We start from the raw sequence: 56,414 nt of genomic DNA, 5'->3' as shown, positions 1-56,414 counted from the left end.
GGATGTGGCCGACGGTGACCGCCAGGAATGCGAATCCGAAGAGCTGCATCCACCCGAAGGCGGTGTCCGACTTGTCGGTCGTCCAGACGATGCTGACGGCCGCCCACGCGAGGAAGGCCAGGAGCGACGAGGGAGCGATCCGCAGGAGCGAGAGCTCCTCGCGCCGCACCCACAGGATCCATGCGCCGAGCACGCACAGCACGGCGATGATCGCGGCGAGGGTGACGTGCGATGCCGCGGCCTCGATCGTGAACGATGAGAAGACCGCCGTGAGGACGGTCACCGTGTACGCGCGAGCGAACTCGGCCGAGCCGAGGAGGTCGTTCAGACGACGTTCCGGCGTCACGGAACCCGCCGGCTTCGCTCGCCGCGTTCGATCACGCGTTCACGTTCGCCCACGCCCACCAGGGGCACGACCTTGAGCTTGAACGTCAGCAGGACCAGCAGCATCCATCCCCAGAGCATGATGGGGGTCGACTCGGTCAGCCCCTGCACGAGCAGCACGACGGTGAACAGGCTCGGAAGCAGTGTGATCGCCGAATAGGCGCGGTCGGACTTCAGGTCCCAACGAGGTCTGTCGACAGCGAAGAACCACGAGCGCCACAGCAGACTGAGGTACGCGAGCGCCATGAGGACGACACCGACGACGCCGAGCTGCATCAGCACGTCGAGCCACATGTTGTGCGCGTGGAAGACGGTGATGCCGTGATCCTCGATCCATCCGGCGAATGCAGGATCGAAAGGGACCCAGGGACTCGAGAAGCCATTGCCGAAGATCGGATGCTCGGCAGCCCGCGCGAGGACCTTGTCCCAGATCATGTCGGAGCGGCCGGTCAGGTCCGCGCTGCGGCCGAGCAGGGCGAAGAGCGGCTCGCGCAGCAGCCAGACGACGGCGCCGGCGACCACCGCACCGCCGATGGACACCACGTAGAGCCTCGTGCGCCCGCCGGGTGTCGTCGTGCGTCGCATCAGCAGAGCGACGACGAGTACCACGGCCGCGGCCGCAGCACATGCGTAGGCGGTGGCGGATCCGGCTCGGAGGAGGAAGTAGCCGGCCAGCAGAGTCCACAGAGCCAGAGTCGTTCGCCACCGCGCACGGGCGGCGAACAGCACGCCGAACGTGAGGATCGCGAACAGGCAGACGATGGCGAGCACGTTGGAGTTGCCCACGATGCCCTGGATGCGGCCGCCCTCGAGCAGGTTGCCCCGGACCCAGTACCAGTGCGCGTTCGCCTCGCCGTCGGGGCGGACGAAGAAGTTCGGCAGGATCGGAGCGTGCACGACGAGGGCGACCCAGAGCTCGAGCGCGAGGGACAATCCGAGGATCCACTTGAAAGCGGAGGCGAGCGCTCGCACGATCTCCTGCCACGACAGCACGTGCACGATGAACAGGGCGTTCACGGTGACGGTCGCGAGCAGGACCCAGGTGATGACGGTCGCTCCCCGCCACTGCGACCAGGCGACCGAGAGCAGAGCGAGCGCCGTGTAGGCGATGGCGGCCCATGGCAGGCGACGCCAGGCGAACGCTGCCGGGCGCCGACGCGAGACCATCGGAACGCCGATGGCGAGCGTGGCGATCAGGAACACGATGAGGGTGATGAACGCCCCGATCTCGCCCACGAGGTTGTAGACCGCCGAGTGCGCGAATGTCGCGAAGAGCACGAGGCCGATGTACCCGCGCAGCAGAAGGTGCCCCGTCGACTCGCGCTCTGGAGCGGTGGGCGGGGCGGCGACCGGGTGCTTCGTGTATTGCGCCATCGCGTTCAGGCTACAGCGCGCAGTTCGCGACATACCTGATGCCGTGCGTCGTGGCACGGCGAGTTCGCATGCCAATACCCTGGTGTCATGCTGCTCAGCCTCTCGAATGTGCCCCGTGACTACGCCTGGGGGTCGGCGACGCTTCTCGCTGACCTGGAAGGCCGCACCCCGACGGGGGGCCCTGAGGCCGAGGTGTGGTTCGGCGACCACCCGGGAGACCCTGCGGACGTGCAGGGCGACGGGACGCTCGACACCGTCACCGGGGGATCCTTGCCCTACCTGCTGAAGCTCCTCGCAGCCGCATCGCCGCTGTCGATCCAGGTGCACCCGACCATCGAGCAGGCGAGAGCCGGGTGGGCGCGGGAGTCGGCGCTCGCAGCCACCGACCCGAACCGCAACTATCGCGACGACAATCACAAGCCGGAGCTGATCGTCGCGCTGAGCGATCGCTTCGAGTCGCTGAGTGGTCTGCGCCCCGTCGACGACACCCTGCGTCTGCTCGACGTGCTGGGGGACAGTGCGGGGGTCGAGGAGCTCGCCTCCCGTCTCAGCGGCCCCGGTGACGTGCTCCGCGACACGATCGGCTGGCTGCTGTCGGGCGAGGCGCAGGAGGTGGTAGACGACATCGTGGGTTCGGTGCGCGCCGCCGCTGCTTCTCCGTCGGGGGAGTGGTCGACCACTCTTCGCGGGGTCGCGTCGATCGCCGAGACCTACCCGGGTGACCCAGGGGTGGTCGTCGCACTCCTCATGAACCATGTGGTGCTGCGGAAGGGAGAGGGCGTGTTCCTGCGCGCAGGCCTCCTGCATGCCTACATCGCCGGCCTCGGGGTGGAGATCATGGCGGCGAGCGACAACGTGCTGCGCGGAGGCCTCACTCCGAAGCGCATCGACGTGCCCGAGCTGCTCTCGATCCTCGACACCACGACGGGCGAAGTGCCGGTGCTGCGTCCGACGTCGGCGGATGCGATCACCGAGTACCCGGTTCCCGTGGCCGATTTCTCGTTGCGGCGGATCGAGCTCGATGGTGCGAGCGTCGTGATCGATGTGGAGGGGCCGACCATGGTCCTCGCCACGTCCGGTCGTGTGGCGGTGAGCGGAGCAGACGACGAAGTGCGCGATGTCGCGGTCGGCACGGCGGCGTTCGCGACTCCAGACGAGGTGCGTCTGACGATCAGCGGCCGAGGTGAGGCGTTCGTCGCCTCTCCCGGTGCTCCCGACGCACGAGGCTGACCTTCGGGGCGCGCGCGACACGCCGTGCAGAGGTCAAGAACCTTCAAGACCGGATTGAGGGTTTACGATCCGCGACTTGACCGATGCGAATGACACGGGTGTAATTAGTTGAGCACGGCCCGCCGAGGGGGCGGAATTTAGGGGTTGGAGAGCGAGATGACGGGTTACCGTTCAGACGTACCGGAGAACTGGTTCGTCGATCCGATCAACCTCGGTGTCCCCGGGGTTCGGAAGGTCGAGACCGACGACGAGAACGCTCTGGCATGGCAGAGCGATGCGCTCTGCTCGCAGACCGATCCTGAGGCGTTCTTCCCTGAGAAGGGCGGATCCACTCGTGACGCGAAGCGGATCTGCACGTCGTGCGATGTGCGTGGCGAATGCCTCGAATACGCGCTCAACAACGACGAGCGCTTCGGAATCTGGGGCGGCCTCTCCGAGCGCGAGCGCCGCAAGCTCAAGCGTCGCGCGAGCTGAGACCCCATCGTCGGCATCGCGTGTGCCGTACCCGCGCTTCGTGCCGCTCCCGAGGACCACATCCGATCCTCATGGCTTCGCGGCCACGCCGCAGCAGGTATGCCCCGCAGCTCTGAGGCGCGCATAGGCTGACCAGGTCATGCCAGCCCGAGTTCATGCAATCATCGTCGCGCGCCCCGGTTCTTCCGCCCGCGCGCAGCTGCTCCGCACACTCGATGCGTTGCGCTCCCAGACCACACCCCCCGCCGCGATCACGCTCGTGATGTGCGGCGATGCAGCCTCTGCCCGCGAGAGCGAGGCCATCGCGAGCGCCGTCGAAGGCATCATCCAGACGCGCGGCAGCACATCGTTCGCCGACGCGGTCGAGCTGGCCAGACCCCGCATCCTCGAGGGCAGTGCTGTCTGGCTGCTCGCGCACGACACGGCACCTCACCAGCGCGCTCTCGAGCGCCTGGTCGGCACGCTCGAGCGCTCGCCGTCTGCGGCGATCGTGGCGCCGAAGCTCGTGCATACCGACAACGACCGCGAGATCGTCTCGCTCGGGGTCAGCATGACGACCCTCGGACGTGCTGTCGAGCTGGCCGCCGGTGAGCTGGACCAGGGACAGCACGATGGCAGCGACGACGCTCTGGGCGCCGACATCCGCGGCATGCTGATCCGCGGCGAGGTCCGCGATGCGCTGCGACCGGATCCGGCCCTCGCGGGAGCCGACCAGGGGCTCGACCTCGGAGTCCGCGCCCGACTCGGCGGCGGACGCGTCGTGCTCGCGCCGTCGGCGAGAGTGTCGGTCTCGCCCGACGGACCCGGCGCGCTGCCGACCGCGCGAGGTCGGCGCGCGTTCGCGACCAGACTCGCGCAGCTGCACCGCAGACTCGCCTACGCCCCGGCGATCGCCGTGCCGCTGCACTGGCTGAGTCTCCTTCCGCTTGCCCTCTGGCGCTCGATGACCGATCTGATCGGCAAGCGGCCCGAAGCGGTCGCTCCCGAGTGGGCAGCGGCAGTCACGGCGATGTTCCGCTTCGGCGCGATCGCCCGATCTCGCGCGCGGATCCGCTCGTTCCGGACATCGAGCTGGTCGAGCATCGCACCGTTGCGTGTGAGCAGCTCCGACCTGCGTCGACGGCTCGACGACGGTCACGGCAGCGAGGGCGGATCCGCCAGCGAGCTGCGGTTCTTCTCCGGCGGCGGCGCCTGGGCGGTGCTCGGCGCACTCGTGGTCAGCCTCGCGACCTTCACCACGATCCTCGCGTGGCCGGTGCTGGGCGGCGGTGCTCTGCTTCCGCTGCGCGAGACGGTCGGAGCCCTCTGGAGCGATGCCGCCTGGGGGCTTCGGGGCCTCGGGGTCGACGTCGTGGGCCCGGCCGATCCGTTCGCCGCGGTGCTCGCAGTGCTCGGGTCGCTCTGGCCGGGCGCCCCGTCGTTCTCCCTCGTGCTCCTCTGGGTGCTGGCGCTGCCGCTTGCCGTGCTCGGCGGCTGGTTCGCCGCCACCCGTGTCACGGATCGTGCGGGACTGCGCATCTTCGCCGGCATCGTGTGGGCGCTCGCGCCCACCTTCCTGACCGCCCTGATCGACGGTCGTCCGGCCGGCGTGCTGGTGCACCTCCTCCTGCCGTGGCTGTTCCACGCCGCTGCGGTGGCCCATCGTTCGTGGGGTGCGGCAGGTGCCGCCTCGATCCTCTTCGCCGCGGTCGCGGCGTGTGCACCGTCTCTGGCCCCGGCGCTCCTTCTGCTGTGGGTCATCGCGCTCGGCATCACTCTCGCAGGCGCCCGGATCCGCGGGGCCATCCGCCTGCTCTGGGTGCCGGTTCCTGCTGTCGTCCTCTTCGCTCCGCTCGTGCTCTGGCAGCTCCGACACGGAGACATCATCGCTGTTCTCGCGGATCCCGGCTCGGTCTGGAGCGGGCCGCAGGCGGCAGCCGATGCGGCAGGCAGACTCGCCCTGGCCACGGGATTCCCGTCCGGAGACATGGCCGGATGGGTCTCCCGGGTCGACCTCGACCTTGCGCCGTGGGCGGGTGCGCTGCTCGCCCCGCTGGCGCTTCTCGCTCTCGGATCGTCGGTCGCTCCGCGCTGGCGAGCGGGCATCACGCTTCTGGTCGTCGCACTCTCGGGCATCGCCACCGCATTCCTCGCGGTCGGCGTCGCCGTGTCCTTCGCCCAGGGCGCGCCCGTCGCGATCTGGCCGGGCTCCGGTCTCAGCCTGGCCTGGATCGGAGTCACGGGCGCCGCTCTCGTGACTCTCGACACGGCGTTGTCGATGCCGCGGGTGAGGGTCCTGAGCGCGGCGGTCGCCGGGCTCTCGATCGCGGTATGCGCGGTTCCTGCGCTCGCGGCATTCCACACGGATCTCTCCGAGCTTCGCGAGGGGCCCGCGTCGACCCTGCCGGCGTACGTCGCCGCACAAGCAGGAGCGGATCGCGAGATCGGCACGCTCGTGCTCACGCCCCAGAACGACGGAGGGCTTGCGACCGAGGTCGCGTGGGGCGCAAGCGAGACGCTGAGCGCACAGACGACGATTCTCTCGACAGCGACCGAGCTGCGCGGTTCCGACCTCACCACGCTGGCGGTCGACCTGCTCTCGGCGCGGGATTTCGATGCGGCCGATGAACTGGGCAAGACGGGGATCTCCTATGTCCTCGTCGCGCAGGTCTCGGGCGAGGAGTCCGATCGTGCCCGCTCTCTGCGTACTGCGGCCGTGACGTCGCTCGACCAGCGGGCGGGGTTCGTCCAGGCCGGTTCCACCGATCGCGGTGTGCTCTATCGGCTCGAGGCCGACGCGTCGCCGCGTGCCCCGCTCTCGTCGGCTGAGCAGGCGACTGCGCGCTTCGTGATCACGATCCAGCTCGCGCTCGTTCTCGCCGCGCTGCTGCTGTCCGTGCCGACGCGTGCATCGCGACGAGCGGCACGTGCCAGGTCGCGCATCGTCGGACGCGCGCCCGAAGAGCCGATCGTTCTTCCGCGACACCCCGAGGACCGCGAGGACTCCGAGGGCCGCGATGCCCCTCGCACGTCGACGGGGGACGCTCAGGTCCTTGAGGCTGCGGGAACGACCGGCGTCGGCTCCTCAGACGCCGCCGAGCTCGGTTCCCCTGAGCACGACATATCGAGCGGAATGCAGGAGCGTGCCGACACCGACATCGACACCGATGCCGATGTCGTGAATGGCTATGAAGGCGACGCGGGCGCGACGGACCAGGCCGACGAACACCCCGAAGACGACGAGAGGCAGCGACGATGACCGGCAACCGCGCATTCCGGGTGGCGGCCACCGGCGCTCGAGTCCTGACCGGCGCAGTCGTCGCCGGAGCGTGCGTCGTCGGCGTCGCCTTCGGCATCACGGCGCCGTGGCCGACAGTCGTGCACCAGCCTGCTCAGGCGCAGGTCACGCCTCTTCCCGGCGACACGGTGCTCGTGTGCAACGGAGATATGCGCGCCGTCGGACGCGATCCCTCCAATCCTCTCGAGATGGTGTCGGCGGCTTCTCCCCAGCTGACGGTGGAGGGTTCGTCGGGACGACCGGAGTCGACCCCTCTGAGCGCGAGGGACCTCGCCGACGGCGGATCCGCGCAGCGCCTCGTCGGCGCCGTCGAAGGACGCCAGGCTCCGCTGCTCGGCGCCACGGAGTCCGCCAGCCTCGCAGAGGCGGATCTGTCCGGTCTCGCCGCCGCTCCGTGTCGCCCTGCCGGCCTCGAGTCGTGGCTCGTGGGCGGGACTGTCGCCACCGGGACCGAGGACCTCGTCGTTCTCACGAATCCGGGCGTCGTGCCCTCCACCGTGTCACTCGGCGTGTACGGCTCAGTGCGGGCGTCGAGCACCGTGATCGTCCCCGCGGAGTCGCAGATCGCCCTCCCGCTGACATCGATCGCCGCCGGATCGGACTTCCCGATCGTCAAGGTGGAGGCGACGGGTGCACCGGTGCGAGCCGTGCTGCAGTCCTCGCTCACCCGCACGCTCGACCCTGCGGGCATCGATCTGCAGGATGCGGTTCCCGCGGCGCAGCGTGAGCCGGTGCTTCCCGGTATCGAGGTCTTCGAGAATCAGGGCGACAACGCCGACATGGCGGTCCTGCGTCTGATGTCGCCCGAGGTCGATTCCCAGGCAGTGGTGAAGGTCAGCGAGGTCGGATCATCGACGGTCTCCGAGGAGTTCACCGTCCCGCTCACCGCGGACGTGCCGACGGAGCTCTCGCTGTCGGCGCTCTCGCCGGGGAGCTACACGATGAGCATCGAATCCGACAACCCGGTGCTCGCCGGCGTGCGACAGCAGGACGTCGCCGGCCCGAAGGACGATTTCGCCTGGGTCACGTCGGCCCCGGAGCTCGAGGACGATGTCTACGTGGCTGTGCCTGCGGGGCCGAGCCCCCGCGTGGTGCTCGCCAACCGCGAGGAGTCCGACGCGACGGTGCAGCTCGCTCCCACCGCGGGGGGAGATCCGATCGAGGTCACCGTGCCCGCCGGCTCGTCGGCATCGGTCGATGTCAAGCCGCGCACGGTCTACGCGATGTCGACGTCGGCACCCGTGCATGCATCCGTCGCGATGAGTGCGGCCGGTGAGCTGGCGGTGTGGCCGGTGTGGCCCGCGACGGGGGCTCAGCAGAGCATCACCGTCTATCCGTGACGAGTCCGCCGGTGAGCGGACTCTCCGATCTCAGTGGTCGTGACCGCCGAGATCCCACGGTTCGCGGCCGACGTACTCCGCCGCAGCCCTGAAGACGGCGCTCTCGATAGCCATCCTCCGGTGAGCGCCGTCGTCATGCCCGGGTGGCAGGAGCCGCTCGATCGGAAGCCGGAAGAGCACGATCCGCGCTTTGTCATGGTCGAGGTGCCAACGGGGCACTTCGTCCGTCGCATCGAACGCCGGCATCGCACCGATCTCGAACCGCACCTCCTGCAGCTCCGGCCACGTGCCGCGGAGGAACTCCACCGCAGTGCCGACGGTCAGATCGAATCGGTCGATGCGCCCGTCGAGAGGAGCCAGGGGAGGACGCACGACCTCACTGCGTCCGAGTCGTCCGTGCCGTCCGTGCCTGGCCCCGCGTCGGGGTGCTTCGGAGGTGCGGGGACGGCGGGGCATAGCGAAAGTCTAGGCCGAGTCTGTGGGCCAGGGCGGCGCGGCATCCGCTCGTCGGGAGAACCTGGACGTAGCCTGGCGTGAATGGACGGAAGACTCTGCTCGAAGGTCGGCTGCGCGCGTGAAGCCGTGGCGACGCTCACCTACGATTACGGCGACCAGATGGCGGCGTTGGGGCCGTTGGGCATGGCGCGGCATCCCCATGCTCACGATCTGTGCGCGCAGCACGCGGAGCGGCTCTCCGTGCCTGCGGGATGGCTCGTGGTTCGTCACGAGGCGCTTCGCGCCTGAGTTCTTCACTTCGTTGGATGAGACACGCCGCCCGGTCGCGGTGAGTCCTCGACGCATCCGGCTACGCTGACCGCGGATGCGCCAGGGCGGCGCCGCCGGAAAGGCCGCTGTGATCGTCTGGCGACGCTGGATCTTCCCCCTTCTGCTCGTGCTCGTCTTCGGGGCGTGCGCCGCAGCTCTCGTGAAGATCGCGTTCTTCCCTGACAGCAGCGAGGCGATGGTCAGCCCCGAGTCGTCGATCGGAGACCCGATCATCCCGGTCGAGCGAGGCTCTGTCGTGAACGCGCTCACTCTGAGCGGCAATGTCGCTCGCGACGACTCCTTCCCGGTGCGCACCGAGGTCACCGGCACGGTCGTCGCTGTGCACGTGCCGGAGGGAGCGACGGTCGCGGCCGGTCAGAAGCTCTTCACGATCAGACAGGACGAACCGAAGAAGGATGTGGATGTGCTGGCGTCCGAGGCGGGTGACGTCTCGGAGATCGCTCTGGTGAAGGGGCAGGTGACGTCCGCGGGCACCGAGATCTTCACGCTCACGCCGGCGCGCTACCACCTGCTGGCGACGGTGGAGCCTGTGCAGCTGTACCGCCTGGTGAACGCACCGTCCGAGGCGTCGGTGACCATCACCGGCGGACCGGCGCCGTTCGCCTGCACGGGAGTGCGAGTGCAGGTGAGTGCGGAGGGCACGGCGAGCGTCAGATGCTCCGTCCCCGGGGACCAGGTCGTCTTCGCAGGTTTGCCGGCGACGATGGATCTCGCGCTCGGACAGGTCGATGACGCCCTGGTGGTCCCGGTCACGGCTGTGCAGGGCGGTGCCGGCACGGGCAATGTGTGGGTCGATGCCGGCGACGGTGCCGAACCCGAAGAGCGCGCTGTCGAGCTCGGCGTGAGTGACGGAGCGATGGTCGAGGTGGTCTCCGGTCTCGAGGAGGGCGAGTCGATCAGGCAGTTCGTTCCCGGATTCGTCGCGCCGGTCGAAGAGTTCTGCTACGAGATCGAGCCCGGCGTCGAGCAGTGCGACAGTGGGATGAGCTGGTGACGCTCGTCGCGCTCAACGATGTGACCAAGAGCGTGAGACTCGCAGACGACTCGGAACTCGAGATCCTGCGGGGGATCTCGCTGGAGGTGAGTGCCGGAGACCACGTCTCGATCGTCGGCAGGTCGGGCTCGGGCAAGTCCACGCTGCTCAACATCCTCGGTATGCTCGATTCCCCGACAACCGGGTCCGTGTCCTTCGAAGACCGCGAAGTGCGGCGAATGCGCTCTGGGCGGCTGGACAGGCTGCGCGGGGACAACGTCGGCTTCGTCTTCCAGCAGTTCAATCTGCTGCCCGGGCGGACGGCACTCGACAACGTGATGATGCCCCTCGGCCATGCGCGGGGTCGGATGTTCTGGAACAGGAGGCAGATCGCCGCCGACATGCTCGAGCGGGTCGGCCTCGGCCATCGCATCGAGCAGATCGCCGACCGGCTCTCCGGAGGTGAGCAGCAGCGGGTCGCGATAGCGAGGGCGCTCGTGCGTCGACCTGTGCTGATCCTCGCGGATGAGCCGACCGGGGCTCTCGACATCGACACGGGCGCATCGGTCATGTCGTTGCTCGACGAGGTGGCCACCGAGACCGATGCCGCACTCGTGACGATCACTCACGACCTTCACGTGGCCGCCCGTGCCCGGCGGCATTACCGGCTCGACGCCGGAGTGCTCGAGACGGCCGATCTCAGTCGCGCATTCGAGGCCTCCACTCTCGCTGCCTCCGTCCCGTCCGCCGCGTCTGCGGACTCGGGAGCGTCCGCACCGGCTGCGATGCCGGCCATGCCGGCGATGCCGTCCTCACGTCGCGGAGCAGCGTCGTGACCGGCATCCTCGGTGCGCTCTCGGACGCCTGGTCAGAGATCCGCGTGCACAAGCTGCGGGTGCTGCTCAGTCTGATCGGCATCGCGGTCTCTGTGGCGGCTCTCACCGGGGTCGTGGCCATCTCCGAGTATCAACGCCAGTTCCAAGCCGAGCAGTCGGATCGGTGGGGCGGTCGGGCGGCGACCCTGGTCGTCGCGATCAGCAGCGACGACGGCACGCCGGTCGACTTCGACGCCTTCGACGAACGATTCACACGGGTCACCGACCGATTCGAGTTCAGTCATACCGCGAGGATCGCGCAGGGCATGGTCGTCCCCGTGCAGCTCCCTGACGGCATCGTCGACGTGAACTCGCGATTGATCGACCCGCTCTATTCGCAGATCCATCGCGAGCAGCTGCTCGAAGGACGCTGGATGCGCGATGCCGATGCCGAGGCTCTGTCGCCGCCCGTCGTGATCACCGAGGCTCTGTGGGACCGCATCGGGCGGACACCCGTCGCTCAGCACCCGACCCTGACACTCGCCGGGCCGGCCGGGGGCACCTACCAGGTCGTGGGAGTCGTGCCTCGTCAGGGTTTCGGCGATGAGGAGCTCCGCGTCGACATCCTCTACGACGCATATCGTGCTCGCGTCGACGCCCTGCCGGAGGGCGCATGGCCGCAGTACGAGATCTGGCTCGGGCAGGGGCAGGTCGACGAGATCGCACCGGTGCTCGCGATGGATCTGCGGGCAGGGCTTCCGGAAGGGCAGACCGTGTCTGTCAGCCGTTCTGACTGGGCGGCCCAACCCGGGGCTCTCGATGCGCAGGCGACGTTCGAGATGGTCACCGGAGGCATCGCCGCGGTGATCCTCGCCCTCGGAGCGCTGAGCCTGATCAACATCCAGCTGGTCGCGATGCGGCAGCGGGTGCGTGAGATCGGCGTGCGCCGTGCGTTCGGCGCGACGTCGGGCCGGGTCTTCTTCTCGGTGTTCCTCGAGAGCCTCGTCGCGACCACGGTGGCCGGCCTCGTCGGCATCGCGATCGTGGTCGCGGTGCTCCGCTCCGACTGGGTGGTGACTTCGCTCTTCTACGGCATCCAGGACATCCCCCCGTTCCCGATGCGCGCGGCTTTCGTCGGTCTGGCTGCGTCGATCCTGGTGGGAGCGGTCGCCGGCTTCATCCCTGCGCTGGTCGCGCTGCGCGTCAAGGTGATCGACGCGATCCGCTTCTGACGTGCGCCGGGCGGAGTCCGGACGAAGGCGCGGTCAGACGCCGACGCGACGACCGGTGAGCTTCTCCGCCCGGCGATCGGCGTTCTGCAGGGCGCGGCGCTCCCGCTCGCGCCGGAGCACGGTGATGCCGATGAGCGCGACCTCGGGTGCAGCAGGGGGCGGAGGCGAGACGAACGGCGATGCCTCGGCGAGCAGATCCTGCGCCACCTTCGCCCGGGCGGCCGGCACCATTCGCGGAGCGCTCTGCAGGAACTGCGAGATGCGCCGTGCTAGTCGGTCAGGAAGGCGGGCCACATCGGCGATCTGCGCCCAGCCAGCGAGCATCGGCGGCAGTACGGGGACGCTGGGGATCAGCTTCGGCGTGCGCACGCGCTGGCTGTAGGTGCCGGCGACCATGTCTCCGAGGCGTTGCGATCGGGCGCTGAACGCTCCGGCGAGCACCGCGACGCTGCCCAGCGTCATGTAGATCTCCAGAACGCCGAGGAGTGCTCGGATGAACGCGTGGCGGAATCCGGTCGCGCCCCCGTCGATGCGAACGATGCGACCGCCCACCGCGAGTTTGCCGAGGCTGCGGCCCTTCAGTGCGACCTCCATCGTGATCGGCAGGACCACGAAGCTGATCACGATCGAGGCGATGAGCGCGATCGTGTCGGTCGCCTGGTCGAGAACGCCGATGTCGAGCAGCCAGATCCGCAGGAAGAGGGTGAGGAGGAAGACGGCGAGGCCGACCAGAAGGTCGATGATCGCCCCCGCGGCGCGCAGGAGGAAGCCGATCGGCTGCACGTCGATCGCGACGGCTTCGCCGGAGAGGACCTCGTCGGATGCATCGAGCGCGGCGGACATGAGTACAGTAAATCAGGTGGATGCCGATGCGTTGACAGATGCGCGCCGCGCCGAGTGGGAGCGACTCGAGCAGTTGAGCCGCGCCCGACTCGACGGTGCGGGCGTCGACGAGCTGATCGTCCGGTACCGCGCGGCGTCCGCTGATCTCGCCGAGCTCAAGACCTCGGTGGGCGAATCGCCACAGGGCGCGTATCTCTCGACGATCCTCGTGCGCGCGCGGCTGCGACTCACCGGCGCGTCCGACAACATCCTCACCCAGACCGGCCGCTTCTTCTCCCTGCAGCTGCCCGCTGCCCTCTACCGGCTGCGCTGGACGACGCTCGTGGTCGCCGTGTCGTTCATCGCGATCGTGGTCGGCACCGCCGCATGGATCTCGGCAGACCCGGCGCTCCTGGCCACTCTCGGCCCGCCCGACCTACTCGAGCAGTACGCGGACGAGAGCTTCACCGGCTACTACACCGAGAACCCCGCGGCGGTGTTCATGGGCATGGTCTGGTGGAACAACGCCTGGATCGCGCTGCAGTGTGTCCTGTTCGGCATCACCGGGCTCTGGCCCATCAACGTCCTCGTGCAGAATGCGATGGGTCTCGGGGTATCCGGTGCCGTCATGGCCGCGCACGATCAGGTCGACGTGATGATCCTCTACATCCTCCCGCATGGCCTTCTCGAGATGACATCGATCTTCGTCGCCGCGGCCGGTGGACTCCATCTCTTCTGGTCGTGGGTCGCGCCGGGGCACCGTTCGAGAGGAGAGTCGCTCGCCGCCGAGGGGCGTTCGCTCGCGACGGTGGCGATCGGACTCGTCTTCTCGCTGTTCGTCTCGGGCCTGATCGAGGGTTTCGTGACCGGGTGGGCTCTGCCCTGGCCCGTCAAGATCGGCATCGGCGTCGCTGCGCTCGCCGCGTTCCTGATCTACATGCTCGTCATCGGCGGGCGCGCCTACCGCCGGGGCGAGACCGGAGACCTCGTCGAATACGAGGCGGGGACTCCGAGGCTCCTGGCCGGCTGACGCCTCAGCGGGTCACAGTCGCCCGGCGGCCTTCAGTTCGAGGTATCGGTCGGCGATTCTCGGCGGCAGGGCCTCGGGGTCGGCGGCGATGGCCTCTCCGCCGGCGCGGCGCACCGCGTCGGCCACGTTTTCCGCATCGCGCATGGTGCGTTCGGCAGCGGCCGCGAGGTAGATCTCCTCGCGCGAGCCGCGTTGCGCCGCGAGATCAGCGATGCCGTCGTCGGTGACGGAGCCGACGAGGATGGAGGTCGCCCTGCTCGCGTCGGGAAAGGCTCCGAGGAATCCGCGGGCCGACTCGGCGGCGTCCTGCGCCGTCAGCACCACGATCAGCGCGGGGCGGGTCGTCAGGGTGCGAACCGCGGCGAAAGCGCCTGGCCAGTCTGTGTCGACCAGGCGAGCGTGCACCGGGGCCATCGCGTCCGTGAGGGCGGGGAGCAGCGCGGTCCCGTCGACACCGGTGACGCGGGCCCGCACGACGCGGTCGTACATGAGCAGATGCACGTGATCGCCCGCGCGTGCGGCGAGTGCGGCGAGCAGAAGGGATGCCTCGAGGGCGGCGTCGACCCGCGTTCCATCCCCGACCCGTGCAGCGGCGGTGCGTCCCGTATCGATGATGATCACGACGTGGCGGTCGCGCTCGGGCCGCCAGGTCCTCAGCATCGTGGTTCCGGCCCGCGCGGTCGCGCGCCAGTCGATGGACCGCACGTCGTCGCCCCGGACGTACTCGCGGAGCGAGTCGAACTCGGTTCCCTGGCCGCGCACCTGGATGCTCGTGTTGCCGTCCAGTTCGCGCAGCCGTGCGAGCCGTGACGGCAGGTGCTTGCGCGAGGCGAAGGCAGGGAGCACCCGGATCGTTCCGCGAACCCGGTGGCTGGCCTGCCGTCCGGCGAGACCGAGCGGACCGAGCGACCGGATCATCACGAACTCGCTCGCGAGCTCACCTCGACGCCGGGGCAGCAGCGGCACGGAGACGCGTCGCCGTTCACCCGGTGGCACGCTGAGGCGCTGGCGTTCCTCGCCCGCTCCGGCCGTCGGCTGCCATGCGTCGCGGATCACCGCGTGCAGGGTGCGGGTGCCCTGATTCTGCAGCGCGACGCTGACGGGAACCGGTTCACCGATCCGAGCGCGGGTCGGCACGCGTCTCGTGACGATGACGGAGCGCGGATTCGGTGCGAGCAGTACGTCGACCACCAGCAGCAGCACGCACAACAGCACCCAGATGCCCAGTGCGGCGTAAGGCGGGAACTCCGCGAGTCCGGCGAGGACGAGCGGAACGATGCCGACGGCGACGGCGAGTGCGAGACGGCCGGTGACGAACACCTAGATCGGCACCCTGGTCTGCTGCACGACGGACGTGAGCACGGCATCCGCCGACACGCCTTCCATCTGCGCATCCGGGCGCAGCTGCAGTCGGTGCCGCCAGACCGGAACGAGCATGGTCTGCACGTGATCAGGGGTGACCGCGGTGGACGCGTTGAGCCACGCCCATGCCTTCGCGGCGGCCAACAGACCCGTCGAAGCGCGAGGACTCGCGCCGAGCTCGACCGAGGGCGACTGCCGAGTGGCTCTCGCGAGATCCACGACGTAGCCGAGGACATCGTCGGTGACCTCGACACGACCGGCTGCGTCCTGAGCCGCCCGGATCTCGTCGGCGGAGACGGTCGCCTCGACGCCCGTCAGCTCGCGCGGCGAGAAGCCCGATGCATGCTTGCGGAGCACCGACACCTCGGCATCCCGCTCGGGCATCCCCACCACCAGCTTCATCAGGAAGCGGTCGAGCTGCGCCTCCGGAAGCGAGTAGGTGCCCTCGTGCTCGATCGGGTTCTGCGTCGCAGCGACGAGGAACGGATCCGGGAGCGGTCGGCTGACGCCGTCGGCGGACACCTGTCGCTCCTCCATCGCCTCCAGCAGGGCGGCCTGCGTCTTCGGGGGCGTGCGGTTGATCTCGTCGGCGAGCAGGATGTTCGTGAACACCGGCCCTGCACGGAAGTCGAACTCTCCCGTCCGGGCGTCGTACACGAGCGAACCGGTGACGTCTCCGGGCATGAGGTCGGGGGTGAACTGCACGCGCTTCGTGTCGAGGCCCAGCGCACGCGCGAACGAGCGTACGACGAGCGTCTTCGCCACCCCGGGCACGCCCTCGAGGAGCACGTGGCCTCGCGCGAGAAGCGACACCAGCAGGCCGGTCACGGTGCCCGCCTGTCCGACGACGGCCTTGTCGACCTCCGTGCGCACACGGTGCATGGCCTGACGCAGTTCGGCGTCGTTGTATGTCTCAGCGGTCACGTGGTGTCCTCGGCTTCCGTTCGGATGGATGGACGGCGGTTCGATGGGATCGACGGATCATTCGGGTCTCCGTTCCGTGAAGGAGGAGGCGTCGACGGCGCTCTCGAGCTCCTGCAGTCGACGAGCGAGATCGATCAGCGATGGATCGTCCGCGGGCGCCGCGCCCCCGAGGAGGTCGTGCAGAGATCCACGGGGGATGAGGAGCCGGTCGGCTGCGGCATCCGCGACCTCCTCGGCGCCCGCGGTGACAGCGAGTCCGAGCCGGCGTGCGAGCCGGCGCCTGCTGCCGTCACGGATCGCGTCCGCCGCGTGCGCGGCGTCACCTGCCTTCGCGGTCAAGCGTGCCCGTCCATGCATCGTCTCCGAGGCGCGGACGGTCACCGGAAGGGTCTCGGCGACGAGTGGTCCGAAACGCTGACCGCGCCACAGAGCCGCCGTGACGCCGGCGATCATGAGCAGCAGGATGGCGGGTGTCACCCATCCAGGGGTGAGCGAGCCGAGCGTGTCATCGGTCTCGCCTTCGATGTCGGTGTCGCTGAAGCTCGGCACGTACCAGACGACCCGGTCGGTCTGACCGAGCAGCGCGAGCGCGAGGGCTGCGTTTCCGTCCTCGGCCAGGTACGCGTTGCTGAAGAGACGCGCGCCCTCGACGACGACATGCGTCGTGCCGTCGGCCTCGTCGATGAGCACGGCCGCTGCGTCGGTCGCACCGAAGCAGCCCTCGACACCGTCGCCGGGCGTGAACAGCCGGTCAGGGCGGATGGTTCCGACATCCGCGAACTCCGGAGCGTCGCACTCGGCCTGCACCGGAGTCGAATCCGGTGCGGCGTTGTCGCCGATGCGCAGAAGGTTCAACAGATGCGTGCTGCTCGAGAGGAACACGACTCGGTCAGCTGGTTCGATCAGCTCGGCGATCGCGTCGTCGGAGAGCGTGTAGGGATTGGCCATCACGAGGGTGGCGTCGTCATCGAGCGCGGCTCGCGCCTCATTCCGGGAGCGGAAGACCGAGACCTCGACGCCGTTGTCCTCGAGGATCTGGGAGATGGCCATCGCTCCCGAATCGCCCACGCTCTCAGGGTCGAGTGACCCACGCTGATCGGGCATGCGCACACCGACCTGGATCGCGACGAAGACGCCGCCGAGCACGAGCGCCGCGACGACCGCCCACCCGAGCAGGGATCGCGACCGTCTGCCGCGAGGTGCGCGTTCAGCCGTCGACGCCGCGGCGCCGTGGTCCTCGAGAACGCTCACGCCGACACCGCCTCTGGACGCAGTGCGCTGAGGCGGTCGTCCGTCGCGGCGAGCTCGGCATAGCGCTCAGCGGTCGCCGGATGCCGGAGATAGCGCACGTCGTCGAAGGAGACCGCGGCCTGGCTGATCGCAATCGTCTCCGCAGGGAACACGGCCGAAACCTCACGTGCGATCGCCTGCGCCGTCGCTCCCGGGGCGGGATCGATGAGGTCGCGCTCGAGGAGTCCCCTGGCGAGCGCACGGAATCGCAGGATCGTCGCCTCGTCCCAATCTCCTCCCCGGGCGCAGCGATCGGCATCGGCCCGCAGCTGAGCGGCCGAGCGGTCATCGTCCGCACCGAGCAGGCCGCTCCCGGGGCGACGGATCGCCTGGGCGCGGCGCGGGCGGCCCCAGATGATGAGCGCCGCCACGAGAGCGCCGAAGACGATGACGCTCACGATGATCAGGGCAGAGGGGCCCACACTGGCGCCGTTGTCGGAGCTGAACAGGTCGGCGAGGAACCGTCCGATGTCGCGCGCGACGAGGTCGAACCAGGTCGGCTTGGCGTCGGCGTAGCGCGGATCGGAGAGCTCCTGCTCGGCCCACTGCCTCGCATCGTCTCCGTCAGGGACCCGCACATCGTCGAGCGAGCGGATCATGCAGATCCTTCGCTGCCTGTTCCCGGCGCGGCCCAGGTCGACTCGTCGGGCGATGCCGGGGGAGCAGCAGGAACCGGGGGAGCAACGGGAGGGGGCGGGTCAGCGGGCACGACGGAGCCCCCGCCGGCCTGCTGTGGCGGCATCGGTTTAGCCGCAGGCGCGTACGGAGGCTGGGCGGGAGGCTGGGCCGGGTACTGCTGCGCGGGGTACGTCTGGGCCGGGTACTGCTGCGCGGGGTACTGCTCGCCCGGGTACGGCTGGGCGTAGGGCGGCTGTGCGGGGTACTGCTGCCCGGCGTATTGCTGGCCCGGGTACGGCTGCGCCGGGTACCCCGAACCGGTGTACGGCTGGCCCTGGTACTGCTGCATCTCATAGCCGGCGGGTGTCATCGCGACCCATTCCGGAACCTGCTTGGGTGGCGGCGCACTCGACACGGCGCGCTCGGGGTCGATGACGAACGGATCGCCGAGCTGCTCGTCCGTCCACCCGAGGTCGCGTCTCTCGACGTGGCTGATCAGCGTCTGGTCGAGACCCTCGTACCGCATCCGGCTGTCGAGATACACCAGGGTGCCCGCGGTGCTCTGGACCACGAGGGTGATGGCCTGCAGAACCAGCAGCAGGATCTGCGGGGCGAGGAGAGCGAAGACGAATCCCATGATCGTCGCGGTGTCGGCAGATCCGGTCGGGGCGATGACCGACCCGAGCATCGAACTCAGCAGGGAGACGGGCAGGCTCACGAGCTGCATCGCCACGCCCATCATGGCGCCGATGAGGAAGGTGACTCCCCAGGCGATCCAGAAGCGGCCGCGGGTGAGGCGCCATGATCGCACGAGCGCATCGCGGAACTTCGCGCGCTCCAGAACGAGGATCGACGGCACCAGGAGCAGCTTGGTCGTGAGCCAGACCGTGAGCGGGACTGTGGCGAGCAGCAGGACCAGGACGAGGATGACGATGCCACCGATGGCCTCGACCGAACCGCCGAGCCCGCTCGCGATGAAGCCGGTGATGATGACGAAGAGGATCACGATCACGCCGAAGATGAAGATGACCGAGAGCGACGCGAACGCCGCGAGCCGCCAGAACGACGGGATCATCTTGCGCCAGAGAGTCTTGAGGCTCGCCTTCACCCCGATCGCGGCGAAGCCGATCTCGGCGGCGACGACTCCCTGCATCAGAGCGGTGAACGCGACGGACGCGAGACCGACGGCGATGCCGGCGACGATGTTCATGGCGATGGTGCCGGCGAACACGGCCTCGAAGTCCGGAGACGAGGGAGAGAGCGACTCGAGCCGCGTGAAGGTCGTGACGAACACGAAGCCCATCACCGTGGCGCTCAGCACGACGACCGCCAGCTGGATCACCACTCCGAAGCCGAAGAGGACCTTGGGGTTGTGCCGCAGCGCGACGAACGACTTGCTCAGCAGCATCCCGAACGTCAGCGGATGCAGGGGGATGATGCCCTTCTTCGGGGCAGGGGTCCACGTCTGGCCGCTCACCGGCACTCCCTCCGTCGTGCGCTCCCATCGTGTCACATGACCCGTCGGCGCGTAGACATGGGGGCCGTGGTACTGAGTGCCATAAGGTAACAGTTATGACCTCACGCATTCTTGTGGTCGACGACGACACCGCGCTCGCCGAGATGATCGGCATCGTGCTGCGCACCGAGGGCTTCGAGCCGGTGTTCTGCGCCGACGGTGCGCGGGCGGTCGATGAGTGGCGCACACAGCGCCCTGACCTCGTGCTGCTCGACCTGATGCTGCCAGGCATGGATGGAATCGAGATCTGCACGCGGATCCGCGCCGAGTCCGGAGTCCCCGTCATCATGCTCACCGCCCGCAGCGACACCGCCGACGTGGTTCGAGGCCTCGAGGTGGGAGCTGACGACTACATAGTCAAGCCCTTCAACCCGAAGGAGCTCGTCGCCCGGATCCGAACGCGGCTCAGGCCCACGTCGCAGAACGTGGGGGAGCAGCTGCGAGTGGGGGACCTCACGGTCGACGTCGACGCCCACGAGGTTCGTCGCGGAACGGCTCCGATCGCGCTGACACCCCTGGAGTTCCAGCTGCTCGTCGCCCTGGCATCCAAGCCGCAGCAGGTGTTCTCGCGAGAGATGCTGCTCGAGCAGGTGTGGGGCTATCACTACAAGGCCGACACGCGGCTGGTGAACGTGCACGTGCAGCGTCTGCGGGCGAAGGTCGAGCTCGACCCCGACAACCCCAAGATCGTGATGACGGTGCGGGGCGTCGGCTACCGTGCCGGGGGCGCGGGCTAGGCCGACCATGGCCGCGACCACAGCGACCACCACGGCGGTCGCTGTCATCCGCGACTGGCGTGGTTGGCCGACCGTCCTACGAGCGCTGTGGCGCAGTTCCCTGCGGTTCCGAACGCTGACGATCACGCTGCTGCTGACGTCGACGGCGATCCTGATCACCTGCGTCACCATGGCGCTCGTGATCCAGAACGATCTGTTCGAGTCGCGCAAGAACGAGGCGCTCGACGACGCCGCGCGCTCGGTCAATCAAGCTCAGGCGACTCTCGACGCCACTGCGCTCGGCGACGATCCGGCAGCACTGCCGGAGCTGTGGGACAGCGTGCAGGAGGACCTCGGGCGCAACTCGACGGCCGAAGGCCTCGCCGGATTCCGCATGGAGGTCGACCCTGACGTCCCGCTCAACGGCTTCACCGCCGGCCTGAGCGACAATCTGATCACCTCGGGCCTCAGGAATCGAGTGGTCGAGTTCGACGACTGGCAGTCCTGGCAATCCGTGTCGCTCGAGGTCGGGGGACGATCGGTTCCCGGGATCATCGTGGGGCAGCAGCTGCGGGTGCCGGAGGCGGGGCCGTTCGAGATCTACTTCGCATACGACCTGGCGGATGCCGACAACACCCTCACGTTCGTGCAGCGCACCCTCTGGGTCGCCGGGATCGGGCTCGTGGCGATCGTCGCCGCGATCTCCTTCATCGTCCTCCGCACGGTGTCCACGCCGATCGTCGAGGCCGCGGAGACCAGCGCGCGTCTGGCATCGGGCGACCTCGCGGTGCGCATCGACGTGCACGGAGAAGACGAGATCGCGACGCTCGGGCGCTCCTTCAACGCCATGGCTGACAGCATCGAATCCCAGATCAAGGAACTCGGCGAACTCTCTCTCGTGCAGCAGCGCTTCGTGTCGGACGTGTCGCATGAGCTGCGCACTCCGCTGACCACGATCCGCCTCGCTGCCGACATGCTGAACGATCAGCGGGGGGAGTTCGACCCGACGACCGCGCGCACCACTGAGCTTCTGCACACGCAGGTGCAGCGGTTCGAGACTCTGCTGTCGGATCTGCTCGAGATCAGCCGCTATGACGCAGGATCCGTCCAGCTCGAACTCGAGGCGACGAGCCTCGCGCACCTCGCCGAGGACATCATCGAGCAGATGAAGCCTCTCGCCGATGATCGGGGCAGCGAGCTGAGGCTCGTCGCGCCCGGCGGGTACTCGCCGGTGGACATGGATCCGCGGCGAGTGCGACGGGTGCTGCGCAATCTGATCGGCAATGCGATCGAGCACGGTGAGGGCAGGCCGATCGTCGTCACCGTGGACAGCAACCAGCACGCTGTGGCCGCCGGCGTCCGCGACTTCGGTCTCGGCATGGACCCGGCCGATGCAGAGCGGGTGTTCGACAGGTTCTGGCGCGCGGACCCCTCTCGCCAGCGCACGCTCGGAGGCACGGGGCTCGGGCTGTCGATCGCGCTCGGCGACGCGACTCTGCACGGTGGCTCACTCGCCGTCTGGTCTGAGCTCGGGGTCGGCACGAACTTCGTCCTGACTCTGCCTCGCAGGGGGGACGCGACGGATGGCCCCTCGCCCATCCCGGTCGAGCCGCAGAACTCTCGCGCGGACATCGATGACGCCACGCAGCCGATCCAGCTCGCCGACGTGCCGGCCGAGCTCTTCGATCGAGGGAGCATCGAATGACGACCACGACGCGGCGCGCGCTGCGCGGACTCGCGATCACGGCCGCTGTGCTCATCCTGTCTGCATGCACAGGTCTACCGACGAGCGGAGATGCGCAACCGGGCAAGCCCCTCGGCTCCTCTCCCGAGGGGCAGGACTTCCTCCCTCTGGCGTCAGGCCCGGTGGACGGCGCAGGACCGGCCGCGATCGTCGAGGGCTTCGTGGAGGCGGCGATCACGCCCGCGGACAACTGGGCCACGGCTCGGAGCTTCCTCACCCCCGATCTCGCCTCGACCTGGCGTCCGAACACCGGAGTGTCGATCGATGTGAGCTCCGCGACCCGCTCGTTCACCTCGAACATCGATGACGACGACGACGTCGATGACGGCGACACGGCCGACGTGCGCGTCTCCTTCGACCAGGTCGCCAGCGTCGACGCGACCGGAGCGTACTCTGAGGCGTTCGGTGCGTCGAACTCGGCCTTCGTGGTCGAGCTCACGGACGGCCAGTGGCGCATCTCCGAAGCTCCCGATGGAGTGGTGATCGATGAGTCGAGGTTCTCGCGTGTGTATGACGATTACGCACTGCAGTACTTCGACCAGAGCTGGGAACGGCTCGTCCCCGATGTGCGCTGGTTCCCCCGACGCGCCACGGTGGCCACGACCATCGCGCAGTCGCTGATCGGCGGTGCACCGAGCCCGTGGCTCGATCCCGCGGTGCAGAGCGCGTTCCCGCAGGAGGTGCAGCTCGCACGCGACTCCGTCCCGATCGATCCGGATCAGATCGCGGATGTCGCACTGAACCGCGCCGCGCTCGGACTCGATCCGACGACTCTCGCGCGCATGCGCACTCAGCTGCAGGCGACCCTCGCGGCCGCGGGGGTGCAGATCGACCAGGTGCGCTTCACCGTCGACGGACGCGCGTTGGAAGCCGGGGTCGTCGAAGTCGTGACCGACAAGGCGGATGCGGGCAGCCTCGTGATGAAGGACGGGACGTTCGGGATGCTGGTGGGCGGCGAGATCACCCCGATCCCCGGCGTCACGGATCAGATTCTCAACGCGGGTCAGCCCGTCACGGCGATCGACGTGTCGATCGACAGCTCCCACGCGGCGGTGCAGCTGATCGACGGTCACGTGTGGCTCGCCGGAGAAGGCGGCTTCGACGAACTGGATGCGCGCCCCTCACTGGTGCGGCCGTCCATGGACCCCTACGACTACACGTGGTCGGTGCCGTCGAACGCGCCGGCGGCGCTGCAGGCGATCGGCAGCGATGTCGCTCCGCAGGCCATCGCGGGCGCGTGGCCCGAAGCATCGTCGGTCTCCGCCATCCGCGTGTCGGCCGACGGCGCGAGGGTGGCTGCCGCAGTCGTGATCGGCGGCGAGCGCTGGATCGTCGTCTCCTCGGTGATCCGCGACGAGACGGGATTGCCGACCGAACTGGGGCCGACCGAACCGCTGGCGCAGCTCGACGGAAGCGCCGTGGGTATCGTCTGGCTGGGCGCAGACCGTCTGGGCCTGCTGACCGACCCCGCCGACCGGATGGTCGTCACGCAGGTCGTCGGAGGGCCGGGGACGGCCGAAGTCGCGCCGACGGATGCGGTGTCGATAGCGGGCTCGCGAGCCACGACCGGTCTTCGGGTTCTGGGTGCTGACGGCGCCGTGTTCGCTCGGACGGGGTCGGCATGGAGCGAGTCGATCACCGGAGTCTCGCTGCTCGCCACCAGGGCGGGTCACTGAGCGCGACTGCCTCTGCACGACGAGCCGGCGAGGACTGAGCGTTCACAGCGGATGAGATGCGCAACGGCCCTCGGCCGAAGCGCGCGACGCGTGCGACAGGATCGACGGATGCTGTCGCATCCTCTCGTCCGCGCCGTCGGCGTCGAGGTGCTCGCTCTCCTGCTGGCGGCGACCTGCGCGGGTTGCGACCGACCAGAGACGCTGCTGTGCGACGCATGCCGGCAGGGGATCCGGTCCGCGCCGCTCGTGCGACGCACGCCCGGCGGTCTCCTCGTCAGCGCCGCCATGCCGTTCGAGTCGATCGCAGCTCGATGCATCCGCAGGCTCAAGGATGACGGCGAGACGTTGCTCGCGCGTCCGCTCGGAGCAGCGTTGGGCGGGGTGCTTGCCGGCGTCGTCGCAGCACAGGGCGAGGCCGATGCGCCGGTGCGCCTGGTGCCCATCCCGACATCGCGGAGTGCGTTCAGACGACGGGGATACCGCGTGCCCGAACTGCTGATCCGACGGGCGGGGTCGGTGCCCGATCGCCTGCTGGCGCCACGGGGGCGACGCGCGGATCAGCGCGGACTCGATTCGGCCGGCAGAGCGGAGAACGCACGGGGGAGCATGCGATCGCGATCGGTGATCGGGGGCGGAGTCGTCGTGCTCGTCGACGACGTCGTGACCACCGGAGCCACTCTCGATGAAGCGGCACGCACGCTGAGAGATGCCGGCTTCCGAGTCGTGTCGGCGGTCGCGCTCGCCGCGACACTCCGTCTCGGCGAACGGAATGCGAACGCATCGGAGACACGCAGCAAATGACCCGTGACATCCGAGGTCAGGCGGACTACCGTTGGGGGTCACAAGGCGACCACGGTCCGCCCTTGGCCGGGAGGACCGGGACAAGGAGGCAGCAATGGAAACGAGCATCGTTGGCGTCGGGGTGGGTATCACCGATCGATTCCGAACCGTTGTCGAAGAGAAGATCGCCAAGATCCAGACGTTCGCGTCCCGTGCGCAACGGCTGGATGTCAAGGTCACCCACCGGGTGTACCGCAACGGTCATGTGCCGGACGAGACCGTCGAACTGACGCTCGTCAGCAAGGGTCCTGTCGTGCGCGCCGAGGCCACGGACGGAGACAAGTTCGTCGCACTCGACATGGCCGTCGACAAGATGGCCGAACAGCTTCGTCGAGCCAAGGAGAAGCGAGTCGACGGGCGCCAGCACCCGCGTGGGGCGCACTTCGAGAAAGAGAGCGGTGCGCTGGAGGGCATCGATGTCCAGCCCGCGTCCGTGGAGGTGCTTCGCGCAGTCGCAACGGGCGCAGTGCCGATCCAGAACGAGGACGACGAGGTCTACTCGCCGGTGGTGATCCGCACCAAGAACTTCGGCGCGGAATGGATGACCGTCGAAGAGGCGGTCGACCGGATGGAGCTGGTCGGGCACGACTTCTTCCTGTTCGTCGATGTGCGCACCGATCACCCGAGCGTCGTCTACCGACGCAAGGGCTGGGACTACGGTGTGATCGCCCTGGAGACCCAGGCTCCGCCCACCGAGGCGCTCGCCTCCTGAGGCTGACATGACAACGGCCCGGTTCCAGAAGGAACCGGGCCGTTGTCGTGTGTGCGTGGCGCAGGTCAGTCGAAAATCCCGTCGAGGATGCTCCCGATGACGAGACCTCCCAGAATCCCGGAGGCGACGTCGCTGCCTCCGCCGCGTCGGCCGCCGCCGCTCCAGCCGCCACCGCCCCAGCCGTCTCCGCCGCCCCAGCCCTGATCCTGCGGTCGCGACGAATCGATGTCACGCTGAGCGAGCTGCAGTGCTTCGGAGGCGAGGTGCGCGACGCGCCGAGCGCTGACGAGCGCCTCGTCGCGGGTCTCTTCCGCCGGCAGCAGTGCCGACAGGTCGGCGCGCAGCCGTTCCGCCTCGGCGAGGCGAGTGCGGGCATCCGCGCCGATCCAGCCCCGGTGCCCGGCGATGAGTCCGCGGGCGACGCCGAGCTGACGATCCGCGTCGTCGATCGCGTGCTGCACCTGCTGGATGCTGGGCAGCGGGTGTGCTTCCCGGTGGCGGGCGGTGGCGATCGCGTCGTCGAGGGCGGTGTTCGCCTCGCGCAATTGCGAGAGCTCGGCGAAGGGGTCTCCCGGAGAACCGGCGGGCGACAGTGCGCTGAGGGCGTCCTGCAGGGCCGAGACCGCCGCAGTGACAGCGGGCACCTGCGGAGCGGTCCGAGCTGCGATGAGGTCGTTCCGGGAGTCCGCGACGACCTCGGCGAGTGTCGACTCGGCGCGCAGCGCCTCGATCTCGAAATCCTCTACGGCATCGAGCAGAGCGGATGCGCGCCGCGTCGCCTCGGTGGCGGTCTCGAGGGCGAGGTTCGCCTCCTCGTTCTGCTTCGCTGCGCGACGACGCTCCGAGACGGCGGCGCCATGAGTGGCGAACGCGATCAGCTGCTCGGCTTCGGCCGCGCTGGCCGTGATCTGGTGCATCGCCGAATCCGAATAGCGCGAGGAGAGGCGGGCGACGGTCTCATTGGTGTGCGGGATCCGCGCGCTGAGCGTCTCGGCATCCGCTCGGACCTGGGCGATGACCTCCGGTGCGCGACGCACCTTCGAGATCGATGTCGCGAGGTCCGAAGTCTTCTCGTCGAGCAGATCCTGCGCCCAATCGCACAGCTGCATGATCCGCGCGTTGCGGGTGCGGAGCTCTTCGGGAGTGTCAGGGATCTCGTCGTGGTTGAGCTGGTTGAGCTGAAAAGCCTCGCGCAGATGAGTGCGCACAGCGCTCAGTGCCTTCTTCAGGTCTCGAGTCAGCTGTTCGCCGAGCTCGGCCTCCGCGAACGCCAACTCGTCGGAGGTGCTCCTGATGCGCTCGTCAGCAGCGACGAGTGCCTGCTCTGCGCGGCGAGCCAGGTCGGCGTCCTGTGCGGCCAGCTGTTCCTGCTCGCGCTTGCGTCTGCCCCATATTCCAGCCATAGGACTGATCCTAGTTTCCCGGGCCGCACCACTGGCTGTGCATACGCTTCGGGCGAACTCCGCTCAGACGAGCGCTGCGACCTCGCCCCTCGCCGGACGTCCGCGCTTCGGCCGCTCGGCCGTCAGCTCGAGGGCGAGCGCGTGCTGGGGATGCTGTGCGAGCCGCGCCTGCACGTGTTCGAGCCAGCGGAGCTCGGCCTCCGCGGTGAAGATCATCGAATCGACGACGAGCGACCGTGCGAGCCCTTGGGGGCTGTCGTCCTCGCGCGATTCCCTCGCCGTGGCGAGCTCGCCGAGATGCTCCTTCGACGCCGCGCGCTGGGCCGCGATCAGGCGGGTCGCATCCACGCCCGGAAGCGTCACCGCGACGGCCAGCTTGATCGCGAGCTCGTCGCGCACGGCCCGGCTCCGAGCGACGGGCGACGCCAGCCACCGGTCGACCTCGAACGCACCGGCGTCGGTGATCTCCCAGTACACATGGCCCTGTGGATCGGGTGCTCCACGCTCGACCAGCCCGTCGCGCTCGAGGCGCTCGAGCGTGTTGTAGATCTGACCGACGTTGAGTGGCCAGACCGAGCCCGTGCGCCGGTCGAACTCGTGGCGCAGCTGGTACCCGTAGCAGGGGCCCTGCGCGAGGATCGCGAGCAGACTCTGTCGGACCGACATGTGGACCTCCCGGTGTCGTGGATCAATATATACATACTCGGAAACTCCACGGCGGCACGCCATGCAGACGACGCGCAGGTCACGGACGGGTAACATGGCAAGGTATGCCTGGCACGCGCCCGACAAGCGGCGCCGCCGGAACCATCGACAGGGAGATGACATCTGTGGCGAATCCTCTTGAGAAGCTGCTGCGCGCGGGAGAAGGGCGGGTCATCCGCCGCCTGAACCAGGTGGTCAAGGCCGTGAACGCGCTGGAAGAGGACATCTCCAAGCTCACGGACGACGAACTGCGCAACGAGACCGTCGAGCTGCGCGAGCGGTTCGCGAAGGGCGAGTCGCTCGATCAGCTCATGCCCGAGGCGTTCGCCGCGGTGCGTGAGGCGGCGAAGCGCACGCTCGGAATGCGCGCGTACGACGTGCAGATCATGGGTGGTGCCGCACTTCATCTCGGCAACATCGCCGAGATGAAGACCGGTGAGGGAAAGACCCTGGTCGCCACGTTCCCGGCCTACCTGAACGCGATCGCAGGCGAAGGCGTCCATGTGATCACGGTCAACGACTTCCTCGCGAGCTACCAGGCTGAGCTGATGGGCCGCGTGTACCGGGCGCTCGGCATGTCCACCGGCATCATCGTGTCCGGGCAGACTCCGGCCGTGCGCCGCGAGCAGTACGCGTCCGACATCACCTATGGCACGAACAACGAGTTCGGTTTCGACTACCTCCGCGACAACATGGCGTGGCGCAAGGAAGACCTCGTTCAGCGAGAGCACTACTTCGCGATCGTCGACGAGGTCGACTCGATCCTCATCGACGAGGCGCGTACGCCGCTGATCATCTCGGGCCCGTCATCGGGCGAGGCCAACCGCTGGTTCGCCGAGTTCGCGAAGATCGCCCGCACCCTCGAGGCCGGCGTCGACTACGAGGTCGACGAGAAGAAGCGCACGGTCGGCGTGCTCGAACCCGGCATCGAGAAGGTCGAGGACTACCTCGGCATCGACAACCTGTACGAGTCCGCGAACACTCCGCTGATCTCGTTCCTCAACAACTCGATCAAGGCCCTCGCGCTGTTCAAGAAGGACACCGACTACGTCGTCATGAACGACGAGGTCATGATCGTCGACGAGCACACCGGTCGCATCCTCGTCGGGCGCCGCTACAACGAGGGCATCCACCAGGCCATCGAGGCCAAGGAGGCCGTGCCGGTCAAGGCCGAGAATCAGACTCTCGCGACGGTCACGCTGCAGAACTACTTCCGTCTCTACGACAAGCTCGCCGGCATGACGGGTACTGCCGAGACCGAGGCGGCGGAGTTCATGTCGACCTACAAGCTCGGTGTCATCCCCATCCCGACGAACCGCCCGATGGTCCGCAAGGACCAGTCGGATCTCGTCTACAAGAACGAGACCGCGAAGTTCGCTCAGGTTGTCGAAGACATCGCGGAGCGCCACTCGAACGGCCAGCCGGTGCTCGTGGGCACCGTGAGCGTCGAGAAGAGCGAGTACCTCTCTCGACTGCTCGCCAAGAAGGGCGTCAAGCACGAGGTCCTCAACGCGAAGAACCACGCGCGTGAGGCCGAGATCGTGGCACGCGCGGGCCGCCTCGGCGCCGTGACCGTTGCGACGAACATGGCCGGTCGTGGAACTGACATCATGCTCGGCGGCAACGCGGAGTTCCTCGCCGTGCAGGAGCTCAAGGGCAAGGGCCTCGACCCAGTCGAGACGCCCGAGGAATACGAGATCGCGTGGGACGAGACCTACGAGGCGATGAAGGCGATCGTGTCCGAGGAGGCCGAGAAGGTCATCGAGGCCGGTGGCCTCTACGTCCTGGGTACCGAGCGCCACGAGTCGCGTCGAATCGACAACCAGCTGCGAGGCCGTTCCGGTCGTCAGGGCGACCCCGGCGAGAGCCGCTTCTACCTGAGCCTCACCGACGACCTGATGCGTCTGTTCCAGTCGGGTGCCGCCGAGGCGATTCTGGCTCGCACCAACTTCCCCGACGACGTCCCGATCGAGTCGGGCCTCGTGTCGCGCGCCATCCGCAGCGCTCAGTCGCAGGTGGAGTCCCGCAACGCGGAGATGCGCAAGAACGTCCTCAAGTACGATGACGTCCTGAACCGCCAGCGTGAGGCGATCTACGCCGACCGTCGTCACATCCTGCAGGGCGACGACATCGCCGACCGGGTCCAGCACTTCATCGAAGACGCGATCAGCGGCGTCGTGCGCGACCACACGGGTGAGGGACACAACGAGAGCTGGGACTTCGACGCACTCTGGACCGAGCTCAAGACGCTCTATCCGGTCAGCGTGACGATCGACGAGGTCGTGTCCGAGGCCGCCGGTCGCAAGGGCGGGATCACCGCCGACGGTCTGACCCGCGAACTGCTGTCGGACGCGAAGATCGCCTATGAGACCCGCGAGGAGTCGCTCGGAGAAGCGGCCACCCGCGAGCTCGAGCGTCGTGTCGTGCTCCAGGTGCTCGACCGTCGCTGGCGCGATCACCTCTACGAGATGGACTACCTCAAGGACGGCATCGGTCTTCGTGCGATGGCGCAGCGCGACCCGCTCATCGAGTACCAGCGTGAGGGGTACGCGATGTTCCAGTCGATGATGGGCCAGATCAAGGAGGAGTCCGTCGGGTACCTCTACAACCTCGAGGTCGAGGTCCGTCGGGCAGGCGACTCGCAGACCGCCGAGGTCGAGGCGAAGGGCCTCGCTGAAGGCGGGGGAGATCAGCACCTCGAATACTCGGCGGCGAACGATGCCGGCGAGGTCGAGGTGCGCGACGACCGCGGGCAGGTTCAGCAGGCGGCGACCGAGAAGCTCCGCCAGGCTGCTGCAGCGCGTCAGGCGCCGGCCGAACAGGCCGAACCCGAGGAGGCTCCGCGCGGAGCGTTCGGACAGCGTACAGAGGCACCGGCAGCACCTGCCGGCAACCGTGAGCAGCGCCGCGCGCAGAGCAAGAAGAAGAAGTAGCGCGACGTCGATGAAGGGCCGGTCCGGGTGGATCGGCCCTTCTTCGCGTCATTGTAGGCTTGCGCAATGACACCAACGCGCCACTTCGACCAGTCGTCGAAGCTCAAGAACGTCCTGTACGAGATCCGTGGAAACACGCTCGTCGAGGCGGCGCGGCTCGAGGCCGAGGGCCACCGGATCCTCAAGCTCAATACGGGCAACCCCGCCATCTTCGGCTTCGAAGCTCCCCACCAGATCGTGCACGACATGCTCGCGGCGCTTCCGACCGCTCACGGGTACAGCGACAGCAAGGGGATCATCTCTGCGCGCCGCGCCGTGGTCAGCCGGTACGAGGAGATTCCGGGATTCCCACGATTCGATCCGGAAGACGTCTTCCTCGGCAACGGCGTCTCCGAGCTCATCACGATGACGATGCAGGCACTCCTCGACGAGGGGGATGAGGTGCTCATCCCCGCACCGGATTATCCGCTGTGGACCGCCATGACGAGTCTGGCTGACGGCACCCCCGTGCACTATCTCTGCGACGAGGACAACGGGTGGCAGCCCGACCTCGAGGACATCCGCTCCAAGATCACTCCTCGGACCAAGGCCCTCGTGATCATCAACCCCAACAACCCGACCGGGGTCGTCTACTCCCGAGAGGTGCTCGAGGGGATGGTGCAGATCGCGAGAGAGAACCAGCTGCTGCTGCTCTCCGACGAGATCTACGACCGCATCCTGTTCGACGGCGCGGTGCACATCCCGACGGCCACGTTGGCGCCCGACCTCCTGTGCCTGACCTTCAACGGCCTCTCGAAGACATATCGGGTCGCCGGATTCCGCTCCGGGTGGCTCGTGATCACCGGCCCCCAGGGCCACGCGAAGGGCTTCCTCGAGGGGATCAACCTGCTCGCGTCCACGCGCCTCTGCCCGAATGTGCCTGCGCAGTATGCGGTGCAGGCGGCTCTCGGTGGCGTGCAGTCGATCGATGCGCTGATCGCTCCGACCGGACGCCTGCACGAGCAGCGCGACATCGCATGGGAAGGGCTGGAATCGATCCCCGGCGTCTCCTGCGTCAAACCCGTCGGTGCCCTGTATGCCTTCCCCCGTCTCGACCCGAACGTCCACGAGATCAGGGATGATGCGAAGCTGGTCTACGACCTGTTGGTGTCCGAGCACATCCTTCTCGTGCAGGGGACGGGCTTCAACTGGCCGACGCCGGATCACCTCAGGCTGGTCACGCTCCCCGAGCCCCGCGTGCTCGCAGAAGCCGTCGAGCGCCTCGGGAACTTCCTCTCGAGCTACCGCCAGTAGGCGGCTCGTACGCCGTAGATGCGTAGGCCTCTGCGATGCGGCGAACACCGGCGACCAGGGTCGAACGCGGCGTGACGTCTGCCATCGGCCGGGCGTGCAGCAGAGCGGAGTCAGCGGCGCGCTGGTCGAATGGCAGGAACTCGACGTCGGTGATGCCCGCGAACCGCTCGAGAGTGCGCCGGATCTGACCGCGTGCGTCGATGCCCAGCGGGCCGGGTCGGACCCGGTTCACGACGACCCTGATGGGGATGGGGGCCGTGAGCCGTCTGAGTTCGGCGTGCTCTCTCACGAAGCGACTGATGCCGAGGGGATCCGCCGACGCGACCGCGATGACCGCATCCGCCTCCTGCAGCGCCGCGACCGTGGCCGCGTGGCGGCGCGGGCCGGTGAGGTCGTAGGTCGCTTCGTCGTCGGCGTCGAACGCACTCGCAACATCGACGACGGTCTCCTCTGCCCAGCTGCGGCAGGCGCGCAGAGTCGTCTGCAGACGACTCGCTCCGAGTTCCGGCCAGCGTCCAGGACGATTGATGCCGCCGAGGACCTCTATCTCTCCAGCGCTCGTCTCGAGGATCGTGGCCATCCTCGTGAGCTCGGCTGAGTCGAGTGCGCCTAGTTCTGCGCGTCGGCATGCGGCGGCGATACCCGGCGCGTCGTCGCTGAGTCCCAGAAGCAGTGCGAGAGACGGTGCGACGGTGTCGGCATCCACCAGAGCGGTGCGTCGGCCCGTCCGGGAGAGTTCGACGGCGAGCTGGATCGCGATCGTCGATCTCCCGGGGGCGCCGGAGGGACCCCACACGACCGTGAGGCGATGCGGAGGTGATGCCGCACGCTCGACGGTGTTCGGGATGTCGGCGGTCAGCGCTGCTGCGACCTCCCAGCCGCTCGCATCCGCCGGGAGGGCCGCGATGAGTCCGTAGCGTCCGAGCAGCCTGCTGTCGCCGTCGCCGAGTGGCATGATCCGCACGCCGGCTCTGTCGCACTCGGCCACGAGTTCGGTTGTCAGGACCGCGCGGGTGGCGGCGACGATGGCGGCGTCGATGCCCTCGGGCAGAGGGAGGACTCTGCTCGGTGGCACGATGGAGACCACGCTGATGCCCTCCATCTCGAGCTCGTCGGCCAAGCCGCGCGCACGGGCTTCCGGGACGGCGATGATCACCGAAGTCACGAGGTCGAACCGATCGGCACGACGGAGAGCACCGAGCCGCCGGTGATCGCGGCCAGCACGTCGGCGACATCCGCTCGGTCGATGACAACCTCCGCGGTGGTGCCTTCGGCGGTGAGCATTCCCTCGGTCTTCGTGACCGACGCGACAGTCGCGTCGGCCACGAGGATACGTGGCGGACCCTGGCCGCTGCCGTCGTCGACCGGCGGCGAGTGCCATAGCTCGATCACGCTCCCCGCGGCGACACCTGCGGGGATACCCGTGCTGCTCTCCACCACGATCGTGGTCGTCCTGTTCGCGTCGCCGTCTTCGGCAGCAGCTGTCGCCATGAGCTCTCCTTCGAAGACAGTGCGGGACGCGATCTGGCCGGTGCGCAGTTCCTGCGGTGCCAGGTAGCGATCCGTGACTGTTCCGAGTCCGACCTCGACCACCTGGAAGTCGCTTGCGATGAGGGCTTCACCGAGAGCGATCGTGCGCGTCGCCTGAAGCACCGGAGTCGTGGTGCCGGAGGTGGAGACGACGGCCCAGACGCCGCCGATCGAAAGCGCGACCACCGCGATGCCGATCAGGAACCGCGCGTCACCCCAGAAGGCGCGGCGGGAACGGACGAACTTGCTCATGCCGACATGGTCACAGAAATCGGCGCAGCTGCTCGAGACTTATCCACAGCATCGGATCGGCGCTGGCGCTCCTGCGCGGCAGGGGGAGAATGGGGGCATGCTTCATTCCTCACAGCCCACTCAGGGCTTCCTCGCGCCGGCGCAGGTGGCGGAGCTGCTGAGCATCGAGGTGCACGAGGTCATCGAACTCGTCTACGAGGGACGTCTGCGCGGGTGCCAGCTCGGCGCCCCTGCCAGATGGCGCATCGAGGAATCGAGCCTTTCGGAGTACCTCGCCGAGCAGTCGGAAGAGGCCAGGCGGATGGCATTGTGGCGGCAGGCGAATGAGGCGAGTTTCCCGGAGGTCTGGGGTGCTTCCCGCCGTCACAGCATCTGATCTCCGACGGTCTGCACCGAGGTCACGGCAGAGAACGGGATGATCTGAAAGCTGCGCACCGCTGAGGCGGTCCGTGCCTCTCCCGGATCGTGCAGAGCGAGGTCCAGATGATCTGCTCCGGCCCTGTCGATCGTCCCGTGCATCTCGGAGCCGTCGACGCTGACGATCCTCACCGGGACCCGCCGCCGGGCGAGATCACGCAGGACGAATCCGAGCGACATGCGCTCCCGGAGCGCGGGCACGGCGTCGTCCTCTTCCAGGCTGGACAGCAGCAGGCCGTGATCCACGGTGAGCCCGCGCACCGCGTGCAAGGGAACGATCAGCGTCGACCGCTTGGCCGCCGATTCCTCGGCCTGGGCGATCGTCGTGGCGACCCAATCGGCGCCGAGCGTGTTGAGCCGGGCGCGAACGCGTCTTCCGTGCGGTAGGTCGATCGTCGTCGGAGCGGCTGAGGCGCAGAGCACCCTGAGACGGGTACGAAGCTCGAGCCTCGAGATGCGCAATCGCTCGGATTCGGCATCCAGTGCAGCGCGCTCGCTCTCCCACTCCGAGGCGAGCTGGCCTTCGAGGTCTTCGAACAGTCGATCCCAGTGCACGCGCCCCACCGTAAGTGATGTCCCGGCGGGCATGTACGAGTTATCCACATACATCCCGAACACGGCCCGAACGGCGACTGGGCGCATGCTCTACTTGGCGCAGTCTTCCCGATGGAGAGTGCCTCAGATGATGCTTCACGAGTACTTCGCACCACAGCCGACGCCGCGTGCCGAGCTGCCGGATCCGCATCCGCTGCTGCGGAGCCTGACGCAGGGCGTCCTCGAGGTGCTCGCGGGAGTCAGAGAGGTCGATCAGCTCGCCCGCTGGTTCAATGAAGACGCGTACCGGAGCCTGGTGACGCGAGCGAACCTCTCGGCGAGGGCGCGCAGTGCGAGGGGGGTCTCGCCTGCGCGCCCGACCTTCGAGATCCTGTCGATCCGCGTGACAGAGCCTGTCGACGGGAAGGTCGAAGCAGTCGTCGTCGTCGCCGGGCCGGGACGCACCCGAGCGGTCGCGATCCGGCTCGAGGGACTCGACCGCCGCTGGCGTGCGACGTCGCTGGCCGTTCTCTGAGCCCGCGCGCTCTAGGCTGGTGGGGTGTCAACGCTCAGCGACCTCGCCAATGCCCAGGGCCGTCTTGCCGACAACGATGTCGAGTGGCTGCACCGACTCGCCGGTGACGGTCAGCTTCTCGCGGACCTCGCTTCGGCGGACATCGTGGTCTGGATCGAGACCGACGACGGATCCTTCGTCGCCGTCGCGCACGCCCGTCCGAGTGGAGCGGCGACGCTGTTCTATCGGGACATCGTCGGCGAGCGGGTGCGTCCTCAGTGGCGCACGCAGGTGCAGGGGGCATTCGATTCGGCGAAGATCGTCGACTCGTCGTCGCCGGATTGGTTCGAAGAGACCCCGACACGTGTCAGAGCGGTGCCGATCGTCAACGAACGCCGCGGCGGTGAGCACCAGGCCATGGTCATCGGCGTCGTGACCCGCCACACGAACCTCGGCGAGGCTCGGACGCCGTCTCGGCAGCAGATCACGTTCGACGAGTGCGCCAACGACATCTTCCGCATGATCGCCGACGGCAGCTTCCCGGATCCGGCCGCTCCGACGTCGCCGCGCCGCGGTGCTCCGCGCGCGTCCGACGGCCTGATCCGCATCGATGTCGACGGGATCACGACGTTCGCAAGCCCGAACGCCCTGTCCGCGTTCAATCGCATGGGTTTCGATGATGAACTCGAGGGCGAATCACTCGCCGAGGTCACCACGAGGCTTGTGCCGCCGTCTCGACAGGTCGACGAGTCGCTGCCCGTCGTCGTCACCGGACGCGCGCCATGGCGGACCGACATCGAAGCGCGCGGCGTGACGGTGTCGCTGCGGGCGATTCCGCTCAAGGATCACGGAACCCGCATCGGTGCCATCCTGCTGTGCCGGGATGTGTCAGAGCTGCGCCACCAGGAGCAGGAGCTCATCACCAAGGATGCGACGATCCGCGAGATCCACCACCGAGTCAAGAACAATCTGCAGACGGTCGCGTCGCTGCTTCGCATCCAGGCGCGTCGTACGCACTCCGATGAGGCACGCGATGCGCTGACCCAGGCGATGAGACGGGTCGACTCGATCGCCGTCGTGCATGACACCCTGGCGCAGGGTCTGACGCAGAAGGTCGACTTCGACGAGGTGTTCCATCGGGTCCTCAAGCTCGTGGCTGAAGTCGCGTCGGCGCCGAACACCCGCGCGCGCACTCGGTCGACCGGCCGCTTCGGCGTTCTCCCGAGTGAGTATGCGACACCGCTGGCGCTCGCTCTCACCGAGGTCGTCACGAATGCCGTGGAGCACGGTCTCGCCGGGCAGGAGGGCATGGTCACCATCGATGCTGCGCGCACCGAGGAGAATCTGCGCGTCACCGTGCATGACACCGGCAAGGGGCTGCCGGAGGGGCGGATCGGCCAGGGGTTGGGAACGCAGATCATCCGCACCCTCATCCAAGGCGAGCTCGGCGGATCGATCGAGTGGCGGGGGAGCGAGGGCGAGGGAACCGAGGTCGTCATCGACATCCCGCTTCGCTGGCTGACGAACTAGACGAAACAATCGGCCGCAGTGTCGAGCGGACACACAGAAGCGGCCCGAGACATCGTCTCGGGCCGCTTCTGTTCGTTCAGGAGGCGCGGCGTGCGCGAGCGGCGCGGCGCTTGAGGGCACGGCGCTCATCTTCGGAGAGGCCGCCCCAGACGCCCGAGTCCTGGCTGGACTCGAGGGCGTACTGCAGGCAGATCTCGGTCACCGTGCAGGTGGCGCAGACGGTCTTCGCCTTCTCGATCTGGTCGACGGCCGGGCCGGTGTTCCCGACTGGGAAGAACAGCTCGGGGTCGACAGTCAGGCAGGCGGCCTTATCGCGCCAGTCCATGGGGGCTCCTCGGTGTGGTTTTTCAGAAATCGACGCATTGCGACGACTCGGATTTCGGGTGCAGATCGGGTTCAGCTACCCTGTATGAGATACGGACGGATGCCCGCTTTTGTGATGCGGGCGACGAGCCCGCCCCACGCCGCTGTGGGAGCACATGACGCTGTCTATTCTGTTACATGAAACCGGCGAAATCAAGGGTTTCAGCCGTTCTCATTCGATTCTCAGGAGACAACAGTGCGCTCACCCGGCCTCGCTCTGGCGGCCGCCGCGGTCCTCGCGGCAGAGGGTGCTGCGCTGATCGTCTTCGCCCTCATCGAACTCGTCGGGCTCGGCGCGGGCGATGCCGCATCGCTGCCGACTGCGCTCGCCCTCATCGTGCTGACGCTCGTCGGCGCTGTCGCACTCATCGCCTTCGCCGTCGGGACCAGGAAGGGCCATTCCTGGGCGCGCTCAGGCGGCGTCGTCTTCCAGGTGCTCGTTATCGCGCTCGCGCTCGCTTCGCTGACCCTGCAGCCGATCAGCTGGGCGTTCACCGTCGGAGTCGGTCTGCCGGCGCTGCTGTGCTTCGCGCTGCTGATCGCGAGCACACGCGCTGAGAACGAGCGCCCGGCGGAGTGACTCTCAGGCGTCGATGCCGAGCAGCTTGCGCAGACGCGCGACGTGCCCTGTCGCCTTGACGTTGTACTGAGCGAGGGTGATCGTGCCCTGCTCGTCGAGCACGAAGGTCGAGCGGATGACACCCTCTACGACCTTGCCGTAATTCATCTTCTCGCCCCAGACGCCGTATGCGGTGTGCACGGCGTGGTCCGGGTCGCTGAGAAGGGTGAAGGTCAGGCCGTCCCGCTCGCCGAACTCGGCGAGCTTCGCTGGCTCGTCGCGCGAAACCCCGATCACCCGATATCCGGCGCCCTCGAGCGACGAGATGCTGTCACGGAAATCGCAGGCCTGCGTCGTGCAGCCGGGCGTCATGGCGGCCGGGTAGAAATACAACACCGTCTTCCGGCCGTGCAGATCCTCGAGTCGGACGGTCGCGCCGTCTTGATCGAGGAGGGCGAAGTCGGGGGCAGCGGATCCGGGTTCCAGGCGCACAGTCACGGATCCAGCCTACCGGCCGGGCGCCTGCTCCGCCTTGTCGGCAAAGGTCTGCAGCAGCCTCTGCAGCGAGTCCAGGCGAGCTCGCCCTGTCTCGCTCAGCTCGCCGTTCTCGGCCGCTTCGATGAGCGCGCAATCCGGAGCATCCACGAGGTGCGTGCATCCGCGCGGGCACTTCTCGGCGATCTCCGCCAGCTCGGTGAAGGCGGCGAGGATGTTCGCGGGGTTCACGTGCCCCAGCCCGAAGGATCGGACGCCGGGGGTGTCGATCACCCAGCCGTTGCCCTCCTCGCTGACGTAGCGCAGCGAGACGGTCGAGGACGAGGTGTGCCGGCCACGGCCGGTGACCTGGTTGACGTGACCCGTCGCGCGCAGAGCGCTGGGCACCAGAGCGTTCACGAGCGTCGACTTGCCCACACCGGAGTGCCCGACGAAGACCGTGGAGTGCCCCACGAGTGCCGCGCCGATCTCGTCGACGGGCATCTCGTCCTGCGCGCTGGTGAAGACGCGCAGATCGAGTCCGTCGAAATGCGACAGGAACGCGCTGGGGTCTGCCAGGTCCGTCTTCGTGACGACGAGGAGCGGACGTACACCCGCATCCAATGCGGCCACGAGGTAGCGGTCGACCAGGCGGGCACGCGGCTCGGGGTCTGCGGCGGCGACGACGACGAGCATCTGGTCGGCGTTCGCGACGATCACCCGCTCGACCTGGTCGGTGTCGTCGGCGCTGCGCCGAAGCAGGGACGTACGGTCGGCGATGCCGATGATCCGCCCCAGAGTGCCGTCTTCGCCCGAGATGTCACCGACGACCTTGGCGAGATCACCGGTGACGATCGGGTTCCGGCGGAGTTCCCGCGCCCGCGCGGCGGTGATCATGCGCTCGTCAGGCGTGTCCTCATCGATCAGCACCGAGTACCTACCCCGGTCGACCCCGAGGACGCGACCGATCTGCGCGTCGTCGTGAGCCGGGCGTCGCTTGGTTCGAGGGCGGTTGGCCTTCGGGTTCGGGCGCGTGCGGATGCTGCTCTCGTCGAAGTCCTCGAAGCCGTCGTCGAGGTCGTCGGAGTCGTCGAGCCAGCTCACGAGGATGCGCCCCGCAGCATTCGCTCCCACAGGAGGGTGAACTCCGGAAGAGTCTTGGAGGTGGTGCCGATGTCGTCGATCTCCACGCCGGGGACGCGAAGGCCGATGAGGGCGCCCGTCGTGGCCATCCGATGGTCGTGGTGCGCGGCCCACGAGCCACCGCGCAGCTGTCGCGGAATGATGCGCAGGCCGTCGGAGAGCTCTTCCGCTTCGCCACCGAGAGCGCGGACGTTCCCGACGAGAGCGGCGATGCGATCGGTCTCGTGGAGCCGGATGTGACCGATACCGCGGATCGTGGTGGGGCCGGACGCGAACGCCGCCAGCCCGACCAGCGTCGGGGTCAGCTCGCTCGCCGCGGACAGATCCATGTCGAGCCCGCGGATCTCGGATCCCGCGCGCACCGTCAGAGTGCCGCTGTGTCGGCCGACATGCGCGCCCATCGCCTGCAGGATCTCGGGAAGCAGGGCGCCGGGTTGCGTGGAGTGCACGGGCCACCCCGGCACCGACACAGCGCCCCCCGTGACCAGTGCGGCTGCGAGGAACGGAGCGGCGTTCGAGAGATCGGGCTCGATGGCGATCTCCTTGGCGCGAGGCACGCCCGCCTCGACGAGCCACTCACCCGTTGCGGGTCGCTCGATCCGGATGCCGCGTCGGCTCAGGGCTTCGATGGTCATGTCGATGTGAGGAAGGCTCGGCAGATGTTCGCCGGTGTGCACAAGGTGCAGACCCACGTCGAACCGCGGGGCGGCGAGCAGCAGTCCCGAGACGAACTGGCTGGATGCCGAGGCATCGATCTCGACGCGCCCACCGCGGATGCGACCGTGGCCGCGGACGGTGAACGGCAGTGCCCACGTGCCCTCATCGTCGATGTCGACTCCGAGGTCGCGCAGCGCGCTGATCAGTCCGCCCATCGGCCGGTGCAGGGCCGTCTCGTGAGCTGTGAGGTGAACATCGTGCTGGGCGAGGCCCGCCAGCGGCGCGATGAAGCGCATCACGGTGCCGGCCTGACCGCAGTCGATCGTGGTGCCGCCCGCGAGCTTGGCGGGAGTGATCGCCAGGTCGGGACCGAACTCTCCGTCGCCGTCGATCTCTTCGATTCCGACGCCCAGGGCGCGAAGCGCGTCGATCATGCGGCGCGAGTCATCGGAGTGCAGGGGAGCGATGAGTCTGCCCGGTCCGTCGGCGATCGCGGCGATGATGAGTTCGCGATTGGTGAGCGATTTCGATCCCGGGATCGTCACGGTCGCATGAACGGCTGAGGTGCTGGTCGGCGCGACGTAGACGCCCTGGACAGGGGAGGGGGAATACCTGTTGGCGCTCATCGGTTCCCACCTTAGTAAACGCGAGTGTCCGCATGATCGAATATGGGCGCACGCCGAGAAGGAGAGAGCATGCTCGCAACGCTGGAACGCGAGTCCGTCGACCTCACCCGCCTAGACTGGCCGGTGATGGATGACACGGCAACCGCAGAGACGGTCAGCGACCCTCGGCGCGAATTCGAGGAACAGGCGATCCCCTTCATGGATCAGCTCTACGCCGCGGCGATGCGCATGACGCGCAACCCGGCTGACGCTGCTGATCTCGTGCAGGAGACGTTCGTCAAGGCTTACGGGTCCTGGGCGACGTTCTCGCAGGGCACGAACCTGAAGGCGTGGCTGTATCGCATCCTGACCAACACGTACATCAACATCTACCGCAAGAAGCAGCGAGAGCCGTTCCAGGGCACGATCGACGAGCTCGAGGACTGGCAGATGGGCGGTGCCGAGTCGACCACCGCTTCGCACAGCCGTTCGGCCGAGGCGGAAGCCATCGACCACATGCCCGCATCGGTCGTCAAGGATGCGTTGCAGGCCGTTCCCGAGGACTTCAGGTTGGCGGTGTACCTCGCGGATGTGGAGGGCTTCGCCTATCAGGAGATCGCGGACATCATGAAGACACCCATCGGCACCGTGATGAGCCGTCTGCATCGAGGCAGGCGGATGCTGCGGGAGCTGCTGGCCGACTACGCCGTGGAGCGGGGAATCTCCGCGGCCGACCCGAGGAGCACGAAATGACCGACTGCGGCTGCGACAAGGCCCGCAAGGATCTCGAGGAGTACCTCCGCAACGAGGTGTGCAACACGGAGCACACCGAGATCCGCGAGCATCTCGAGAACTGCCCGTCCTGCCGGGATGAAGCGCTCGTGGCGACGACCCTCACCGAGGTCGTGGCGCGCGCGTGCAAGGAGACGGCGCCCGAAGAGCTGCGCGACCAGGTCTTCGCTCGACTGCGTGAGGTTCAGGCCGCGCAGCACTGACAGTCGTCGGGCCGCCGTCGGTGCCCCGGATCGTGCTGTCGTCGTTCGCCCGTAGGGTGGAAGCATGACCGTCATCGATTCACGCGACATCCCTGCCGACCCGACCTCCGCCGAGCGCCTGGCCGCAGAAGCGCTGGTCTACCGCGTGGTCGATACCGCGGACGGTGCTCAGTCTGAGAGCTTCCAGCGGGCGATGACCCGAGGATTCCTGGGCGCAGAACCGACACCTGAGGTGCTCGCCTCCGGCCGGTCGGCGTTCGAATCCCGACGCAACATCGGCGTCTACGACGCTGCAGCGACGGACGCTCCGCCCGTCGCCACGATCGACTCATGGGTCACCCCGATGGCGCTGCCCGGCGGCGGCGAGCTGCCGATGTGGGCGATCAGCGGAGTCACGGTGTCGGCGACGCATCGTCGCCGCGGCATAGCGAGGGCGCTCCTCGAAGGAGAGCTGCGCGCAGCGGCAGCGGCAGGAGTGTCGATCGCGGGGTTGACCGTCTCGGAAGCGACGATCTACGGCCGGTACGGATTCGGCTCGGCATTGCACATGTCGCGCTTCGCGGTCGACACCCGTCGGGCGGGTTGGGCCGGACCCGCATCGGGAGGTCGCGTCGAGTACGTCGACCGCGACACGCTCGCCGCCGAACTGGGGTCGGTGCATGATCGTGTCCGAGGTCATCGCGGCGGACAGATCCCTGGATGGTCCTCGCGATGGACCGGCATCGCGGGATTGTCCCCGAGCGACACCGACCGCGATCAGGTGCGCGGCATCCGCTTCAGAGATGCCGACGGCGAGGTGCGCGGGGCGATGGCCTTCACGCTCAGCGAGCGGAGCGGATCCTTCCGATTCGCACTGAACGTGCGCCTGCTCGTCGCCGAGACTCCCGAGGCGACCGCGGCTCTGTGGGGGTTCGCGTTGCAGCACGATCTCGTCGACGAGGTCACGGCCGACCTGCGCCCGCTCGACGATGCGCTTCCGTGGCTTGTAAGAGACCCCCGCGGTGTCACTCAGACCGTGCACGACCACGGCTGGCTGCGACTTCTCGATCTGCCCACGGCTCTGACGGCCAGAACCTACTCCGCGCAGATCGATGCAGTGCTCCGCGTTCGCGATCCGCTCGGATTCGCGTCCGGTGACTGGCGTCTGCGTGTCGATCAGGCAGGGAAGGCATCTGTCGACTCCGTCGAGGACGTGGCCGTGGACGCCGAGCTCGACGTCTCAGCGCTCTCGATCCTGTTCGCCGGGGGAGTGCGGGCGTCCACGCTGCGCGCGGCGGGCCGGATCGACGCGGACTCGACCGTCGTCGACGCCCTGGATCGCGCGTTCGTCTCGTTCCCCGCGCCGGCCCTCGACATCTGGTACTGAACACGCAGCGCAGAAAGGGGCGCCTCGACCGATGTCGAGGCGCCCCTTTCGCTTCAGGTCGGATCAGCCGATCGTCAGCGCGTCGCGCAGGAGCTTCGCCTGTTCGGCCGCGTGCACCTTGGACGAGCCCGTCGCAGGCGATGCCGACGCGGGACGCGACACCGGACGGAAGCTGCGGTCACCGGGGACATCGGCGAACGCGAGCGCCAGGAACGGCCACGCTCCCTGGTTCTCCGGCTCTTCCTGCACCCACACCAGCTCGGCGTTCGGGTACGAGTCGGTGATGGCCTTCAGTCCGTCGATCGGTGTCGGATACAGCTGCTCGAGGCGCACGAGCGCGACCTCCGGGTTCGGGTTCTTCTCGAGCTCGGCCTTCAGATCCCAGTGGACCTTGCCCGAGTGCACGAGCACCCTCTTCACCGCAGTGCGGTCGAGATCGCGGCTGTCGTCGAGAACGGGCTCGAAACGGCCCTGCGTGAAAGCCTCGACCGGGCTCGTCGCTCCGCGCAGACGCAGCATGGCCTTCGGCGTGAAGACGATGAGCGGCTTGCGGGGACGGGCGTACGCCTGACGGCGCAGCAGGTGGAAGTACGACGCGGGCGACGAGGGGCGCGCGACGATCATGTTCTCCTGCGCGCACATCTGGAGGAAGCGCTCGATGCGGGAGGACGAGTGGTCCGGTCCCTGACCTTCGTAGCCGTGGGGGAGGAGCAGCGTGACGCTGGACTGCTGTCCCCACTTCTGCTCGGCCGCGGAGATGTACTCGTCGATGACCGTCTGGGCGCCGTTGACGAAGTCGCCGAACTGGGCTTCCCACAGGACGAGAGCCTCAGGCGCCTCGACGGAGTAGCCGTACTCGAAGCCGAGGGCCGCGTACTCGCTCAGGAGCGAGTCGTAGACGAAGAAACGACCCTGGGACTCGGAGAGATTCGACAGCGGCAGCCACTCCTGGCCATTCGCGCGATCGTGCAGAGTCGCGTGACGCTGCACGAACGTGCCGCGTCGCGAGTCCTGCCCCGCGAGACGCACCGGCGTGCCCTCGACGAGGAGCGAACCGAAGGCGAGCAGCTCGCCGAAGCCCCAGTCGATGTTGCCGTTGCGGCTCATGTCGAGACGCTTCTCGAGCTGCTGCTGCAGCTTGGGGTGAACGGTGAAGCCCTCGGGCTTGTTCACGAACGCGTCGCCGATGAGCTGGATGACCTCGTTCGAGACTCCCGTGATCTCAGGGGCGCCGACCTGCTCGTCCGCGGGCGGGAGGTCCGGAGCGACCTGATTGGCGCCGGTCTCGGCGGCGTGGGTCTCGGCGAAGGCGATCTCCAGACGGTTCTGGAAGTCGGCCTTGGCCTCGTCGTACTCCTCTTCGGTGATGTCACCACGACCGACGAGCGACTCGGTGTAGAGCTTGCGCACCGATCGCTTCGCCTGGATCAGGTCGGTCATCAGCGGCTGGGTCATCGAGGGATCGTCGCCCTCGTTGTGCCCGCGGCGGCGGTAGCAGACGAGATCGATGACGACGTCGCGGTGGAACCGCTCGCGGTATTCGAAAGCGAGCTGCGCGACATGGATGACGGCCTCGGGGTCGTCGCCGTTCACATGGAAAACCGGCGCCTGGATCGTCTTCGCGACATCGGTCGCGTACACCGAGCTGCGCGAGTCGTTGGGGAGGGTCGTGAAGCCGACCTGGTTGTTGACGACGACGTGGATCGTGCCGCCGGTGCGGTATCCGCGCAGCTGAGACATCTGCAGCGTCTCGACGACCACGCCCTGACCGGCGAACGCCGCGTCACCGTGCACCAGGATCGGCAGCCAGGCGAACGTGCCGATCGGCTTGCGGTCCTGCTTGGCGCGGACGATGCCCTCGAGGACGCCGTCGACCGTCTCGAGGTGAGACGGGTTGGCGGCGAGGTAGACCGGGAGCTCGGAGCCGTCGTCGGCGACGAAGGTGCCCTCGGTGCCGAGGTGGTACTTCACGTCGCCGGAGCCGCGCTGGTTGCCCGGGGTCTGCGTGCCCTCGAACTCCTGGAACACGTGGCCGTAGGTCTTGCCGGCGATGTTCGTCAGGACGTTCAGGCGACCGCGGTGCGCCATGCCGATCGCTGCACCCTCGAGGCCGGCGGTGGCCGCACCCTGGAGGATCTCGTCGAGCAGCGGGACGAGAGACTCGCCGCCCTCGAGTGAGAATCGCTTCTGGCCGACGAACTTGGTCTGCAGGAAGGTCTCGAACGCCTCGGCCTCGTTGAGCTTGCGGAGGACGCGCAGCTGCTCGTCGTGGCCGGGCTTCTGGTACTTGACCTCGACCTTCTCCTGGAACCAGCGACGCTGCTCCGGGTCCTGGATATGCATGTACTCGATGCCGAGCGTGCGGCAGTAGGAGTCGCGCAGTACACCGAGGATGTCGCGGAGCTTCGCGACCCGACGGCCGCCGAACCCGCCCGTGACGAACTCGCGGTCGAGGTCCCAGAAGGTGAGTCCGTGGCTCTCGATCTCGAGGTCGGGGTGCGAGCGCTGGACGTACTCGAGCGGGTCGATGTCGGCCATCAGGTGTCCGCGCACGCGGAACGAGTTGATGAGCTCCTGCACGCGGGACTGCTTGTCGACGCGCTCGGCGAGGTCCACCGCGATGTCGGGGTTCCAGCGGATCGGCGAGTAGGGGATGCGCAGAGCGGCGAAGATGTCGTCGTAGAAGCCGCGCTGCCCGATCAGCAGCTCGTGCACCTTCTTGAGGAACTCTCCGGAACCGGCACCCTGGATGACACGGTGGTCGTACGTGCTCGTCAGCGTGATCGTCTTGCCGATCGCGAGCTCGTTGAGCGTCTTCTCGCTCGCGCCCTGGAACTCCGCCGGGTACTCGAGCGCACCGGCGCCGATGATGCAGCCCTGCCCCTTCATGAGGCGGGGGACGGAATGCACCGTGCCGATGCCTCCCGGGTTGGTCAGCGACACGGTGGTGCCCTGGAAGTCGGCGGCCGTGAGCTTGTTGTTGCGGGCGCGCGTGACGAGGTCCTCGTAGGCGACGAGGTACTCGCTGAACGACAGTGTGTCGGCACGCTTGATGCTGGGGACCATCAGAGCGCGCGTGCCGTCGGGCTTCGGCAGGTCGATGGCGATGCCGAGGTTCACGTGCGCAGGTGCCACGACCGAGGGCTTGCCGTCGATCTCGGCATAGAACACGTTCTGACTGCGGAACTCGTCGAGCGTGCGGATGAGCGCCCAGCCGATGAGGTGGGTGAAGCTGATCTTGCCGCCGCGGGTGCGGGCCATGTGGTTGTTGATGACGATGCGGTTGTCGATCATCAGCTTCGCGGGCACCGTGCGGACGCTGGTCGCGGTGGGGACGGTCAGGGACTCGTCCATGTTCGCGGCGAGGGTCTTGGGCAGACCGCGGAGCGGAGTGACCTTGTCCTCTTCGACGGGCTCCGCCGACTCCGGTGCCTCGGCCTTCGCCGCGGGCTTCGGGGCCTGCGCCGGAATCGGCGCCGCGGCGGCCGGCTTGGTCGTGGTCCGCGCCACGGGCTGTGCGCCGATGACGGGGATGGGGGCGGTCACCGGATGCGCGGGCTGCTCGGCAGCAGGCGCGGGAGTCGCGGCGCCGGTGGCGGCATCCGACTGGTACTTCTCGAGGATGGGCCACCACTCCTTGTCGACGGAGTCGCGGTTCACCTTGTACTGCTCGTAGAGCTCTTCCACGAGCCAGGAATTGGCTCCGAACCCCCCGTCGCCCCCGACGCCGGTCACCTGGTTCGACACGCTCGATCGCCCTCTTTCATCGCTGAAGTCCACGTATGCACAGCAGGACGCGTGATGCGTCCGGGCCCGCACACTCTCGACTTCCAAGCCTAACGTGTTTCCTCGTGCATTCGTCGAAGGCATGCGCCCTCGTCGCCGCTATCTGAGTACCGTGGGGGTATGGAGTTCTCCGGTGAGTCACCCACAGTCGATCTGACCTATTCCGACGTCTTCCTCGTGCCCCGACGATCCGCCGTCACCAGCCGTCTGCAGGTCGATCTGGCTCCGCAGGACGGCACCCCGGCCACGCTCCCGATCGTGGCCTCGAACATGAACTCCGTCACCGGCCGCCGGCTCGCGGCGGTCCTCGCGCGGCGTGGCGGACTCGGAGTGCTCCCTCAGGACATGCCGCTGCAGGGTCTCGATGCCGCGATCCGCGACGTCAAGGCGCAGCCCGTGCTGTGGGACACGCCGATCGTGCTGCCGCCCGAGGCATCCGTGTCCGATGCTCTCCGGCTGATGCCGGCGACCGCAGGGCACGGCATCGTCGTGGCGACAGGGGGAGCTCCTTACGATGCGGAACGCATTCTCGGTGTCCTCGCGGCGACACGGTTGGCCACTGCACTGCCGGATGCGCAGCTGGGCGACCTCGTGCACGCCGGCACGCCGTCCCTCGATGCGGATGACATCGGATCAGAGCGTCATGCGTTCGATGTGATCACCGATGCGGGCGTCGACACGGTGACGATCACGCACCACGGGCACCTCGTCGGGACTCTCAGCGCGCGCAGCGCCCTGCGGTCGACGCTGTACCGGCCGGCGCTGGACGGCGACGGCCGCCTCGCCGTCGCTGCTGCGGTGGGCATCAACGGAGACGTCGCAGCCAAGGCGAAGGCGCTCGCCGGTGCCGGCGTCGATGTGCTCGTGGTCGACACGGCGCACGGACACCAGGAGGGGATGCTGCGCGCGCTGAGCGCCGTCGCCGCTCTGGACCTCGGCATCCCGATCGTGGCGGGCAATATCGTCACCGCAGACGGCGTCAAGGACCTCGTCGAGGCCGGCGCCTCCATCCTCAAGGTCGGCGTGGGGCCGGGCGCCATGTGCACGACGCGCATGATGACCGCCGTCGGCCGCCCGCAGTTCTCCGCTGTGCTCGAGACGGCTCAGGCCGCCCAGGAGCTCGGTGCGCATGTCTGGGCGGACGGGGGAGTGCGGTACCCGCGCGATGTGGCGCTCGCGCTCGCCGCCGGTGCCGCGTCCGTGATGGTCGGCTCCTGGTTCGCGGGGACGATCGAGGCACCGGGCGAGCTGCAGAGCGACGCCGAGGGCCGCATCTACAAGGAATCCTGGGGCATGGCCTCCACGAAGGCGGTGCAGGCCCGGTTCGGCCGTCTCGATGCGTACGAGCGTGCGCGCAAGGAACTGTTCGCAGAGGGGATCTCGTCGTCGAAGATCTACCTCGACCCGTTGCGCCCGGGACTGGAGGACCTGCTCGACATGATCACGTCGGGTGTGCGTTCGTCATTCACCTACGCCGGCGCATCCTCGGTGCCGGAGTTCCATGAACGGGCGCTCGTCGGGCTGCAGTCCGCCGCCGGATACGAAGAGGGAAAGGCGCTCCCGGTCAGCTGGTAAGCGTCAGCGCTCCGAACCGCCGCGATCCCGTAGAATCGTGGACACCATGGACGACCCTCCCAGTTGTAGTACATCGCCCCATTGCCTGCCTCCCCGTCTCGGGAGGAACGACTGATGGACTACATCCTCTTGGGCGTGGGGCTTCTGCTCACTGTGGGCACCGGGCTGTTCGTCGCGAGCGAGTTCGCCCTGGTCAACCTCGACCGCGCCGATCTCGAGGCCCGTCAGGCCCGCGGCGAATCCCGCCTGTCGCTGACCATCAGCGCACTCAAGCACACGTCGACCCATCTGTCCTCCGCACAGCTGGGCATCACGCTGACGACGCTGCTGACCGGCTACACGATGGAGCCGGCGCTCTCGAACCTCCTGGGTCCGACTCTGGTGGCATGGAGCATCCCTGAAGCCGCCGTCGGTCCGATCGCGACGATCGTCGCGATGCTGGTCGCCACCGTGCTGTCGATGATCCTCGGCGAGCTGGTTCCCAAGAACTTCGCGCTGGCTCTGCCGCTCGCGACCGCCAAGCTCGTCATGCCGTTCCAGGTCGCCTTCACGACCGTCTTCAAGCCGGCCGTCGTGGTGCTGAACGGCAGCGCGAACGGCGTGCTGCGGAGCATGGGGATCGAGCCGAAGGAGGAGCTTTCGGGGGCCCGGAGCGCCGAGGAGCTCTCCTCCCTCGTGCGTCGCTCGGCGAGTGCCGGGCTGCTCGAAGCCGACACCGCGAGTCTGCTCGACCGCACTCTGACGTTCTCCCGATTGACGGCGGCCGACGTGATGACGGCTCGTCCGAGCATGCACGCCCTCGCCGTCGGCGACTCGGCCGATGACGTCATCCAGCTCGCTCGCCGCACCGGACACAGCCGCTTCCCCGTCTACGACGACGATCTCGACGACATCACGGGCGTCGTGCACCTGAAAGCCGCGATCTCCGTCCCGCGTGATCGACGAGGTGAAGTGCCGGTGGGCGCGCTCTCGACCGATCCGCTCCGCGTCCCGGAGACCGTGCACGTCGACGCGCTCATCTCCGAGCTCAGGGCCCGCGGCTACCAGCTGGCCGTCGTGGTCGACGAATACGGCGGGACGGCGGGGCTCGTCACCCTGGAGGATCTCGTGGAGGAACTCGTGGGCGAGGTCTCCGACGAGCACGACCGCACGCGTGCCGGAGTCGTCCGCGGCAGAGACGGCATCACCTTCCCCGGAGAGCTGCGGCCGGATGAGCTCCGACGCAGAGCAGGCGTGGAGGTTCCGGAGGGCGATGTGTACGACACCGTGGCCGGTTACGTCATGAGCATCCTCGAACGTGTGCCGTCCGTCGGCGACGAGGTCGACCTCGACACCGGCAAGCTCCAGGTCGTGCGCATGGATGGTCGCCGCGTCGACCGCATCCGATATGTGCCGAGTCCGGAGATGCCGGGAGAGGTGGTCGGACGATGAACGACTGGGGAGGACTTGCCTGGCTGGTCGTGCTGCTCGTGGCGAACGCCTTCTTCGTGGGCGCCGAGTTCGCAGTGATCTCCGCGCGCCGGTCGCAGATCGAGCCGAAGGCGGACCGCGGATCGCGCGCCGCCAAGACCGCGCTCTTCGCGATGGAGCACGCGACGCTCATGCTGGCGACCTCGCAGCTGGGCATCACCATCTGCTCGCTGCTGATCCTGAACGTCTCCGAACCCGCGATCCATCATCTGCTCGCCGTGCCGCTGCACGCGTTCGGCTGGTCGGACGGAGTCGTCGATGCTGTGTCGTTCGCGATCGCTCTGCTGATCGTGTCGTTCCTGCATGTGGTCTTCGGCGAGATGGTTCCGAAGAACCTCGCGTTCTCGGTGCCGGAGCGTGCGGTGCTCATTCTCGCGCCGCCCCTGGTACTGGTGTCGAAGATCTTCATGCCGGTGATCTGGCTGCTGAACGCGGCCGCCAACGGCGTGCTGCGGCTGTTCCGGGTCGAGCCGAAGAACGAGGCGGCGTCGACGTTCACGCTCGACGAGGTCGCGACGATCGTCGATCAGTCGCGTCGAGAGGGCGTACTGACCGACACGGCGGGCACCGTGGCGGCCGCGGTGGAATTCACCGACAAGAAGGCTCGAGACGTCGCCGTGCCGCTCAGCGATCTCGTCACGCTTCCGCAGTCGACGACCCCCGATGATGTCGAGAAGGCCGTCGCCCGCTACGGCTTCTCGCGTTATGTGATCGTCGACGACGAGGGAGTGCCGGTCGGATACGTCCATCTCAAGGACATCCTGCGGGCATCGGACGGACCGGGCGCTGCAGAGAAGCTGGTCGAGCCGCTGCCCTCGAAGCGCATCAACCATATGGTTCCGGTGCAGGAGGACACCGATCTGGAGGACGCTCTCGCCGTGATGCGACGAGCAGGGCGTCACCTGGCGAAGGTCCGAGACTCCCAGGGCCGCACGACCGCCGTGCTCTTCCTGGAGGACATCCTCGAGGAGCTCGTCGGCGAGGTGCAGGACGCGACCCGTCGCATCCGCGGCCACTGAGCCGGACTCATCGAGAAGCCCCCGGTCCCAGCGGACCGGGGGCTTTCTCCATTCCATCGGGCGGTGATCAGCGCCAGCGCGCCCGCTCGTACTGCGGCGGCCAGGCGATGTCGGCGCCGAGCTCATGAGCCGCGCGGAGGGCGAAGTGCGGGTCGCGCAACCACTCGCGGCCGGCGAAGATCGCATCCGCCGCGCCCTCGGCGAGTACCTGCTCGGCCTGTTCGGCGGCGGTGATCAGTCCGACCGCGGTCACGGGGATGCGTCCGCCCTGGCGCACGGTCTCGGCGAGCGGCACCTGGTATCCGGGGAACACGCTGATCTGCTGGTGTGCGACCAGTCCGCCGCTGGAGACGTCGATGAGGTCGGCGCCGTGCTCGGTCGCCCAGGCGCTCACCGTCGCCGCCTCGTCGGGCGTGAAACCGCCCTCGGCGTGATCGGTGGCCGAGATGCGCACGAACACGGGTACTCCGTCTCCGGCGACCTCACGGATCACGTCCACCACTCGGAGGAGCAGCCGAGCTCGGTTCTCGAGCGACCCGCCGTACTCGTCGTCTCGCAGATTCGAGAGCGGGGAGAGGAACTGGTGCAGCAGGTATCCGTGCGCACCGTGGACCTCGAGCACGTCGAAGCCCGCGTCGAGGGCACGGCGGGTCGCCGTCGCGAACCCCTCGACGACGGCGTCGATGCCGTCGTGATCGAGCGCTGCAGGCTCCGCGAAGCCCTCGAACGGCACATCAGAGGGTGCGGAGGTCGTCCATCCGCCCTCCGCCTCCGGGACCGACCCGCGCTCGTCCGCCCAGGGCCACCAGGTCGACGCCTTGCGACCGGCATGCGCGAGCTGGATGCCGGCTGCGGCGCCGCGCGCATGGATCGCCTCGACGACCGGCACCCACGCGTCGCGCTGCTCGTCGTTCCACAGGCCCGCGTCCCGCGGCGAGATGCGTCCTTCGGGCACGACGGCCGTCGCCTCGGCCACGATCAGACCGGCGCCGCCGGACGCGAACTGGGCGAGGTGGGTGTGGTGCCATTCCTGGACGACGCCGTCGACCGCGCTGTACATGCACATGGGGGAGACCCAGAGCCGATTGCGGAAGGTGACGGAACGGATGCTCAGTGGAGAGAAGAGAATGCTCACTCCTCGACGCTACTCGTCGGGTGGGGGCATGCGGGCCGCCGCACTAACGTGGAGTCATGCCCGACGCACGCGACTGGTCCCGTGAGGACACCGCACGCTTCCTGCGCGTGCCCGGAGTGGATGATGACAAGTACTCCCGTGGGGTCGTCGGCCTGCGCACCGGCTCGTCCGCCTACCCCGGTGCCGCCGTTCTCAGCGTGGAAGCGGCGTGGCGTGCGGGAGCGGGATTCGTCCGATATGTCGGAGACGGTCGGGCAGCGGATGCGGTGATCGCTCGGCGCCCTGAGACGGTGGTCAGCCCGTACGCCGCCGGCGCACGCGTCGGGGCGTGGGTGATCGGCTCCGGGACGGATGCCGCGAGCCGCAGCCGCGCGGCGGAGCGCGAACTGCGCGACCTGCTCGCCGGATCCGTGCCGGTGGTCGTCGACGCGGGCGCGCTGGATCTGGCGCCGGGAAGTCAAGCGCCTCTCGTGCTGACGCCGCATCGACGGGAGTTCGAGCGCCTGCAGGATCAGCTGGGATCCGCTGCCGCGGACGACCGGGTCAGCGCTGTCGCCCGGGTCGCGGCCGACCTCGGTGCGACAGTCCTGCTGAAGGGCGCTCAGACGCTGATCGCCGATGCAGACGGAGGCGTGATCCGAGTGGAGGCGGGAACCGGGTGGCTCGCGACGGCGGGCACCGGCGACGTCCTCGGCGGTGTGCTCGGAGCACTGCTCGCCGGAAATGCCGAGGCAGCGACGGCCGAGGTCGCGGCGGCCGCAGCCTGGTTGCACGGCCATGCCGGCCGCATCGCCGCCGGCATCGGCACGGCGGGCGGTGCGCAGGGTCATCCGATCGTCGCCCTCGACGTCGCAGAGGCTCTGCCTCGCGCGATCGCGGACATCAGCGCGTGAGCCGCACCTCGACGATCCGTCTCGTCGTGCTCTGGAGCGCCTTCGCCGTCGTGCATCTCGTCACGGCGGCCGCCGGCTGGCTGTTCCCCAGTCAGCCGATGGGTGACGTCGTGCTGGTCTACGAGCCCTGGTCGTCTGCTGCGCTGTCGGGAGGGGAGATCGTCGGCATCACCGAGACCTGGGTCTACCCGCAGCTCGCGCTCGTCCCCATGCTGGTCGCCAAGATCCTGTCGACACCGCTCATCGCCGCGCTGGGCGCCTCAGCGGCATACCTGATCGCGTGGGCCGTGCTCGTCGCGGTGCTCGATGCGATCGCCTTCGCGGTGCTCGTCGGACGATCGCCGTCGCAGCCACGGCGGATCGCCGCATGGTTCTGGGTGGTCGCCCTGCTCCTGCTGGGACCTATCGGGATGTACCGGATCGACGCGATCACGGTGCCGCTCGCGGTGATCGGCGCACTCTGGTCGGTTCGCCGTCCGGCCGCCGCCGCCGTGCTGCTCACGATCGGCGCCTGGATCAAGATCTGGCCGGGAGCGCTGCTGCTCGCAGCCGTGGTGGCGGCCAAGAGTCGGATGCGTATGCTGCTCACCGCCGCAGCCGTGTCGGCAGGCGTCCTCGTCGCACTGCTCGTCTTCGGGGCCGATGCCGAGATCTTCGGGTTCCTGACGGAACAGACCGGACGCGGTCTGCAGATCGAGGCCGTGGCTGCGACCCCGTTCCTGTGGCTCGCGATCGCCGGGGCCGCCCGCATCGAGTACAGCTTCGACATCCTGACGTTCCAGATCAGCGCGCAGGGGGCGGACGCCGTCAGCGCGGTGCTCACTCCGCTGATGGTGGTCGTCGTCGTCGTGATCACCGCGATCGGCGGGCTCAAAGCGTCACGCGGTGCGTCGTTCGCCCGGCTGTTCCCTCCGCTCGCGCTGAGTCTCGTCACGACCCTGATCGTCGTGAACAAAGTGGGCTCGCCCCAGTTCCAGACGTGGCTGCTCGCTCCGGTCATCCTCTGGATCGTCTTCGACCGCACGCGAGCCGCGGGCCCCGCGCTGCTCGTGCTCGCGCTGTGCGCCCTGACGTGCCTGATCTATCCGCTGAGCTACGACGCGCTGCTGCGTGCAGAGGCGCTGCCCGTCGCCGTCCTGACTCTGCGCAACGTCGTGCTCGTCGTGCTCCTCGCCGTCGGCATCCGTGCCCTCGTCCGAGTGCCCGCCCACCATCTGCCAACCACCCGGGAGTGAACCCATGCTGATCGCCTTCTCCGTCGCACCGAGCGGCGTCCCCTCCGACGGAACCGAGCGCTCCGACGCGTCGGTCCACGATGCGGTCGCCGCCGCAGTCCGCGTCGTGCGGGAGTCGGGTCTGCCGCACCGCACGACCAGCATGTTCACCGAGATCGAGGGTCCGGACTGGGACTCGGTCATGGATGTCGTCAAGCGCGCCACAGAAGCCGTGATGCCCTTCGGCTCGCGGGTCTCTCTCGTGCTCAAGGCCGACATCCGACCCGGATACACGGGTGAGCTCGACGCGAAGGTCGAACGGCTCGAAGCGGCGATCGAAGACGCGGACACCCCGTAGAATCGACGAGTGAATCCCTCGACTGAATCGAGGGGTGCGGCGAAGTGGGCGCTCCTCTCCCTCGCCATCGGCAGTTTCGGCATCGGCATGACCGAGTTCGTCGTGATGGGCCTGCTGCCCAACATCGCCGACGAACTGCTGCCCGCTCTGTGGGCGAGCAGCCCTGAGGATGCGCTGAGTCAGGCAGGGTGGCTGATCTCGCTCTATGCGCTCGGCGTGGTCGTCGGCGCCCCGACGATCGCCGGCTTCGTCGCCCGCTACCCTCGGCACCGCGTGATGATCGGCCTGGCGCTGGCGCTGACCGTGTTCAATGCGCTGACGGTGTTCCTGCCGACCTTCGAGCTGGTGGGCGCCTCGCGGTTCCTCGCCGGTCTGCCGCACGGCGCCTACTTCGGCATCGGTGCTCTGGTCGCGGCGGACGTCATGGGGCCGGGCAACCGAGCCAAGGGCGTTGCCTTCATCCTCACCGGGTTGACCGTGGCGAACGTCGTGGGAGTGCCCCTGGGCACCTTCCTCGGCCAGCTCTGGGGATGGCGGGTGGCGTTCGCGGTCGTCACTCTCGTCTTCGCCCTCGCGACCGTGTGCATCGCCTTCTTCGTTCCGAAGCACCCCGGATCTCCAGGGCGGACGATGCGCGAAGAGCTCGGCGTCTTCCGCATCCCTCAGGTCTGGTTCACGCTCGGCGTCGGTGCCATCGGCTTCGGCGGGTTCTTCGCCGTGTACAGCTACATCGCACCCCTCGTGACCGAGGTGGCGGGCTCTCCCGAGTGGGCAGTGCCGATCGTGCTGGTGCTGATGGGGCTCGGGATGACAGCGGGCAACCTCGTCGGCGGTCATCTCGCAGACATCGACCTGCGACGCACGCTGCTCTTCGGACTCGCGGCGATGGCCGTGGTGTTCGCCCTTCTCGCCACGCTCGCATTCTGGATCGTCACACTCGCTCTGCTCGTGTTCGTGGTCGGCTTCGTGTCTTCGGTGCTCAGCCCGACGATCCAGACCAGGCTGATGGATGTCGCCGGCGACAACCAGTCGATCGCCGCAGCGATGAACCACTCTGCGCTCAACATCGGCAACAGCCTCGGGGCGTTCCTCGGTGGCATGGTGATCGCCGCAGGATGGGGCTTCGTCGCGCCGTCGTGGACCGGGGCTGCGCTCGCGGTCGCGGGCCTCGTTATCGCCCTGCTGTCCTATCGCTCAGAGGCCCGCAGACCGGTGCTCACTGCGGCGTGAGCGGTATTCCGCCTCATAGAGTGAGGGTGTGACCGACCTCGACGATCTGCCCGTCGCCGGAACAGCCGTGCTGCTGCGCCCGACGCCCGAAGGCTTCGCCGTGCTGCTGATGCGTCGGCCTGATCGTGGCTCGTTCCCCGGGGCCTGGGTGTTCCCTGGCGGGAAGGTGGAGCCGTCCGACCGTCGAGAGGGGGCGGACGAGAGCGACGATGCGCGCCGGGCGGCGGTTCGCGAGACGGCCGAGGAGGTCGGCCTGGTCATCAGCGATCCGGTGCCGCTGTCGCGCTGGCAGCCGCCGGTCGAGGCGCCCACCCGCATCCGGACCTGGTTCTTCCTCGCCTCTGCTCCGGACGACGAACCGCGAGTCTCGGTCGACGAGGTCGTCGATGTGGTGTGGCTGAGCCCCGCGGAGGCTCTGTCGAGACACGCGACAGGGGAACTGACGCTGTTCCCACCGACATGGGTCACGCTGCACCAGCTCAGCCGTTTCGCATCGGCCGATGCCGCGCTCGCCTCGGCAGGGGTGGCCCGACACTTCTCGACCCGCGTGGTCGAATCGACGCACGGCACCCACTTCGAGTGGGACGGACTGCGACTGCGGACCGGCTCCCTGCCCTGGGTGATCGACGAGAGCTAGCTCGCGAGCAGCCGGCGCAGATTGCTGCCGACTGCCTGGGTCTCGATGAGGAAGCCGTCGTGCCCGAAATCGCTGGTCAGCACCACCGCCTCTGTGCCGTCGAGGGTGTTCGGGATGCTCCGGGCGATGCGGTGCTGGCCGTCGACGGGGAAGAGGCGGTCGCTGTCGATCCCCAGCACGAGTGTCGTGGCGGTCACGGCGCGCAGCGCCTCTTCGACGCCACCGCGGTCACGACCGACGTCGTGCGAGTTCATGGCCTCGACGAGGGTGATGTAGCTGTTCGCGTCGAAACGGCGGGTGAACTTGTTGCCGTGGAAGTCGAGGTACGACTCGACGGCGAAGCGACCACCGTGACCGAGAGGTGAGACCCCGGACTGCCAGGAACGCTGGAAACGCTGGTTGAGCTCGATCGGGCTGCGGTAGTTCAGCAGAGCCATGCGCCGGGCCAGGGCCAGGCCGCGATGCGGGCCCTCGCCGTCTGCCAGGTCATAATACTCGCCACCCTGGAACCGCGGGTCCATGCGGATCGTCTCGAGCTGCACCGTGTTCAGGGCGATCTGATCGGCGGTCGTGACGGGCGGCGACGAGAGCACGGCGAGGCGGGCGACGCGGTCAGGGTGCGAGACGGCCCATTCGAGGGCATGCATTCCGCCCATGGATCCGCCGATCACGGCGGCCCAGGTGTCGAT

Annotated in this window: 52 protein-coding genes (2 of these 52 only partly in view); 31 read left to right on the top strand and 21 right to left on the bottom strand. The window is 68.2% G+C overall.

Annotated elements, in window-relative coordinates; all coding sequences use genetic code 11:
• A protein-coding gene (locus ACIP5T_RS05180) for an O-antigen ligase family protein (protein WP_400861125.1) crosses the window boundary here: on the bottom strand, positions 1-346 show its beginning. Its footprint begins 953 nt before the window's first position; the window shows 346 of its 1,299 coding nt (coding positions 1-346); it begins with the start codon at positions 344-346; its stop codon lies beyond the left edge, outside the window.
• On the bottom strand, positions 343-1,758 hold the full coding sequence (locus tag ACIP5T_RS05175) for an O-antigen ligase family protein (protein ID WP_400861124.1): 1,416 nt from the start codon (positions 1,756-1,758) through the stop codon (positions 343-345). The genes ACIP5T_RS05180 and ACIP5T_RS05175 overlap by 4 nt, the downstream gene beginning before the upstream one ends.
• A gap of 87 nt (positions 1,759-1,845) precedes the next feature.
• Here ACIP5T_RS05175 and manA point away from each other — a divergent pair, with 87 nt between their 5' ends.
• The 4 genes from manA to ACIP5T_RS05155 all read left to right on the top strand — a co-directional run bounded on the left by manA (position 1,846) and on the right by ACIP5T_RS05155 (position 8,079).
• Positions 1,846-2,988: a mannose-6-phosphate isomerase, class I gene (gene manA, locus ACIP5T_RS05170; protein ID WP_400861121.1), complete on the top strand. Its 1,143-nt coding sequence runs from the start codon at positions 1,846-1,848 to the stop codon at positions 2,986-2,988.
• A 156-nt stretch (positions 2,989-3,144) separates the two neighbouring features.
• Positions 3,145-3,462: a WhiB family transcriptional regulator gene (locus tag ACIP5T_RS05165; protein WP_400861119.1), complete on the top strand. Its 318-nt coding sequence runs from the start codon at positions 3,145-3,147 to the stop codon at positions 3,460-3,462.
• 139 nt (positions 3,463-3,601) lie between these two features.
• The gene (locus ACIP5T_RS05160; RefSeq protein WP_400861117.1) at positions 3,602-6,700 is read left to right on the top strand and encodes a glycosyltransferase; all 3,099 of its coding nucleotides are present in this window, start codon (positions 3,602-3,604) and stop codon (positions 6,698-6,700) included.
• The gene (locus ACIP5T_RS05155) at positions 6,697-8,079 is read left to right on the top strand and encodes a DUF5719 family protein (RefSeq protein WP_400861115.1); all 1,383 of its coding nucleotides are present in this window, start codon (positions 6,697-6,699) and stop codon (positions 8,077-8,079) included. The genes ACIP5T_RS05160 and ACIP5T_RS05155 overlap by 4 nt, the downstream gene beginning before the upstream one ends.
• Before the next feature lie 30 nt (positions 8,080-8,109).
• On the opposite strand, the gene ACIP5T_RS05150 is transcribed toward ACIP5T_RS05155, so the two are convergent.
• Positions 8,110-8,451, bottom strand: coding sequence for a metallopeptidase family protein (locus tag ACIP5T_RS05150; RefSeq protein WP_400864608.1), 342 nt, complete (start codon positions 8,449-8,451; stop codon positions 8,110-8,112).
• 165 nt (positions 8,452-8,616) lie between these two features.
• Here ACIP5T_RS05150 and ACIP5T_RS05145 point away from each other — a divergent pair, with 165 nt between their 5' ends.
• The 4 genes from ACIP5T_RS05145 (at position 8,617) to ACIP5T_RS05130 (ending at position 11,885) form a co-directional block, all read left to right on the top strand.
• Positions 8,617-8,823 (top strand): DUF3499 family protein, encoded by a 207-nt coding sequence (locus ACIP5T_RS05145; protein ID WP_400861114.1) that lies wholly within the window; start codon positions 8,617-8,619, stop codon positions 8,821-8,823.
• 76 nt (positions 8,824-8,899) lie between these two features.
• Complete coding sequence (locus tag ACIP5T_RS05140; protein WP_400861113.1) at positions 8,900-9,859, top strand: efflux RND transporter periplasmic adaptor subunit; 960 nt, start codon at positions 8,900-8,902, stop codon at positions 9,857-9,859.
• A complete protein-coding gene (locus tag ACIP5T_RS05135; RefSeq protein ID WP_400861111.1) occupies positions 9,856-10,674 on the top strand; it encodes an ABC transporter ATP-binding protein in 819 nt (272 codons plus the stop codon). Before ACIP5T_RS05140 ends, ACIP5T_RS05135 begins: the two co-directional genes overlap by 4 nt.
• On the top strand, positions 10,671-11,885 hold the full coding sequence (locus ACIP5T_RS05130; RefSeq protein ID WP_400861109.1) for an ABC transporter permease: 1,215 nt from the start codon (positions 10,671-10,673) through the stop codon (positions 11,883-11,885). The genes ACIP5T_RS05135 and ACIP5T_RS05130 overlap by 4 nt, the downstream gene beginning before the upstream one ends.
• A gap of 33 nt (positions 11,886-11,918) precedes the next feature.
• On the opposite strand, the gene ACIP5T_RS05125 is transcribed toward ACIP5T_RS05130, so the two are convergent.
• Positions 11,919-12,728 (bottom strand): RDD family protein, encoded by an 810-nt coding sequence (locus ACIP5T_RS05125; RefSeq protein WP_400861107.1) that lies wholly within the window; start codon positions 12,726-12,728, stop codon positions 11,919-11,921.
• A gap of 16 nt (positions 12,729-12,744) precedes the next feature.
• Here ACIP5T_RS05125 and ACIP5T_RS05120 point away from each other — a divergent pair, with 16 nt between their 5' ends.
• Positions 12,745-13,737 (top strand): stage II sporulation protein M, encoded by a 993-nt coding sequence (locus ACIP5T_RS05120; RefSeq protein ID WP_400864605.1) that lies wholly within the window; start codon positions 12,745-12,747, stop codon positions 13,735-13,737.
• A 12-nt stretch (positions 13,738-13,749) separates the two neighbouring features.
• On the opposite strand, the gene ACIP5T_RS05115 is transcribed toward ACIP5T_RS05120, so the two are convergent.
• From ACIP5T_RS05115 to ACIP5T_RS05095, 5 genes are all read right to left on the bottom strand, one after another.
• On the bottom strand, positions 13,750-15,057 hold the full coding sequence (locus tag ACIP5T_RS05115; RefSeq protein WP_400861105.1) for a DUF58 domain-containing protein: 1,308 nt from the start codon (positions 15,055-15,057) through the stop codon (positions 13,750-13,752).
• A complete protein-coding gene (locus ACIP5T_RS05110) occupies positions 15,058-15,981 on the bottom strand; it encodes a MoxR family ATPase (RefSeq protein WP_042542171.1) in 924 nt (307 codons plus the stop codon). It lies immediately after the preceding gene.
• 99 nt (positions 15,982-16,080) lie between these two features.
• Positions 16,081-17,274, bottom strand: a complete 1,194-nt coding sequence (locus ACIP5T_RS05105; RefSeq protein ID WP_400861103.1) for a DUF4350 domain-containing protein — start codon at positions 17,272-17,274, stop codon at positions 16,081-16,083.
• A complete protein-coding gene (locus tag ACIP5T_RS05100; RefSeq protein ID WP_400861102.1) occupies positions 17,271-17,912 on the bottom strand; it encodes a DUF4129 domain-containing protein in 642 nt (213 codons plus the stop codon). Before ACIP5T_RS05100 ends, ACIP5T_RS05105 begins: the two co-directional genes overlap by 4 nt.
• Positions 17,909-19,408, bottom strand: a complete 1,500-nt coding sequence (locus ACIP5T_RS05095; protein ID WP_400861101.1) for a hypothetical protein — start codon at positions 19,406-19,408, stop codon at positions 17,909-17,911. Before ACIP5T_RS05095 ends, ACIP5T_RS05100 begins: the two co-directional genes overlap by 4 nt.
• Positions 19,409-19,503: 95 nt before the next feature.
• Here ACIP5T_RS05095 and mtrA point away from each other — a divergent pair, with 95 nt between their 5' ends.
• The 5 genes from mtrA to hpf all read left to right on the top strand — a co-directional run bounded on the left by mtrA (position 19,504) and on the right by hpf (position 25,135).
• Positions 19,504-20,184 carry an MtrAB system response regulator MtrA gene (gene mtrA / locus ACIP5T_RS05090; RefSeq protein ID WP_400861099.1) on the top strand — a complete coding sequence of 227 codons (681 nt, stop codon included), beginning with the start codon at positions 19,504-19,506 and terminating at the stop codon, positions 20,182-20,184.
• 7 nt (positions 20,185-20,191) lie between these two features.
• Positions 20,192-21,868 carry an MtrAB system histidine kinase MtrB gene (mtrB, locus tag ACIP5T_RS05085; RefSeq protein ID WP_400861097.1) on the top strand — a complete coding sequence of 559 codons (1,677 nt, stop codon included), beginning with the start codon at positions 20,192-20,194 and terminating at the stop codon, positions 21,866-21,868.
• Positions 21,865-23,583, top strand: a complete 1,719-nt coding sequence (locus ACIP5T_RS05080) for a GerMN domain-containing protein (protein WP_400861095.1) — start codon at positions 21,865-21,867, stop codon at positions 23,581-23,583. The genes mtrB and ACIP5T_RS05080 overlap by 4 nt, the downstream gene beginning before the upstream one ends.
• Positions 23,584-23,691: 108 nt before the next feature.
• Positions 23,692-24,384: a ComF family protein gene (locus tag ACIP5T_RS05075; RefSeq protein WP_400861093.1), complete on the top strand. Its 693-nt coding sequence runs from the start codon at positions 23,692-23,694 to the stop codon at positions 24,382-24,384.
• Between the two features lie 94 nt (positions 24,385-24,478).
• Positions 24,479-25,135 carry a ribosome hibernation-promoting factor, HPF/YfiA family gene (hpf, locus tag ACIP5T_RS05070; RefSeq protein WP_400861092.1) on the top strand — a complete coding sequence of 219 codons (657 nt, stop codon included), beginning with the start codon at positions 24,479-24,481 and terminating at the stop codon, positions 25,133-25,135.
• 65 nt (positions 25,136-25,200) lie between these two features.
• Here hpf and ACIP5T_RS05065 read toward each other — a convergent pair whose 3' ends face one another.
• Together ACIP5T_RS05065 and ACIP5T_RS05060 are read right to left on the bottom strand one after the other, a co-directional pair.
• Positions 25,201-26,538, bottom strand: coding sequence for a hypothetical protein (locus ACIP5T_RS05065; RefSeq protein ID WP_400861090.1), 1,338 nt, complete (start codon positions 26,536-26,538; stop codon positions 25,201-25,203).
• A 63-nt stretch (positions 26,539-26,601) separates the two neighbouring features.
• Positions 26,602-27,204, bottom strand: coding sequence for a PadR family transcriptional regulator (locus ACIP5T_RS05060; RefSeq protein ID WP_400861089.1), 603 nt, complete (start codon positions 27,202-27,204; stop codon positions 26,602-26,604).
• Between the two features lie 164 nt (positions 27,205-27,368).
• Here ACIP5T_RS05060 and secA point away from each other — a divergent pair, with 164 nt between their 5' ends.
• Positions 27,369-30,176 carry a preprotein translocase subunit SecA gene (secA, locus tag ACIP5T_RS05055; protein WP_400861088.1) on the top strand — a complete coding sequence of 936 codons (2,808 nt, stop codon included), beginning with the start codon at positions 27,369-27,371 and terminating at the stop codon, positions 30,174-30,176.
• 66 nt (positions 30,177-30,242) lie between these two features.
• The gene (locus ACIP5T_RS05050; RefSeq protein WP_400861087.1) at positions 30,243-31,469 is read left to right on the top strand and encodes a pyridoxal phosphate-dependent aminotransferase; all 1,227 of its coding nucleotides are present in this window, start codon (positions 30,243-30,245) and stop codon (positions 31,467-31,469) included.
• Here ACIP5T_RS05050 and ACIP5T_RS05045 read toward each other — a convergent pair.
• Positions 31,393-32,634 (bottom strand): CpaE family protein, encoded by a 1,242-nt coding sequence (locus ACIP5T_RS05045; protein WP_400861085.1) that lies wholly within the window; start codon positions 32,632-32,634, stop codon positions 31,393-31,395. The genes ACIP5T_RS05050 and ACIP5T_RS05045 overlap by 77 nt on opposite strands.
• The gene (locus ACIP5T_RS05040) at positions 32,631-33,251 is read right to left on the bottom strand and encodes a hypothetical protein (RefSeq protein ID WP_400861084.1); all 621 of its coding nucleotides are present in this window, start codon (positions 33,249-33,251) and stop codon (positions 32,631-32,633) included. Before ACIP5T_RS05040 ends, ACIP5T_RS05045 begins: the two co-directional genes overlap by 4 nt.
• A 97-nt stretch (positions 33,252-33,348) precedes the next feature.
• Between ACIP5T_RS05040 and ACIP5T_RS05035 the strand changes: the two genes are divergently transcribed.
• Positions 33,349-33,627 (top strand): helix-turn-helix domain-containing protein, encoded by a 279-nt coding sequence (locus ACIP5T_RS05035; protein ID WP_400861082.1) that lies wholly within the window; start codon positions 33,349-33,351, stop codon positions 33,625-33,627.
• On the opposite strand, the gene ACIP5T_RS05030 is transcribed toward ACIP5T_RS05035, so the two are convergent.
• Positions 33,615-34,223 carry a hypothetical protein gene (locus ACIP5T_RS05030; protein ID WP_400861080.1) on the bottom strand — a complete coding sequence of 203 codons (609 nt, stop codon included), beginning with the start codon at positions 34,221-34,223 and terminating at the stop codon, positions 33,615-33,617. The two genes, ACIP5T_RS05035 and ACIP5T_RS05030, sit on opposite strands and share 13 nt — an antisense overlap.
• A gap of 127 nt (positions 34,224-34,350) precedes the next feature.
• Here ACIP5T_RS05030 and ACIP5T_RS05025 point away from each other — a divergent pair, with 127 nt between their 5' ends.
• Together ACIP5T_RS05025 and ACIP5T_RS05020 are read left to right on the top strand one after the other, a co-directional pair.
• On the top strand, positions 34,351-34,737 hold the full coding sequence (locus ACIP5T_RS05025) for an Rv3235 family protein (protein WP_181164351.1): 387 nt from the start codon (positions 34,351-34,353) through the stop codon (positions 34,735-34,737).
• Positions 34,738-34,761: 24 nt separating this feature from the next.
• Positions 34,762-36,246 (top strand): sensor histidine kinase, encoded by a 1,485-nt coding sequence (locus ACIP5T_RS05020; RefSeq protein WP_400861077.1) that lies wholly within the window; start codon positions 34,762-34,764, stop codon positions 36,244-36,246.
• 76 nt (positions 36,247-36,322) lie between these two features.
• Here ACIP5T_RS05020 and ACIP5T_RS05015 read toward each other — a convergent pair whose 3' ends face one another.
• Positions 36,323-36,571 (bottom strand): WhiB family transcriptional regulator, encoded by a 249-nt coding sequence (locus tag ACIP5T_RS05015; RefSeq protein WP_028503730.1) that lies wholly within the window; start codon positions 36,569-36,571, stop codon positions 36,323-36,325.
• Between the two features lie 234 nt (positions 36,572-36,805).
• Between ACIP5T_RS05015 and ACIP5T_RS05010 the strand changes: the two genes are divergently transcribed.
• A complete protein-coding gene (locus tag ACIP5T_RS05010) occupies positions 36,806-37,189 on the top strand; it encodes a hypothetical protein (protein WP_400861076.1) in 384 nt (127 codons plus the stop codon).
• 3 nt (positions 37,190-37,192) lie between these two features.
• Here ACIP5T_RS05010 and bcp read toward each other — a convergent pair whose 3' ends face one another.
• From bcp to aroA, 3 genes are read right to left on the bottom strand one after another with little or no spacing between them, the layout of a single operon-like run.
• Positions 37,193-37,666, bottom strand: coding sequence for a thioredoxin-dependent thiol peroxidase (gene bcp / locus ACIP5T_RS05005; RefSeq protein WP_400861074.1), 474 nt, complete (start codon positions 37,664-37,666; stop codon positions 37,193-37,195).
• Between the two features lie 9 nt (positions 37,667-37,675).
• Positions 37,676-38,746, bottom strand: coding sequence for a ribosome small subunit-dependent GTPase A (rsgA, locus tag ACIP5T_RS05000; protein WP_400864601.1), 1,071 nt, complete (start codon positions 38,744-38,746; stop codon positions 37,676-37,678).
• The gene (gene aroA, locus ACIP5T_RS04995) at positions 38,743-40,068 is read right to left on the bottom strand and encodes a 3-phosphoshikimate 1-carboxyvinyltransferase (RefSeq protein ID WP_400861072.1); all 1,326 of its coding nucleotides are present in this window, start codon (positions 40,066-40,068) and stop codon (positions 38,743-38,745) included. The genes rsgA and aroA overlap by 4 nt, the downstream gene beginning before the upstream one ends.
• Before the next feature lie 69 nt (positions 40,069-40,137).
• On the opposite strand from aroA, the gene ACIP5T_RS04990 reads away from it, so the two are divergent.
• From ACIP5T_RS04990 to ACIP5T_RS04980, 3 genes are all read left to right on the top strand, one after another.
• Entirely contained in the window at positions 40,138-40,800 is a 663-nt protein-coding gene (locus ACIP5T_RS04990; protein ID WP_400861070.1) for a sigma-70 family RNA polymerase sigma factor, read from the top strand.
• The gene (locus tag ACIP5T_RS04985) at positions 40,797-41,042 is read left to right on the top strand and encodes a zf-HC2 domain-containing protein (protein WP_042541911.1); all 246 of its coding nucleotides are present in this window, start codon (positions 40,797-40,799) and stop codon (positions 41,040-41,042) included. Before ACIP5T_RS04990 ends, ACIP5T_RS04985 begins: the two co-directional genes overlap by 4 nt.
• A gap of 64 nt (positions 41,043-41,106) precedes the next feature.
• A complete protein-coding gene (locus ACIP5T_RS04980; RefSeq protein WP_400861068.1) occupies positions 41,107-42,408 on the top strand; it encodes a GNAT family N-acetyltransferase in 1,302 nt (433 codons plus the stop codon).
• Between the two features lie 63 nt (positions 42,409-42,471).
• On the opposite strand, the gene ACIP5T_RS04975 is transcribed toward ACIP5T_RS04980, so the two are convergent.
• Positions 42,472-46,155, bottom strand: coding sequence for a multifunctional oxoglutarate decarboxylase/oxoglutarate dehydrogenase thiamine pyrophosphate-binding subunit/dihydrolipoyllysine-residue succinyltransferase subunit (locus tag ACIP5T_RS04975; RefSeq protein WP_400861066.1), 3,684 nt, complete (start codon positions 46,153-46,155; stop codon positions 42,472-42,474).
• A gap of 159 nt (positions 46,156-46,314) precedes the next feature.
• Here ACIP5T_RS04975 and ACIP5T_RS04970 point away from each other — a divergent pair, with 159 nt between their 5' ends.
• The 3 genes from ACIP5T_RS04970 to ACIP5T_RS04960 all read left to right on the top strand — a co-directional run bounded on the left by ACIP5T_RS04970 (position 46,315) and on the right by ACIP5T_RS04960 (position 50,258).
• A complete protein-coding gene (locus ACIP5T_RS04970) occupies positions 46,315-47,769 on the top strand; it encodes a GuaB1 family IMP dehydrogenase-related protein (protein ID WP_400861064.1) in 1,455 nt (484 codons plus the stop codon).
• Between the two features lie 114 nt (positions 47,770-47,883).
• Positions 47,884-49,200, top strand: a complete 1,317-nt coding sequence (locus tag ACIP5T_RS04965) for a hemolysin family protein (protein WP_400861062.1) — start codon at positions 47,884-47,886, stop codon at positions 49,198-49,200.
• Positions 49,197-50,258 carry a hemolysin family protein gene (locus ACIP5T_RS04960; protein ID WP_400861061.1) on the top strand — a complete coding sequence of 354 codons (1,062 nt, stop codon included), beginning with the start codon at positions 49,197-49,199 and terminating at the stop codon, positions 50,256-50,258. Before ACIP5T_RS04965 ends, ACIP5T_RS04960 begins: the two co-directional genes overlap by 4 nt.
• 67 nt (positions 50,259-50,325) lie before the next feature.
• Here ACIP5T_RS04960 and ACIP5T_RS04955 read toward each other — a convergent pair whose 3' ends face one another.
• Entirely contained in the window at positions 50,326-51,393 is a 1,068-nt protein-coding gene (locus ACIP5T_RS04955; RefSeq protein WP_400861059.1) for an NADH:flavin oxidoreductase/NADH oxidase, read from the bottom strand.
• Positions 51,394-51,449: 56 nt separating this feature from the next.
• Between ACIP5T_RS04955 and ACIP5T_RS04950 the strand changes: the two genes are divergently transcribed.
• Genes ACIP5T_RS04950 through ACIP5T_RS04930 form a run of 5 tightly spaced genes read left to right on the top strand, consistent with a single transcriptional unit; the run spans position 51,450 to position 55,725 of the window.
• Positions 51,450-52,286 (top strand): NAD(P)H-hydrate dehydratase, encoded by an 837-nt coding sequence (locus ACIP5T_RS04950; RefSeq protein WP_400861058.1) that lies wholly within the window; start codon positions 51,450-51,452, stop codon positions 52,284-52,286.
• A complete protein-coding gene (locus ACIP5T_RS04945) occupies positions 52,283-53,521 on the top strand; it encodes a hypothetical protein (protein ID WP_400861056.1) in 1,239 nt (412 codons plus the stop codon). Before ACIP5T_RS04950 ends, ACIP5T_RS04945 begins: the two co-directional genes overlap by 4 nt.
• A gap of 4 nt (positions 53,522-53,525) precedes the next feature.
• Positions 53,526-53,858, top strand: coding sequence for an MTH1187 family thiamine-binding protein (locus ACIP5T_RS04940; RefSeq protein ID WP_400861053.1), 333 nt, complete (start codon positions 53,526-53,528; stop codon positions 53,856-53,858).
• Between the two features lie 9 nt (positions 53,859-53,867).
• Complete coding sequence (locus ACIP5T_RS04935; protein ID WP_400861051.1) at positions 53,868-55,088, top strand: MFS transporter; 1,221 nt, start codon at positions 53,868-53,870, stop codon at positions 55,086-55,088.
• Positions 55,089-55,116: 28 nt separating this feature from the next.
• Positions 55,117-55,725: an NUDIX hydrolase gene (locus ACIP5T_RS04930; protein ID WP_400861050.1), complete on the top strand. Its 609-nt coding sequence runs from the start codon at positions 55,117-55,119 to the stop codon at positions 55,723-55,725.
• Here ACIP5T_RS04930 and ACIP5T_RS04925 read toward each other — a convergent pair.
• Positions 55,722-56,414 carry the 3' portion of a homoserine O-acetyltransferase gene (locus ACIP5T_RS04925; RefSeq protein ID WP_400861048.1) on the bottom strand. 516 nt of this gene lie beyond the right edge of the window, so 693 of the gene's 1,209 nt are visible here — the last part of the coding sequence; its start codon lies off the right edge, out of view; its stop codon occupies positions 55,722-55,724. The genes ACIP5T_RS04930 and ACIP5T_RS04925 overlap by 4 nt on opposite strands.

Source organism: Microbacterium sp. NPDC088619 (assembly GCF_044752825.1).
Taxonomy (GTDB): Bacteria; Actinomycetota; Actinomycetes; order Actinomycetales; family Microbacteriaceae; genus Microbacterium.
This window is presented reverse-complemented; position numbering and strand designations above follow the sequence as displayed.

What these genes read in the sequence shown, in the direction of transcription:
- ACIP5T_RS04960 (WP_400861061.1), top strand. Translation starts at nt 49,197, where the DNA reads ATGAACGACTGGGGAGGACTTGCCTGGCTGGTCGTGCTGCTCGTGGCG.
- ACIP5T_RS05075 (WP_400861093.1), top strand. Translation starts at nt 23,692, where the DNA reads ATGCTGTCGCATCCTCTCGTCCGCGCCGTCGGCGTCGAGGTGCTCGCT.
- ACIP5T_RS05145 (WP_400861114.1), top strand. Translation starts at nt 8,617, where the DNA reads ATGGACGGAAGACTCTGCTCGAAGGTCGGCTGCGCGCGTGAAGCCGTG.
- ACIP5T_RS05080 (WP_400861095.1), top strand. Translation starts at nt 21,865, where the DNA reads ATGACGACCACGACGCGGCGCGCGCTGCGCGGACTCGCGATCACGGCC.
- ACIP5T_RS05025 (WP_181164351.1), top strand. Translation starts at nt 34,351, where the DNA reads ATGATGCTTCACGAGTACTTCGCACCACAGCCGACGCCGCGTGCCGAG.
- hpf (WP_400861092.1), top strand. Translation starts at nt 24,479, where the DNA reads ATGGAAACGAGCATCGTTGGCGTCGGGGTGGGTATCACCGATCGATTC.
- ACIP5T_RS05140 (WP_400861113.1), top strand. Translation starts at nt 8,900, where the DNA reads ATGCGCCAGGGCGGCGCCGCCGGAAAGGCCGCTGTGATCGTCTGGCGA.
- mtrB (WP_400861097.1), top strand. Translation starts at nt 20,192, where the DNA reads ATGGCCGCGACCACAGCGACCACCACGGCGGTCGCTGTCATCCGCGAC.
- ACIP5T_RS04965 (WP_400861062.1), top strand. Translation starts at nt 47,884, where the DNA reads ATGGACTACATCCTCTTGGGCGTGGGGCTTCTGCTCACTGTGGGCACC.
- ACIP5T_RS05035 (WP_400861082.1), top strand. Translation starts at nt 33,349, where the DNA reads ATGCTTCATTCCTCACAGCCCACTCAGGGCTTCCTCGCGCCGGCGCAG.
- ACIP5T_RS05165 (WP_400861119.1), top strand. Translation starts at nt 3,145, where the DNA reads ATGACGGGTTACCGTTCAGACGTACCGGAGAACTGGTTCGTCGATCCG.
- ACIP5T_RS05100 (WP_400861102.1), bottom strand. Translation starts at nt 17,912, where the DNA reads ATGATCCGCTCGCTCGACGATGTGCGGGTCCCTGACGGAGACGATGCG.
- ACIP5T_RS05155 (WP_400861115.1), top strand. Translation starts at nt 6,697, where the DNA reads ATGACCGGCAACCGCGCATTCCGGGTGGCGGCCACCGGCGCTCGAGTC.
- ACIP5T_RS05060 (WP_400861089.1), bottom strand. Translation starts at nt 27,204, where the DNA reads ATGTCGGTCCGACAGAGTCTGCTCGCGATCCTCGCGCAGGGCCCCTGC.
- ACIP5T_RS05110 (WP_042542171.1), bottom strand. Translation starts at nt 15,981, where the DNA reads ATGCACCGTGTGCGCACGGAGGTCGACAAGGCCGTCGTCGGACAGGCG.
- ACIP5T_RS04950 (WP_400861058.1), top strand. Translation starts at nt 51,450, where the DNA reads ATGCCCGACGCACGCGACTGGTCCCGTGAGGACACCGCACGCTTCCTG.
- ACIP5T_RS05065 (WP_400861090.1), bottom strand. Translation starts at nt 26,538, where the DNA reads ATGGCTGGAATATGGGGCAGACGCAAGCGCGAGCAGGAACAGCTGGCC.
- ACIP5T_RS05160 (WP_400861117.1), top strand. Translation starts at nt 3,602, where the DNA reads ATGCCAGCCCGAGTTCATGCAATCATCGTCGCGCGCCCCGGTTCTTCC.
- ACIP5T_RS05040 (WP_400861084.1), bottom strand. Translation starts at nt 33,251, where the DNA reads ATGAGCAAGTTCGTCCGTTCCCGCCGCGCCTTCTGGGGTGACGCGCGG.
- ACIP5T_RS05015 (WP_028503730.1), bottom strand. Translation starts at nt 36,571, where the DNA reads ATGGACTGGCGCGATAAGGCCGCCTGCCTGACTGTCGACCCCGAGCTG.
- aroA (WP_400861072.1), bottom strand. Translation starts at nt 40,068, where the DNA reads ATGAGCGCCAACAGGTATTCCCCCTCCCCTGTCCAGGGCGTCTACGTC.
- ACIP5T_RS04985 (WP_042541911.1), top strand. Translation starts at nt 40,797, where the DNA reads ATGACCGACTGCGGCTGCGACAAGGCCCGCAAGGATCTCGAGGAGTAC.
- ACIP5T_RS04970 (WP_400861064.1), top strand. Translation starts at nt 46,315, where the DNA reads ATGGAGTTCTCCGGTGAGTCACCCACAGTCGATCTGACCTATTCCGAC.
- ACIP5T_RS04990 (WP_400861070.1), top strand. Translation starts at nt 40,138, where the DNA reads ATGCTCGCAACGCTGGAACGCGAGTCCGTCGACCTCACCCGCCTAGAC.
- mtrA (WP_400861099.1), top strand. Translation starts at nt 19,504, where the DNA reads ATGACCTCACGCATTCTTGTGGTCGACGACGACACCGCGCTCGCCGAG.
- ACIP5T_RS05050 (WP_400861087.1), top strand. Translation starts at nt 30,243, where the DNA reads ATGACACCAACGCGCCACTTCGACCAGTCGTCGAAGCTCAAGAACGTC.
- ACIP5T_RS04940 (WP_400861053.1), top strand. Translation starts at nt 53,526, where the DNA reads ATGCTGATCGCCTTCTCCGTCGCACCGAGCGGCGTCCCCTCCGACGGA.
- ACIP5T_RS05125 (WP_400861107.1), bottom strand. Translation starts at nt 12,728, where the DNA reads ATGTCCGCCGCGCTCGATGCATCCGACGAGGTCCTCTCCGGCGAAGCC.
- manA (WP_400861121.1), top strand. Translation starts at nt 1,846, where the DNA reads ATGCTGCTCAGCCTCTCGAATGTGCCCCGTGACTACGCCTGGGGGTCG.
- ACIP5T_RS05175 (WP_400861124.1), bottom strand. Translation starts at nt 1,758, where the DNA reads ATGGCGCAATACACGAAGCACCCGGTCGCCGCCCCGCCCACCGCTCCA.
- ACIP5T_RS04980 (WP_400861068.1), top strand. Translation starts at nt 41,107, where the DNA reads ATGACCGTCATCGATTCACGCGACATCCCTGCCGACCCGACCTCCGCC.